This window comes from Planosporangium flavigriseum (assembly GCF_011947225.1).
Taxonomy (GTDB): Bacteria; Actinomycetota; Actinomycetes; order Mycobacteriales; family Micromonosporaceae; genus Planosporangium; species Planosporangium flavigriseum.
The window spans coordinates 1-56897 of the sequence record NZ_JAATVW010000016.1 but is presented as its reverse complement, the minus strand read 5'-3'; the positions used below and the strand labels follow the sequence as shown (position 1 = coordinate 56897).

Annotated in this window: 56 protein-coding genes, 2 tRNA genes and 1 other RNA gene (1 of these 59 running past the window's edge); 19 read left to right on the top strand and 40 right to left on the bottom strand. The window is 69.2% G+C overall.

Going from position 1 to position 56897, the window contains the following annotated elements; genetic code table 11:
* Positions 1–565: the 3' portion of a 1,4-dihydroxy-6-naphtoate synthase gene (locus tag HC028_RS20380; protein WP_168078978.1), read on the top strand. 257 nt of this gene lie to the left of the window's left edge; only the last 565 of its 822 coding nucleotides appear in the window; its start codon lies beyond the left edge, outside the window; its stop codon occupies positions 563–565.
* Positions 566–619: 54 nt separating this feature from the next.
* On the opposite strand, the gene HC028_RS20375 is transcribed toward HC028_RS20380, so the two are convergent.
* The 3 genes from HC028_RS20375 to HC028_RS20365 all read right to left on the bottom strand — a co-directional run bounded on the left by HC028_RS20375 (position 620) and on the right by HC028_RS20365 (position 1947).
* Positions 620–1006 (bottom strand): cold-shock protein, encoded by a 387-nt coding sequence (locus tag HC028_RS20375; RefSeq protein ID WP_168078977.1) that lies wholly within the window; start codon positions 1004–1006, stop codon positions 620–622.
* Positions 1007–1077: 71 nt separating this feature from the next.
* A complete protein-coding gene (locus HC028_RS20370; protein WP_168078976.1) occupies positions 1078–1722 on the bottom strand; it encodes an HAD family hydrolase in 645 nt (214 codons plus the stop codon).
* A gap of 24 nt (positions 1723–1746) precedes the next feature.
* A complete protein-coding gene (locus HC028_RS20365) occupies positions 1747–1947 on the bottom strand; it encodes a hypothetical protein (protein WP_168078975.1) in 201 nt (66 codons plus the stop codon).
* A gap of 199 nt (positions 1948–2146) precedes the next feature.
* On the opposite strand from HC028_RS20365, the gene HC028_RS20360 reads away from it, so the two are divergent.
* Positions 2147–4537: a helicase-associated domain-containing protein gene (locus HC028_RS20360; RefSeq protein WP_168078974.1), complete on the top strand. Its 2391-nt coding sequence runs from the start codon at positions 2147–2149 to the stop codon at positions 4535–4537.
* A 25-nt stretch (positions 4538–4562) separates the two neighbouring features.
* Here HC028_RS20360 and HC028_RS20355 read toward each other — a convergent pair whose 3' ends face one another.
* Complete coding sequence (locus HC028_RS20355) at positions 4563–5411, bottom strand: L,D-transpeptidase (protein ID WP_168078973.1); 849 nt, start codon at positions 5409–5411, stop codon at positions 4563–4565.
* A 169-nt stretch (positions 5412–5580) separates the two neighbouring features.
* Between HC028_RS20355 and HC028_RS20350 the strand changes: the two genes are divergently transcribed.
* Complete coding sequence (locus HC028_RS20350; RefSeq protein ID WP_168078972.1) at positions 5581–7224, top strand: DNA repair helicase XPB; 1644 nt, start codon at positions 5581–5583, stop codon at positions 7222–7224.
* A gap of 12 nt (positions 7225–7236) precedes the next feature.
* On the opposite strand, the gene HC028_RS20345 is transcribed toward HC028_RS20350, so the two are convergent.
* The 3 genes from HC028_RS20345 to HC028_RS20335 all read right to left on the bottom strand — a co-directional run bounded on the left by HC028_RS20345 (position 7237) and on the right by HC028_RS20335 (position 10152).
* On the bottom strand, positions 7237–7704 hold the full coding sequence (locus HC028_RS20345; RefSeq protein WP_168078971.1) for a hypothetical protein: 468 nt from the start codon (positions 7702–7704) through the stop codon (positions 7237–7239).
* 118 nt (positions 7705–7822) lie between these two features.
* Positions 7823–8881 carry an aspartate-semialdehyde dehydrogenase gene (locus HC028_RS20340; RefSeq protein WP_168078970.1) on the bottom strand — a complete coding sequence of 353 codons (1059 nt, stop codon included), beginning with the start codon at positions 8879–8881 and terminating at the stop codon, positions 7823–7825.
* A gap of 5 nt (positions 8882–8886) precedes the next feature.
* Positions 8887–10152 carry an aspartate kinase gene (locus HC028_RS20335; RefSeq protein ID WP_168078969.1) on the bottom strand — a complete coding sequence of 422 codons (1266 nt, stop codon included), beginning with the start codon at positions 10150–10152 and terminating at the stop codon, positions 8887–8889.
* A 163-nt stretch (positions 10153–10315) separates the two neighbouring features.
* On the opposite strand from HC028_RS20335, the gene HC028_RS20330 reads away from it, so the two are divergent.
* From HC028_RS20330 to HC028_RS20315, 4 genes are all read left to right on the top strand, one after another.
* Positions 10316–11074 carry a hypothetical protein gene (locus tag HC028_RS20330; protein ID WP_168078968.1) on the top strand — a complete coding sequence of 253 codons (759 nt, stop codon included), beginning with the start codon at positions 10316–10318 and terminating at the stop codon, positions 11072–11074.
* A 290-nt stretch (positions 11075–11364) separates the two neighbouring features.
* Complete coding sequence (gene leuA, locus HC028_RS20325) at positions 11365–13098, top strand: 2-isopropylmalate synthase (RefSeq protein WP_168078967.1); 1734 nt, start codon at positions 11365–11367, stop codon at positions 13096–13098.
* Positions 13099–13226: 128 nt separating this feature from the next.
* The gene (locus HC028_RS20320) at positions 13227–13892 is read left to right on the top strand and encodes an HNH endonuclease family protein (RefSeq protein WP_168079049.1); all 666 of its coding nucleotides are present in this window, start codon (positions 13227–13229) and stop codon (positions 13890–13892) included.
* Positions 13781–14119: a hypothetical protein gene (locus HC028_RS20315; protein ID WP_239075515.1), complete on the top strand. Its 339-nt coding sequence runs from the start codon at positions 13781–13783 to the stop codon at positions 14117–14119. Before HC028_RS20320 ends, HC028_RS20315 begins: the two co-directional genes overlap by 112 nt.
* 49 nt (positions 14120–14168) lie before the next feature.
* Here the strand turns inward: HC028_RS20315 and HC028_RS20310 are convergent, their stop codons facing one another.
* From HC028_RS20310 to ffs, 10 genes are all read right to left on the bottom strand, one after another.
* Positions 14169–15284, bottom strand: a complete 1116-nt coding sequence (locus tag HC028_RS20310) for an ABC transporter ATP-binding protein (protein ID WP_168078965.1) — start codon at positions 15282–15284, stop codon at positions 14169–14171.
* Positions 15285–15307: 23 nt separating this feature from the next.
* Positions 15308–16384, bottom strand: coding sequence for an ABC transporter ATP-binding protein (locus tag HC028_RS20305; RefSeq protein WP_168078964.1), 1077 nt, complete (start codon positions 16382–16384; stop codon positions 15308–15310).
* Between the two features lie 11 nt (positions 16385–16395).
* Positions 16396–17397 carry an ABC transporter permease gene (locus HC028_RS20300; protein WP_168078963.1) on the bottom strand — a complete coding sequence of 334 codons (1002 nt, stop codon included), beginning with the start codon at positions 17395–17397 and terminating at the stop codon, positions 16396–16398.
* Positions 17398–17503: 106 nt separating this feature from the next.
* Entirely contained in the window at positions 17504–19267 is a 1764-nt protein-coding gene (locus HC028_RS20295; RefSeq protein WP_239075512.1) for an ABC transporter substrate-binding protein, read from the bottom strand.
* Between the two features lie 113 nt (positions 19268–19380).
* Positions 19381–20358 (bottom strand): ABC transporter permease, encoded by a 978-nt coding sequence (locus tag HC028_RS20290; RefSeq protein WP_308442053.1) that lies wholly within the window; start codon positions 20356–20358, stop codon positions 19381–19383.
* A gap of 372 nt (positions 20359–20730) precedes the next feature.
* Entirely contained in the window at positions 20731–21324 is a 594-nt protein-coding gene (gene recR, locus HC028_RS20285) for a recombination mediator RecR (protein ID WP_168078960.1), read from the bottom strand.
* Positions 21325–21331: 7 nt separating this feature from the next.
* On the bottom strand, positions 21332–21631 hold the full coding sequence (locus HC028_RS20280) for a YbaB/EbfC family nucleoid-associated protein (protein WP_239075516.1): 300 nt from the start codon (positions 21629–21631) through the stop codon (positions 21332–21334).
* Between the two features lie 58 nt (positions 21632–21689).
* On the bottom strand, positions 21690–22109 hold the full coding sequence (locus HC028_RS27145) for a GNAT family N-acetyltransferase (protein WP_239075513.1): 420 nt from the start codon (positions 22107–22109) through the stop codon (positions 21690–21692).
* On the bottom strand, positions 22106–24697 hold the full coding sequence (locus HC028_RS20270; RefSeq protein ID WP_168078958.1) for a DNA polymerase III subunit gamma and tau: 2592 nt from the start codon (positions 24695–24697) through the stop codon (positions 22106–22108). Before HC028_RS20270 ends, HC028_RS27145 begins: the two co-directional genes overlap by 4 nt.
* A 61-nt stretch (positions 24698–24758) precedes the next feature.
* An RNA gene (gene ffs, locus HC028_RS20265) (signal recognition particle sRNA small type) lies at positions 24759–24853 on the bottom strand.
* A gap of 52 nt (positions 24854–24905) precedes the next feature.
* Between ffs and HC028_RS20260 the strand changes: the two genes are divergently transcribed.
* Positions 24906–24993: transfer RNA gene (locus HC028_RS20260), tRNA-Ser, on the top strand.
* Positions 24994–25067: 74 nt separating this feature from the next.
* Here the strand turns inward: HC028_RS20260 and HC028_RS27815 are convergent.
* Complete coding sequence (locus HC028_RS27815) at positions 25068–25307, bottom strand: hypothetical protein (protein ID WP_420850192.1); 240 nt, start codon at positions 25305–25307, stop codon at positions 25068–25070.
* Positions 25308–25481: 174 nt separating this feature from the next.
* Entirely contained in the window at positions 25482–26654 is a 1173-nt protein-coding gene (locus tag HC028_RS20250) for a beta-propeller fold lactonase family protein (RefSeq protein WP_168078957.1), read from the bottom strand.
* A 614-nt stretch (positions 26655–27268) separates the two neighbouring features.
* Between HC028_RS20250 and HC028_RS20245 the strand changes: the two genes are divergently transcribed.
* Positions 27269–28924, top strand: coding sequence for a methyl-accepting chemotaxis protein (locus tag HC028_RS20245; protein ID WP_168078956.1), 1656 nt, complete (start codon positions 27269–27271; stop codon positions 28922–28924).
* Positions 28925–29003: 79 nt separating this feature from the next.
* On the opposite strand, the gene HC028_RS20240 is transcribed toward HC028_RS20245, so the two are convergent.
* Both HC028_RS20240 and HC028_RS20235 read right to left on the bottom strand, forming a co-directional pair.
* Positions 29004–30251, bottom strand: coding sequence for a fibronectin type III domain-containing protein (locus HC028_RS20240; RefSeq protein ID WP_168078955.1), 1248 nt, complete (start codon positions 30249–30251; stop codon positions 29004–29006).
* 412 nt (positions 30252–30663) lie between these two features.
* A tRNA-Ser gene (locus HC028_RS20235) sits at positions 30664–30750 on the bottom strand.
* Between the two features lie 72 nt (positions 30751–30822).
* Between HC028_RS20235 and deoD the strand changes: the two genes are divergently transcribed.
* Positions 30823–31530 carry a purine-nucleoside phosphorylase gene (gene deoD / locus HC028_RS20230; protein WP_168078954.1) on the top strand — a complete coding sequence of 236 codons (708 nt, stop codon included), beginning with the start codon at positions 30823–30825 and terminating at the stop codon, positions 31528–31530.
* 16 nt (positions 31531–31546) lie between these two features.
* On the opposite strand, the gene HC028_RS20225 is transcribed toward deoD, so the two are convergent.
* The 7 genes from HC028_RS20225 to mtnA all read right to left on the bottom strand — a co-directional run bounded on the left by HC028_RS20225 (position 31547) and on the right by mtnA (position 36839).
* Positions 31547–32029, bottom strand: a complete 483-nt coding sequence (locus tag HC028_RS20225) for a nucleoside deaminase (protein WP_168079047.1) — start codon at positions 32027–32029, stop codon at positions 31547–31549.
* Between the two features lie 11 nt (positions 32030–32040).
* Positions 32041–32577, bottom strand: a complete 537-nt coding sequence (locus HC028_RS20220; RefSeq protein ID WP_168078953.1) for a tRNA adenosine deaminase-associated protein — start codon at positions 32575–32577, stop codon at positions 32041–32043.
* Between the two features lie 179 nt (positions 32578–32756).
* Complete coding sequence (locus tag HC028_RS20215; protein ID WP_168078952.1) at positions 32757–32924, bottom strand: hypothetical protein; 168 nt, start codon at positions 32922–32924, stop codon at positions 32757–32759.
* A 126-nt stretch (positions 32925–33050) separates the two neighbouring features.
* Positions 33051–33470 carry a hypothetical protein gene (locus HC028_RS20210; protein WP_373314019.1) on the bottom strand — a complete coding sequence of 140 codons (420 nt, stop codon included), beginning with the start codon at positions 33468–33470 and terminating at the stop codon, positions 33051–33053.
* A 147-nt stretch (positions 33471–33617) separates the two neighbouring features.
* A complete protein-coding gene (locus HC028_RS20205; protein ID WP_168078951.1) occupies positions 33618–34319 on the bottom strand; it encodes a glycosyltransferase family 2 protein in 702 nt (233 codons plus the stop codon).
* Between the two features lie 90 nt (positions 34320–34409).
* Positions 34410–35756: a glycosyltransferase 87 family protein gene (locus tag HC028_RS20200; protein ID WP_168078950.1), complete on the bottom strand. Its 1347-nt coding sequence runs from the start codon at positions 35754–35756 to the stop codon at positions 34410–34412.
* 75 nt (positions 35757–35831) lie between these two features.
* Complete coding sequence (mtnA, locus tag HC028_RS20195; RefSeq protein WP_168078949.1) at positions 35832–36839, bottom strand: S-methyl-5-thioribose-1-phosphate isomerase; 1008 nt, start codon at positions 36837–36839, stop codon at positions 35832–35834.
* A 30-nt stretch (positions 36840–36869) separates the two neighbouring features.
* Between mtnA and HC028_RS20190 the strand changes: the two genes are divergently transcribed.
* Complete coding sequence (locus tag HC028_RS20190; RefSeq protein WP_168078948.1) at positions 36870–37937, top strand: PHP domain-containing protein; 1068 nt, start codon at positions 36870–36872, stop codon at positions 37935–37937.
* Between the two features lie 82 nt (positions 37938–38019).
* On the top strand, positions 38020–39693 hold the full coding sequence (locus HC028_RS20185) for a DUF885 domain-containing protein (protein WP_168078947.1): 1674 nt from the start codon (positions 38020–38022) through the stop codon (positions 39691–39693).
* Between the two features lie 101 nt (positions 39694–39794).
* On the opposite strand, the gene HC028_RS20180 is transcribed toward HC028_RS20185, so the two are convergent.
* From HC028_RS20180 to HC028_RS20150, 7 genes are all read right to left on the bottom strand, one after another.
* On the bottom strand, positions 39795–41594 hold the full coding sequence (locus tag HC028_RS20180) for a DUF6114 domain-containing protein (RefSeq protein ID WP_168078946.1): 1800 nt from the start codon (positions 41592–41594) through the stop codon (positions 39795–39797).
* 51 nt (positions 41595–41645) lie between these two features.
* Positions 41646–42287: a DUF6230 family protein gene (locus HC028_RS20175; protein ID WP_203981573.1), complete on the bottom strand. Its 642-nt coding sequence runs from the start codon at positions 42285–42287 to the stop codon at positions 41646–41648.
* Between the two features lie 582 nt (positions 42288–42869).
* The gene (locus HC028_RS20170) at positions 42870–43547 is read right to left on the bottom strand and encodes a VOC family protein (protein WP_168078945.1); all 678 of its coding nucleotides are present in this window, start codon (positions 43545–43547) and stop codon (positions 42870–42872) included.
* A 264-nt stretch (positions 43548–43811) separates the two neighbouring features.
* Positions 43812–44369: a Rho termination factor N-terminal domain-containing protein gene (locus HC028_RS20165; protein ID WP_168078944.1), complete on the bottom strand. Its 558-nt coding sequence runs from the start codon at positions 44367–44369 to the stop codon at positions 43812–43814.
* A 44-nt stretch (positions 44370–44413) separates the two neighbouring features.
* Positions 44414–45718, bottom strand: a complete 1305-nt coding sequence (locus tag HC028_RS20160) for an ABC transporter permease (protein ID WP_168078943.1) — start codon at positions 45716–45718, stop codon at positions 44414–44416.
* The gene (locus tag HC028_RS20155; protein WP_168078942.1) at positions 45715–46413 is read right to left on the bottom strand and encodes an ABC transporter ATP-binding protein; all 699 of its coding nucleotides are present in this window, start codon (positions 46411–46413) and stop codon (positions 45715–45717) included. The genes HC028_RS20160 and HC028_RS20155 overlap by 4 nt, the downstream gene beginning before the upstream one ends.
* Entirely contained in the window at positions 46410–47423 is a 1014-nt protein-coding gene (locus HC028_RS20150; RefSeq protein WP_203981572.1) for an efflux RND transporter periplasmic adaptor subunit, read from the bottom strand. Before HC028_RS20150 ends, HC028_RS20155 begins: the two co-directional genes overlap by 4 nt.
* Before the next feature lie 271 nt (positions 47424–47694).
* On the opposite strand from HC028_RS20150, the gene HC028_RS20145 reads away from it, so the two are divergent.
* The 3 genes from HC028_RS20145 to HC028_RS20135 all read left to right on the top strand — a co-directional run bounded on the left by HC028_RS20145 (position 47695) and on the right by HC028_RS20135 (position 50035).
* Positions 47695–48315 (top strand): FMN-binding negative transcriptional regulator, encoded by a 621-nt coding sequence (locus HC028_RS20145; RefSeq protein ID WP_168078941.1) that lies wholly within the window; start codon positions 47695–47697, stop codon positions 48313–48315.
* Positions 48316–48441: 126 nt separating this feature from the next.
* Positions 48442–49173: a histidine phosphatase family protein gene (locus tag HC028_RS20140; protein ID WP_168078940.1), complete on the top strand. Its 732-nt coding sequence runs from the start codon at positions 48442–48444 to the stop codon at positions 49171–49173.
* Entirely contained in the window at positions 49157–50035 is an 879-nt protein-coding gene (locus HC028_RS20135; protein WP_168078939.1) for an NAD(P)H-hydrate dehydratase, read from the top strand. Before HC028_RS20140 ends, HC028_RS20135 begins: the two co-directional genes overlap by 17 nt.
* 77 nt (positions 50036–50112) lie before the next feature.
* On the opposite strand, the gene HC028_RS20130 is transcribed toward HC028_RS20135, so the two are convergent.
* Positions 50113–50967 carry an LPXTG cell wall anchor domain-containing protein gene (locus HC028_RS20130; RefSeq protein ID WP_168078938.1) on the bottom strand — a complete coding sequence of 285 codons (855 nt, stop codon included), beginning with the start codon at positions 50965–50967 and terminating at the stop codon, positions 50113–50115.
* Positions 50968–51261: 294 nt separating this feature from the next.
* On the opposite strand from HC028_RS20130, the gene HC028_RS20125 reads away from it, so the two are divergent.
* Positions 51262–51681: a PPOX class F420-dependent oxidoreductase gene (locus HC028_RS20125; protein WP_168078937.1), complete on the top strand. Its 420-nt coding sequence runs from the start codon at positions 51262–51264 to the stop codon at positions 51679–51681.
* A gap of 18 nt (positions 51682–51699) precedes the next feature.
* On the opposite strand, the gene HC028_RS20120 is transcribed toward HC028_RS20125, so the two are convergent.
* Complete coding sequence (locus HC028_RS20120) at positions 51700–53091, bottom strand: sugar porter family MFS transporter (protein WP_168078936.1); 1392 nt, start codon at positions 53089–53091, stop codon at positions 51700–51702.
* Positions 53092–53205: 114 nt separating this feature from the next.
* Here HC028_RS20120 and HC028_RS20115 point away from each other — a divergent pair, with 114 nt between their 5' ends.
* Positions 53206–53604 (top strand): VOC family protein, encoded by a 399-nt coding sequence (locus HC028_RS20115; RefSeq protein WP_168078935.1) that lies wholly within the window; start codon positions 53206–53208, stop codon positions 53602–53604.
* Between the two features lie 30 nt (positions 53605–53634).
* A complete protein-coding gene (locus tag HC028_RS20110; protein WP_203981571.1) occupies positions 53635–54117 on the top strand; it encodes a DUF6098 family protein in 483 nt (160 codons plus the stop codon).
* A 5-nt stretch (positions 54118–54122) separates the two neighbouring features.
* On the opposite strand, the gene HC028_RS20105 is transcribed toward HC028_RS20110, so the two are convergent.
* Both HC028_RS20105 and HC028_RS20100 read right to left on the bottom strand, forming a co-directional pair.
* On the bottom strand, positions 54123–54509 hold the full coding sequence (locus HC028_RS20105; RefSeq protein ID WP_168078934.1) for a hypothetical protein: 387 nt from the start codon (positions 54507–54509) through the stop codon (positions 54123–54125).
* Between the two features lie 171 nt (positions 54510–54680).
* Positions 54681–54923, bottom strand: a complete 243-nt coding sequence (locus tag HC028_RS20100) for a winged helix-turn-helix domain-containing protein (protein WP_168078933.1) — start codon at positions 54921–54923, stop codon at positions 54681–54683.
* A 778-nt stretch (positions 54924–55701) separates the two neighbouring features.
* On the opposite strand from HC028_RS20100, the gene HC028_RS20095 reads away from it, so the two are divergent.
* Complete coding sequence (locus HC028_RS20095) at positions 55702–56628, top strand: phosphatase PAP2 family protein (protein WP_203981570.1); 927 nt, start codon at positions 55702–55704, stop codon at positions 56626–56628.
* A 37-nt stretch (positions 56629–56665) separates the two neighbouring features.
* On the opposite strand, the gene HC028_RS20090 is transcribed toward HC028_RS20095, so the two are convergent.
* On the bottom strand, positions 56666–56897 hold a 232-nt coding region (locus tag HC028_RS20090; RefSeq protein ID WP_240940312.1), incomplete at its 5' end, for a DUF6401 family natural product biosynthesis protein.

Here is a 56897-nt window from a genome sequence, read left to right as displayed (position 1 = left end):
ACGCGACCCGGAGGCGACGCCGAACCTCGCCGGACGCACCGTGGCCGTGCCGGGCGACCGCACCACCGCGTACCTGTTGATGCGGCTGTGGGCGGCCGACACCCCGCCGGCGAAGGTCAAGATCGTGCCGTTCCACGAGATCATGCCCGGGGTGGCCGCCGGCAAGTACGACGCCGGGCTGGTCATCCACGAGGCCCGGTTCACGTACTCCAAGCACGGCCTGCACGCGCTGGCCGACCTGGGTGAGTGGTGGGAGCGCGACACCGGGCTGCCGATCCCCCTCGGCGCGATTCTCGCCCGCCGCGGCACCGTCGACCCGGACCAGGCCGCGGAGTGGGTACGCGCATCGGTGCACGCCGCTTGGAACGACCCGGAGGCGACCCAGGAGTACGTGCTGGCCCATGCCCAGGAGTTGGAGCCGGCGGTGGCGAGCCAGCACATCGCCCTGTACGTCAACGACTTCACCGCGAACCTGGGCGACGAAGGATACGCCGCGGTGGAGGCGCTCCTCAACCGCGCGGCCGCCGCGGGCCTCACGCCGCCGCTGCCCACGCCGCTGCGCTGAGTGCACGACTGAGGCCGCCGGCGACCGCAGCGCGCCGGCGACCTCAGTACGCCATCAGATTTCGAGTTCGCGGGCGACCGCGTGCACGACCTCCGCGACCGTGCGGGAGGCCTTCTTGTCCGGGAAACGGCCGCGCCGTAGGTCGGGCTGCACCTTCGCCTCGAGAACCTTGATCATGTCCTCGATGAGTCCGTGCAGCTCCTCGGGCGGGCGCCGGCGCAGCTCCGCCATGGACGGCGGGGCCTCGAGCAGCTTCACCTGCAGCGCCTGGTTGCCCTTACGGCTCTCCACGACGCCGAACTCGACCCGCTGGCCCGTCTTCAGGTCAGCCACGCCGTGCGGCAGGGCGGCCTTGTGCACGAACACGTCGCCACCCTCGTCACGGGTCAGGAAACCGAAGCCCTTGTCCGTGTCGTACCACTTCACACGCCCCGTCGGCACCGCTCGCCCTCAACTTCTGATTAGAAGGGACAACCGTTCGCCCGTCGCCAGACCGGGCTTCCGAGATAAGGCTATCCAGTCGCGCCCAGGCGTCCAACCGAGATCCCGACAGCCGACCACCACGCCGGAAAGCCCCTCAGGTCCGGCAGCACGGTAGCCGCCCCGGCCGCCCTGAGCGCGTCGTCGTCGCACGGTCCGGTCAGCACGCCCACGCCGACCGTGTCCGCCGAGCGGGCCGCGGCCATGTCCGCGGTGTGGTCGCCGACGTAGACGCTCGCGCCGTACTCCCGCAGGGCTGCCGCCTTGCCGTCGGCCCAGGCGTCGCCGACGAGCACGTCCGCGGCCAGGGCGAGATGCTCGAGGTGCAGTCGCGCCAGCTCGGCCCGCTTGGCGGTGACGACGATGACCCGGCCACCCGCCGCATGCACCGCCGCGAGCGCCTCGGCGGCGCCGGGCAGCGGCAGGGTCGGCTCGATCGCGTGACCCGGATAGAACGACCGGTAGAGGTCCACCGCCTCGTCGATCCGGTCCGGCGGGAACCAGTTGGTCATCTCGTGGACCAGCGGCGGCCCCAGCCGGCTCACCACGGCATCCACGTCGATGTACACGCCCGTGTGTGCCGCCACCGCCCGGTAGGTCGCCCCGATCCCCGGCCGACTGTCGATCAGCGTCATGTCGAGGTCGAACCCGACGGTCAGGCGTTCAGGCGAGGACATCGGACGCGCTATCGACGGCGGGGCTCAGTGACCCTCGGCCCAGGGGTTCTCCGTCGGATGCAGGTAGACGAGCGAGCTGACCGGCAACGGGAAGGTCAGGTCGTCACCGAACGGCGAGTTGGAGGCCGGCCGGTCGGACGTGAACTCGGTGACCGGGAGGTGCCCCGGCTTCACGACGTGGGCACGGGAGGACGTGGAGTCCTTGGAAACCGCCGAAGAAGCCATCTCGATCCTTTCAACGCAAGCCCGGGTAGTTTGCCATGACCTACGCCGCCGGATCGGACCCACCACCCGCAACGGTGACGCCGCGGACCTCGTCCAGGCTCTGATGAGGCTCAAATCACATGCCCACACGGCCGCCGGGAAGCACCGACATCGTCGCCATCCGACGCAGGTCCGCGCCGGCCGGATAGCGTAATTGACGATGGCTGCCACACTCGCCGACCACCTGCGCTCGCTGCCCGACCAAGAACTGGCCGCGCTCATCGCGCTGCGTTCGGACCTCGTCATGCCCGTGCCCGGGGACATCTCGGCGCTCGCCGTACGCGCCCAGTCACGGCTGTCGGTCGCGCGTGCCCTCGACGGGCTCGACCGGTTCACCCTCGAAGTGCTCGACGCGGTGCGGGTCTCCCGCGCCCCGGACACGGCGACCACCTCCGTCGAGGCGGTCCTGCTACTGACCGGCGAGGGCGGCGTGGACCAGTCCCGCGTACGCGAGGCGCTCGGCCGGTTGCGCGCGCTCTCGGTCATCTACGGCTCCGACGCCAGCCTGCACGTCGCAGCCGGCGTGGACGAGATGTGCTCCCCGTACCCGTCCGGCCTGGGCCGGCCCGCCGCGGACCTCGACGCCGACGCGGCGGCCCTGGTCGCGGACGCCGCCGGGCTGCGGCGCACGGTGCTGGCCGCGCCCCCGGCGGCCCGAGCGGTCCTCGACCGGCTCGCCGCCGGCCCGCCGATCGGGACGGTCAGCCGCTCGGCGCTGACCGACCCCGCAGCCGACTCGCCCGTGGGCTGGCTGGTCGCCCATCACCTGCTCGTACCGACCGCCGACGATGCCGTCGAACTGCCCCGGGAGGTGTCCCTGCTGCTGCGCCGGGACGTCGGGCCGCTCGGCGCGATGCAGCCGGAGCCGCCGACGGTCGAAGCGCCCGTACGCGAGATCTCGGCGGTCGACCGGGCCGGCGCCGGGCAGGCGATGGAGGTCGTACGCCAGACCGAAGCGCTCGCCGAGGCGCTCGCCGCCGAACCCGCGCCCATCCTCCGCTCCGGCGGCGTGGGCGTACGCGAACTGCGCCGGCTGGCCCGCGCGGTCGGGCTGACCGAGCCGATCGCCGCGCTGCTGTTGGAGGTCGCGCATGCGGCCGGCCTGCTCGGCGAGTCGGGCGGCGAGACCGGTGACGTGGTGGTCCTGCCGGCCGCCGGGTACGACACGTGGCGAATCACCTCGCTCGGGCAGCGGTGGGCCCGGCTCGCCCGCGCCTGGCTGCTCATGTCCCGGCTGCCGAGCCTGGTCGGCCAGCGGGACGACCGGGACCGGCTGCTACCCGCGCTCTCCGCCGACATCGAACGGGTCGGCGCGCCCGGGCAGCGCCGGGCCATCCTGGGCGTACTCGCAGACCTGCCGCCCGGCACGGCGCCGACCGCCGAGGACGTCCGGACTGTCCTGGTCTGGCAGGCTCCGCGCCGGATGGGTCGCGGCGCGACGTCGGCCGGGTACGACGCGGCCGTGACCGAGGCCGCCACGCTCGGATTGACCGGGCTCGGCGCGCTCACCTCGTACGCCCGGTCGCTGGTCGCCGAGGTGGCAGCCGCCGAGCAGATCGATCCGGACTCCGATCCGCTCGGCCTGACCCCGGAGCCGCCGGCGTCGGCGGCGGTCGAGGCGCTCGACGCGCTGCTGCCGGCGCCGGTCGACCATGTCCTGGTACAGGCGGACCTGACCGTCGTCGTCCCCGGGCCGCCGGAGCCGGCGCTCGCGGGCGAGTTGGCGCTGGTCGCCGACGCCGAGTCGGCCAGCGTGTACCGGGTCACGGCCGACTCGGTCCGCCGGGCGCTGGACAGCGGGTACGTGGCGGCCGACCTCCACGCGCTGTTCGCGCGGCGCTCCCGTACGCCCGTGCCGCAGGCGCTGGCCTACCTGATCGACGACGTGTCGCGGCGCCACGGTGGCCTGCGCGTCGGGTCGGCCGGGGCCTATCTGCGCGGCGACGACGAGGCGCTGCTGGCCGAGGTGCTCGCCGACCGGCGCCTGTCCATGCTCAGCCTGCGGCGGCTGGCTCCGACGGTGCTGATCACGCCATACGCGCCCGGCCGGCTGCTGGCCGCGCTGCGGGAGGCGGGGTACTCGCCGGTACCTGAGGACGCCACCGGCACGGCCGTACTGACGCAACCGCGCTCCCCACGCGCCTCGGCCCGCCCGGTGGGCCCACCTCGGCGGGTCGAGGACCCGATGACCGCGCCGCGGCTCACCACCGCCCGGCTGGCCGGCATCGTGGAGCAGCTACGCCGCGGGGATGCCGCGACGCGCGCCGCCCGCCGAGCCCCGGTGACCGTACGGGCGAACGGCGGGACGGCCGGGCTGTCCGGCGCGCAGGCACACACCCAGGCCATGGCCGTACTGCAGCAGGCGCTACGGGACAAGGCGCGGGTGTGGGTGGGTTACGTCGACGCGCACGGAGCGACCAACTCGCGCCTGGTGCGGCCGGTGTCGATGGGTGCCGGGTACCTGCGCGCCGAGGACGAGCGCACCGAGATGCTGCACACGTTCGCGCTGCACCGCATCACGGCCGCGGTCCCGGAGGAGACCTCTACCTGATGATCCCGGGACGGGCGGGAGAAGATCAGGTGCCGGGGCGGTTGCCGAAGACCTTGACGGTCGTACCGACGCCCGCTGTGCTCCACAGCGCCACCGCGTCGGCGTGCAGCAGGTTGACGCAGCCGTGCGAGCCGAGCGAGCCGTCATGGATGTACGTGGTCGTCTCGTGGAACCCGATGCCGCCGTTGAACGCTTGCCAGTACGGCAGCCAGACCTTGTAGGGCACCGACCATTCCCGCTTCGCCCGCCGGAAGATCTCGTACGTGCCGGTCGGGGTCTGGTAGCCGCCGCGCATGCCGGTACGCACGACCGTCGGCCCCCACACGACGGCCCCGTCGCGCACAGCCCACGCCGTCTGCTGGGTCAGGTCGATGCAGATCGTCAGCGCCGGGCCCTTGACCCGGCACTTGGCCTGCTCGGCGGCCTCCAGGCTGGCGGCCAGCCGCCGGGCCACCGCCGCCGTCGTGGGACCGGCCCGACCGGCGGCCGGGCTGATTCCGTACCTGGTCTGGAACTTTTTGACCACTTCGCAGTCGGCCACCGTCTGGACCCCGTCGACGGTGATCGACCTGTACCCGTCGATCCTGGCCAACGCGGATTCGACCTCGGTCTGACTGTCCCCGCCCTGACACTCGGCCGGGACCGGAGGCTCCGGCGAGGGGGTGGGCTCCGGCGAGGGGGTGGCCACTGTCGAAGGAGTGGGGCCGGGGGACGTGCCCACCCCCGTTGTGTCGGCCCCGGCGGCCGGCGGTAGCGGCTGCTGGGCGACGGCCGCCCGGGCCGACCCGAACACGTACGCCCCGGCTCCCACCGTGACGGTCACGGCGATCACCGCGAGCGTGATCGCCATCCAGGGCTTGCGCCTCCGCGCCATCTGTTCCTCCCCGTGACCGTCATGACTAATGACGCCCATGCCCCGGTCCGAGGTTGCTCCGCAGCAAGGACTTCTTGTCGACATCGGCAGCCGCTGACCCGCCATTACGGATCTCTGGCACCGGGCGTCCCGTGCCACACTGGAACGTCTGTCTGCAACGGAGGACCCCTTGACCGACGGCCCATTGATCGTCCAGTCCGACAAGACCCTGCTCCTCGAGATCGACCACCCGGACGCCCAGGCCTGCCGGATGGCTATCGCACCGTTCGCGGAGCTGGAACGCTCGCCGGAGCACGTGCACACCTACCGGCTGACCCCGCTGGGGCTCTGGAACGCCCGCGCCGCGGGCCACGACGCCGAGAGCGTCGTCGACACGTTGCTGCGCTTCTCGCGCTACCCGGTGCCGCACGCGCTGCTGGTCGATGTCGCCGAGACGATGGACCGGTACGGCCGGCTGCAGCTGGTCAACCACCCGAACCACGGCCTGGTGCTGCAGGCGTCCGACCGGGCGGTGCTCGTCGAGGTCGCCAAGTCCAAGAAGCTCGCCGGCATGCTGGGCGCCCGCCTTGATCAGGACACGATCGTGGTCCACCCGTCCGAACGCGGGCGGCTCAAGCAGGCCCTGCTCAAGCTGGGCTGGCCGGCCGAAGACCTGGCCGGGTACGTCGACGGCGAGGCGCACTCCATCGACCTCGCCGAAGACGGCTGGAAGCTGCGGTCGTACCAGCGGGAGGCGGTCGACTCGTTCTGGGCCGGCGGCTCCGGCGTGGTCGTACTGCCGTGTGGCGCGGGCAAGACCATGGTCGGCGCCGGCGCGATGGCGGAGGCCAAGGCGACGACCCTGATCCTGGTGACCAACACCGTCGCCGGTCACCAGTGGAAGCGCGAGCTCCTCGCGCGCACCTCGCTGACCGAGGACGAGATCGGCGAGTACTCCGGGGAGCGCAAGGAGATCCGGCCGGTCACCATCGCGACCTACCAGGTGCTGACCTCCCGGCGCGGCGGCGCGTTCACCCACCTGGATCTCTTCAGCGCCCGCGACTGGGGCCTGGTCATCTACGACGAGGTGCACCTGCTGCCCGCGCCCATCTTCCGCTTCACCGCCGACCTGCAGGCCCGCCGCCGGCTCGGCCTCACCGCCACGCTCGTACGGGAGGACGGCCGCGAAGGTGACGTGTTCAGCCTTATCGGCCCGAAGCGCTACGACGCCCCGTGGAAGGACATCGAGGCACAGGGCTGGATCGCGCCGGCTTCGTGTACCGAGGTGCGGGTGACGCTAGCCGAGGACGAGCGGATGGCGTACGCGACCGCCGAGCCCGAGGCGCGCTACCGGTTCGCCGCGACGGCACCGGCGAAGCTGCCAGTGGTCAAGGCGCTGGTCGACAAGCACGCCGGTGAGCAGGTCCTCGTCATCGGCGCCTACATCGACCAGTTGCACGAGCTCGGCGAGTACCTGGAGGCGCCCGTCGTACAGGGTTCGACGACGACGAAGGAGCGCGAGCGGCTGTTCGACGCGTTCCGGTCGGGTGAGCTCTCCACGCTGGTGATCTCGCGGGTCGGCAACTTCTCGATCGACCTGCCGGAGGCGGCGGTGGCGATCCAGGTGTCGGGCACGTACGGCTCCCGGCAGGAGGAGGCGCAGCGGCTGGGCCGGGTGCTCCGGCCGAAGGCCGACGGCCGGCAGGCGCACTTCTACACGGTCGTCGCGCGCGACACCATCGACACCGAGTACGCGGCCCACCGGCAGCGGTTCCTCGCGGAGCAGGGCTACGCGTACAACATCGTCGACGCCGACGACGTGCTGTCCGCCTGACGCGCACCGTAACTACCCCCGCTTGGGGCTGTCGGTGTAAGCCGGCATCTCGACGCCGGCGCCGGCACAGCCGGCATGCAGGTTCTGCAGGTGGGTGACCCGGGGGGTGTGGGCGAAGTAACCGCCGGCACGCAGCATCGCCAGGGTCTTCTCGTCCACGGCGGTAGCGCCGACCGCATCGCGAATAGCGGGCGTGGTGGCAGCGGCGGCCCGCCCGGAGACGAGGAGCGAAACGCTCGCCTTGTCTTCGTTTTGGCCGGTGTACGGGCTGCGCAGGTCGCCACGTAGCCAGGTTGCGAGCATGCCGCAGGCCTCGGCGCCCTGCTCGTCACGGGCAGCGAGCTTGTCGAGGCCGCTCTGCTTGGGCCACAGCGCCACGACAGCGGCGGCTGCGACGGCCACCGACACAGCGGCGATCGAGAAGGGCAGCCATAGCTTTCGGCGTTGAACAGCGGCCGTCGATGTCTCCACCTGAGTCATGCGGCTGACAGTACGGCTCGGATCAACAGCGTGTCATCCATCAAAATGGAAGAGCACCAATATCGCACGGTCTGTAGCGGGGTCGGCCACAGCCGGCGACCTGGCGCGGCGGCACGTGCTAGCGGCTGAGCTCGGCCGCCAGCAGTTCGGCGATCTGCGCGGTGTTCAGGGCGGCGCCCTTGCGCAGGTTGTCGCCCGTCACGAACAGGTCGAGCGCGCGCGGGTCGTCCAGCGAGCGGCGGATCCGCCCCACCCAGGACGGGTCGGTGCCCACCGCGTCGATCGGCATCGGGAACTCCTCTGCCGCCGGGTCGTCAACGAGGATCACGCCGGGCGCGTGGCGCAGCGCCTCGCGCGCACCCTCGGCGTCGACCTCGGTACCGAACACCGCGTGCACCGCGACCGAGTGGCCGGTCACCACGGGCACCCGTACGCAGGTGGCAGAGACCTTCAGGTCGGGCAGGCCGAGGATCTTGCGCGACTCGTTGCGCATCTTCAGCTCTTCGCTCGACCAGCCGCCGTCACGCAGCGACCCGGCCCACGGGACCACGTTCAGCGCCAGCGGCGCCGGGAACGGGCCGAGGTCGTCGCCGACCGCCTGGCGCACGTCGCCCGAGCGGGAGCCGAGCGCACGATCCCCGCTGACCTTGTCGATCTGTCCCAGCAGGGTGTCGATGCCGACCTGGCCGGCACCCGACACCGCCTGGTAGCTGGCGAGCACCAGCTCCTTGAGCCCGTACTCGCGGTGCAGCGGCGCGATCGCGACGATCATCGCGAGCGTGGTGCAGTTGGCGTTGGCGATGATGCCCTTCGGCCGGCTGCGCACCTGCCCCGGGTTGATCTCGGGGACCACCAACGGGACGTCCGGGTCCATCCTGAAAGCGCCGGAGTTGTCCACGGCGACCGCGCCGTACTTGGTCGCGATCGGAGCCCACTCCGCCGCCACCTCGTCCGGCACGTCGAACATGGCGACGTCGACGCCCTCGAACACCTCCGGCGACAGGGCCCGGACCGTCAGCTCCTCACCGCGGACCACGATCGTCCTGCCTGCCGAACGCTCCGACGCGACAAGCCGGATCTCGCCCCACAGGTTCTTGCGCGAGGACAACAGCTCGCACATGACGGTGCCGACCGCGCCGGTCGCCCCGACCACGGCCAGGGTGGGCAGCCCGGGCATGGGAGCTACCTCCCGGTCCCGGCGTAGACGACCGCCTCCTCTTCACCGCCCAGCTCGAATGCGTCGTGGATAGCGCGGACAGCGACGTCGAGGTCGCTGTCGCGGCACACCACGGAGACGCGGATCTCCGACGTCGAGATCATCTCGATGTTGACCCCGGCGTCGGCCATCGCCGCGAAGAGCGTGGCCGCCACGCCCGGGTGCGATCGCATGCCCGCACCGATGAGCGAGACCTTGCCGATGTGGTCGTCGTAGAGAAGGCCCTTGAAGCCGATCTTCTCCTGGACCTTGCCCAGCGCGGCCATGGCCGTTGGGCCGTCGGCCTTGGGCAGCGTGAAGGAGATGTCGGTGCGCCCGGTGGCCTCGGTCGACACGTTCTGCACGATCATGTCGATGTTGCTGTCGGCGCTCGCGACCGTCTCGAAGACGCGCGCGGCGACGCCCGGCTCGTCCGGTACGCCGACGATCGTGATCTTCGCCTCGCTCCGATCGTGGGCGACACCAGTGATCATTGCCTGTTCCACGGGAACGTCCTCCATCGCGCCGGTGACCATCGTGCCTGGGTTGTTCGAGTACGAGGAGCGCACATGGATCGGAATCCCGAACCGACGCGCGTACTCCACACAGCGAAGCATGAGCACCTTGGCGCCGCACGCCGCCAGCTCGAGCATCTCCTCGTAGGTGATTTGCTTGATGTGCCGGGCGTTCGGCACGATCCGCGGATCGGCGGTGAAGACGCCGTCGACGTCGGTGTAGATCTCGCAGACGTCGGCCTTCAGCGCCGCGGCGAGCGCGACAGCCGTCGTGTCGCTGCCGCCCCGCCCGAGCGTGGTGATGTCCTTGGTGTCCTGGGAGACGCCCTGGAAGCCGGCCACGATGGCGATCGCGCCCTCGTCGAGCGCGCCGCGCAGGCGCCCCGGCGTGACGTCGATGATGCGGGCCTTGCCGTGCGTCGACGTGGTCAGCACGCCGGCCTGTGAGCCCGTGTACGAGCGGGCCTCGTACCCCAGGTTGTGGATCGCCATGGCCAGCAGCGCCATGGAGATCCGCTCGCCGGAGGTGAGCAGCATGTCCAGTTCGCGGCCGGGTGGGAGCGGACTGACCTGATGGGCCAGATCGAGCAGTTCGTCGGTCGTGTCACCCATCGCCGAGACGACCGCCACGACCTCGTTACCGGCCTTACGGGCGGCGACGATGCGCTCGGCCACGCGCTTGATGCGCTCGGCGGTTGCCACTGAGGAGCCACCGTACTTCTGGACAACCAGCGCCACGTCGGTCAATTCCCTTCACACGTGCCAACGCCGCCGGTGGTCTCCCTCCGCGGTGAGGACAGGCCGGCGGCGCATGTGGGACCCCATGAGCGTACCGGCGTACCCTAAACCGCCGGGAGTGGCGTTCCCACCATCCTCCCGATAAACCCGCCAGAATGGCGCGATGCGTAGCCTCAAGGCTTCGATCCCCGTACTGGCACTCGCGGCGTTCACCGCCTCCGGCTGCGCCGGTTCGTCGGCCCCGCCCGTGGCCACCACCGCCGAGCAGTCGTCCCAGTCGACGGCCCCGCTGGACGCGCGTACCCAACTGGCCGGCCTGGTGGCCGCGGCCAAGGACCACCGGTTCACCGCCGGGTACTCGTTGCAGCAGGCCGGGCGCCCCGCGCGGACCGTGACCGTCACACTCGCCGCCGACGGCGCCTGGCGCGTCGACGTGCCGGGTGGCGCGCTGGGCGGCCAGGCCGACATCGCGCTCGTCAGCAACCGGAGCGGCCTCTTCCAGTGCCGTACGTCCGGCGCGGGTGCCGCCTGTGTGAAAGCCCCGGACGCGTCGTTCCCGGGCTGGGCGGACCCGCAGGTGCAGCACCCGTTCGTGGACTGGCTCGACCCCCTGACCGACCGCCAGTCACCGATCTCGGTCGCCACCGCCCCGCCACTGACCGGAGCGCGGGGCTCGTGCTTCTCGGTCGAGGCCAACACGGTGGCGATCGCCGCACCGGTCGATGCGGGGAGCTACTGCTACGACGTGGACGGCACGTTGACGGCGGCGAAGGCCGCCTTCGGGACGCTCTTGCTCACCACGCCGGTGACGCCGGGCCCTCCGACCATCGCGCTACCCGCACCCGTCACCGCCGGACCGCTGCTGCCGACCGCCGCGCCGCCACCCGCGCCGGCCACGTCCGCCTCCCCGTCCACGAAGTAGTGTTCTCACTATTTGGACCGCAATCCCATTTCACACCTGATCGAACGCCCTGACCAGGGCGTACGTCACTAACAAGCATTGGCTGTTCCCCTGACGTCGACGTCAGGCGTGATGTACCGTGTCAATCGTCATGTGGCAGGCGCTTCTTCTTCCGTGCCGCGACGAGGCCCCATCCGGCCGGCACCTCGTCGCGGAGTGCACGCGCGCCACCGCCTAAGAGCGCCGAGCGCAGCCGGTCGATCCCCTCTCACGGATCGTCCCTTTCGCCATGACCGCAGGAGCAAGCTCAAATGCCTGACCATGTTTCCACCAGTGTCGACCCATTCGGACGCCAGCGACCCAGCCGGATGCCGGTCCACCGCTACACGCCGTACCACGAACAGTTCGCCGTCGATCTTCCGGACCGGCAGTGGCCGTCCCGCCACATCGAGAAGGCGCCGCGCTGGTGCGCGGTCGACCTGCGCGACGGCAACCAGGCGCTCATCGACCCGATGTCGGTCGAGCGCAAGCGGCGAATGTTCGGTCTGCTCGTCGCGATGGGATACAAGGAGATCGAGGTCGGCTTCCCGGCTGCCAGCCAGACCGACTACGACTTCGTACGCCTGCTCATCGAGCAGGACCTGATCCCGGACGACGTCACGATCCAGGTGCTGGTGCAGTGCCGCGACCACCTCATCGAGCGCACCTTCGAATCGCTGCGCGGCGCGAAGCGCGCGATCGTGCACTTCTACAACTCCACCTCGACCCTGCAGCGGCGGGTCGTGTTCGGCCTCGACAAGGCCGGCATCACCGACATCGCGACGAGCGGCGCGCGGCTGTGCCAGAAGTACGCCGAGGCGCTCACCCCGGACACCGAGATCCTGTACGAGTACTCCCCCGAGTCGTACACCGGCACCGAACTGGACTACGCCCTGGAGGTGTGCAGCGCCGTCATCGACGTGCTGCAGCCCACGCCGGACCGTCCGCTCATCGTCAACCTGCCGGCGACCGTCGAGATGGCCACGCCCAACGTGTACGCCGACTCGATCGAATGGATGTCCCGTAACCTCCCCCGGCGCGACTCGGTCATCCTGTCGCTGCACCCCCACAACGACCGGGGCACCGCCGTGGCCGCCACCGAGCTCGGCCTGCTGGCCGGCGCCGACCGGGTCGAGGGCTGCCTGTTCGGCAACGGTGAGCGCACCGGCAACGTCGACCTGGTCACGCTGGGGCTGAACATGTTCAGCCAGGGCATCGACCCGCGGATCGACTTCTCCGACATCGACGAGATCAAGCGAACCGTCGAGTACTGCAACCAGCTGCCCGTCCACGAGCGCCACCCGTACGCCGGCGACCTGGTCTACACCGCCTTCTCCGGCTCGCACCAGGACGCCATCAAGAAGGGCCTGGAGTTCCTGGAGCGCGACGCGGCCGCCGCCGGTGTACCCGTCGACGAATTCACCTGGGGCGTCCCTTACCTGCCGCTCGACCCGAAGGACGTCGGCCGCTCGTACGAGGCCGTCATCCGGGTCAACTCGCAGTCCGGCAAGGGTGGCGTCGCGTACATCATGAAGGCCGAGCACCACCTCGACCTGCCGCGACGCCTGCAGATCGAATTCTCCGGCGTCGTCCAGCGGCACACCGACGACGAGGGCGGCGAGGTCGGCCCGCAGGAGATGTGGGACATCTTCGCCGCCGAGTACCTGCGGCCGGGCCCGCTGGCGCTGCGCGACTACCGCAGCGCGACCGTGGATGACAAGGTCGAGGTCTCCGTGGTCATCGAGCTGAACGGCGCGCGCCACGAACTCGACGGCCGCGGCAACGGACCGATCGAGGCGTTCGTGAACGCGCTGTCCGCGGTGGACCTCGACGTGCGGGTGCTCGACTACGCCGAGCACGCCCTGACCGCCGGGGAGAACGCGCAGGCCGCCGCGTACGTGGAGTGCTCCGTCGGCGGCCAGACGTACTGGGGCGTCGGGGTGGACCCGAACATCCTCACCGCCTCGCTGCGCGCCGTGGTGAGCGCCGTGAACCGGGGCGTCTGATCCCACTCAGGAAATGTCCGGCCGGCCCGCGCGGGCCGGCCGGACATTTCATGGCGATCAACAAGTGTCGAAGTTGTGACGAATACTGCGCCGTGCCGTGCTGGTAGGGGCACGGGCGCATCATCCACATTAGCGGTGTGCGTACCCCTCGTCTCCTCGCCGCGGTGCTGGCCCTCGGCACCGCGCTGTCGGCCAGCGGCTGTGTTCAGGCCAGTTCCGGAACCAGCCCCAGCACCGACCCGTCCCGCGCCCAACACGAACTCGACGGGCTGACCGTCGCGACATCCCAGTCCATGGCCGGGTACAGCCGCGACCGCTTCCCGCACTGGAGCCAGCAAGGCAACGGCTGCGACACCCGGGAATTCGTCCTCAAACGGGACGGCAAGTCGGTAAATGTCAACCAGAACTGCCGCATCACGAGTGGACAGTGGCACAGCCGCTACGACAACAAGACCGTCAACGACGCCAGCGCGCTCGACATCGACCATATGGTCCCGCTCGCGAACGCCTGGCGCTCCGGCGCCAACTCCTGGAGCGACGACAAGCGGTCGCAGTTCGCCAACGACATCACCCGCCCGCAACTGTTCGCCGTTTCATCGAGCGTCAACAGGGCAAAAGGTGATCAGGACCCGTCACAGTGGAAGCCTCCGTACCGCGGGTACTGGTGCCAGTACGCCCAGGACTGGGTCACCGTGAAGCGGTACTGGCAGTTGACGGTGACCGAGACGGAAAAGAAGGCTCTCGTCGATATGTTGGGGACATGCCAGTGGCAGAGCAGCGGACAACCGACGTAACGGCCGGACCGGGCGGCGTCATGACCGACGAGGTCGGCGTCGTGACCGGCGAGCTGACCCTGCGTACGGAACTCGACGACGGCGGCAACGTCGTGCTGCGGGTGCAGTACAAGGACGCGGCGGAGTGGTACACGGCCACCGGCGCCAAGACCAGGTTGACCGACCCGGCGGACCTCGACGCGGTGCACAGCATCGCCGTCGCGCTGCTCAACCGCCCCGAGGGCTGACATGAAAGAAGGGGCACCCCGCACGGGGTGCCCCTTCTTTCATGTCGCGTTACAGCGCCGGTTCAGCGGTGTTGTCCGGCGGGATCTCGGCCGCCGCCTGCTGGGCCGCCATGCGCCCCTGCGGGGTGCGCTCGGCCTCCTCTACCGGGAAGTGGCAGGCCACCCGGTGGCCGCTGGCCAGTTCGCGCAGCGGCGGAACCTCCTGGGCGCACTTGTCCTGCGCCTTCCAGCAGCGGGTACGGAACCGGCAGCCCGACGGCGGGTCGATGGGGCTGGGGACGTCACCGGTGAGCAGCACCCGCTCCCGCTGGGCGCGGTCCCGCCGGGCCGGGTCGGGTACCGGAACCGCCGACAGCAGCGCCAGCGTGTACGGGTGGAACGGGGTGGCGTACAGGGCGTCCCGGTCGGCGATCTCGACGATCTTGCCCAGGTACATCACCGCGACCCGGTCGGAGATGTGCTTGACCACCGACAGGTCGTGCGCGATGAACATGTACGTGAGGTTCAGTTCGCGCTGTAGGTCGTCGAGCAGGTTGACGACCTGGGCCTGGATCGATACATCGAGCGCCGACACCGGCTCGTCGCAGACGATGAGCTTCGGCCGCAGTGCGAGGGCCCGGGCGATGCCGATGCGCTGACGCTGGCCGCCGGAGAACTCGTGCGGGTACCGGTTGTAGTGCTCCGGGTTGAGCCCGACAAGCTCCAGCAGGTCCTGTACCGCCCGCTTGATGCCCTGCGGCGTCGGGATCTTCTGTACCCGCAGCGGCGCGCCCACGATCGTGCCGACCGTGTGCCGGGGGTTCAGCGACGAGTACGGGTCCTGGAAGATCATCTGTACGTCGCGCCGCAGGTCACGCATTGCGCCCGTCGACAGGTGGGTGATGTCGCGCCCCTCAAACGTGATCTTCCCGCCGGTCGGCTCCAGCAACCGGGTGACCAGCCGGCCAGTGGTCGACTTGCCGCAGCCGGACTCGCCCACCACGCCGAGCGTCTCGCCGGCGCGGATCGAGAAGTCGACCCCGTCGACGGCGTGCACCGCGCCGACCTTGCGCCGGACGAACGCGCCGCGGGTGATCGGGAAGTGCTTCTCCAGGCCGCTGACTTCGAGCAGGTTGTCTGTTGCCGGGCGGGTCGCGGTGCGCTCGGTCTGGGTACTGCTAGCCACAGGGTGCTCCTTACGATCCGCGTTCACAGCGCCGGGGCGATGTCTTCGGAGAAGATCCGCTGACGGTCAGCCGGCGGGATGTGGCATGCAACGCCGTGGTCACTGCCCTCCGCGAGGGTGGGGACCTGGGTACGGCACGGGATGCCGTTACGCCCCTCGTAGGGGCAGCGCGGATGGAACGCGCAGCCGCTCGGCAGGTTGATCAGGCTTGGCGGGGTGCCCTTCACCGGGATGAGGCGCTCGCGGACCTCCCGGTCCACGCGGGGCATCGAGCCGAGCAGGCCCCATGCGTACGGGTGCTCGGGACGCCGGAAGATCGTCTCGGCGGCGCCGTACTCGACCGACTTGCCGCCGTACATGACGAGGATGTCGTCGGCGAGTTCGGCGACGACGCCCAGGTCGTGGGTGATCATGATGACCGCCGACTGGAACTCCTCCTGCAGGTCCCGGATCAGGTCGAGGATCTGCGCCTGCACCGTCACGTCGAGCGCCGTGGTGGGCTCGTCGGCGATGAGGAGTTCGGGGTTGTTGACCAGCGCCATGGCGATCATCGCGCGCTGGCGCATACCGCCCGAGAACTGGTGCGGGTAGTCGTCCACCCGCTTGGCCGGCTGCGGGATGCCGACCCGGCCCAGCATGTCGATGGCGTGCTGGCGCGCGACCTTCTTCGACACGTTGTGGTGCACCCGGTACGCCTCGACGATCTGGGCGCCGACGCTGAAGTACGGGTGCATCGCGGTCAGCGGATCCTGGAAGATCATGGACATCCGCTGGCCGCGGAGCGAGCGCACCCGCTCCGCCGACGCGGCGATGAGCTCCTCGCCGTCGAGCCAGACCTCGCCGGACACCTTCGCCCGGCTCTGCCGGTGCAGGCCGAGGATGCCCAGGCTGGTGACGCTCTTACCCGAGCCGGACTCGCCCACGATGCCGAGCGTCCTGCCGCGTTCGAGGCTGAAGGAGAGGCCGTCCACCGCCTTGACCAGACCGTCGTCGGTCGGGAAGTGGATGCGCAGATCGCGGACGTCGAGGAAGGTCTGCGGCCCGGAGCGCGCAGTGCCGCCGGATGCCGATTGTCCATCTGCAAGCAGGTCGGTCGCCATGTCAACCCCTTTCATGAAAGCCGAACGCGCGGGTCGATCACGGCGTAGACGATGTCGACGAGGAAGTTCGCGAGGACGATGAACATCGCACCGAAGAGCGTCACGCCGAGTACCACCGGCAGGTCCTTGGTGTTGACCGCGTCGATCGAGAGGCGGCCGATGCCGGGGAGGCTGAAGACGGACTCGGTGAGGATCGCGCCACCGAGCGCCGCGCCGAGGTCGAGGCCGAAGATGGTGACGATCGGGGTGAGCACGGAGCGCATCGCGTGCTTCCCGACGACAACGCGTTCGCGCAGGCCCTTTGCACGGGCGGTGCGGATGTAGTCCTCGCTGACCGTCTCCAGCATCTGGGCGCGGGTCAACCGGGCGTACGTGGCGGCGTAGAGCAGCGCGAGGGTAACCCAGCCGAGGAAGAGCTTGTTGGCCCAGCCGAACGGGTCGTCGGCGAAGTTGACGTACTCGCCGCCCTTGAACCAGTGCAGGTTGTGTACGAAGAACAACTGTGCGAGAAGGCCGGTGAAGTAAATCGGTAGCGAGACACCCGCCAGCGCGACGACCATAACTATCCGGTCGAGGACCGATCCTCGCCGCAGGGCGGAGATGACGCCGGCGAGCACACCGCCGAGAAGCCAGATGATCGCGGCGCCGACGGTCAGCGAGATGGTCACCGGCAGCCGGTCAAGCAGCAACGGCCAGACCGGCCGGTCGTTGCGGAAGGAGTAGCCGAAGCAGGGCGCGGCGCAGTGTGTCTTGTCCGGGCCGTTGTCGTACTCACGGCCGGCCACGAGGCCCTTCATGAACTCGCCGTACTGCACGTAGATCGGCTTGTCGAGGCCGAGTTTGCGTGCGGTGGCCGCCACGTCGGCCGGGGTCGCCGACTTACCGACGTACAGCTCGGCCGGGTTGGTGCCGGCGAGCTTAGGGACCATGAAGAACACGCCGAACGTGACCATCGAGATGATGATCAGCAGTACGACGGAGGTCACCACCCGGCGAAGGATGAAATTGATCATGTCTTAGGCCTCGCGCCGGCCGACACCGTGGGGACTCCCACGACGCCAGCCGGCGCGGTGGCCTTCACCTGCCTTCGACTACTCGCAGAGAGGGGTACGGGTCGGCTTACTTGCCGTCACTGACGCCCAGCTGACCGAAGCTCCACTCGCCCCAGTACTGGTCCTGGAAGACGTTGGTCAGGCGCGGGTTGCGGTAATTCATCGCCTTCTCGTACACGAACGGCACCAGGCTCGCCGTGTCCATCACCTTGGCGTTGATCTGACTCCAGATTGCCTGCGCCTTCTTGGCGTCCGGCTCGGCCTTGGCCTGGTCGATCAGGCTGTTGATCTCCGGGTCGTTCAGCTCCTCGTAGTTGTTGTTACCGCTCGGCAGGATCAGCCGGCCGTCGACGAGCACGTCGAGGTAGCCGTAACCGGTCGGGAAGTCGGCCAGCCAGCCGGCGACCATGATGCCGTAGCCCTTACTGTGCACGTTGGCCGGCGAACCGATGGTCGACCGGAAGTACAGCGAGGCGTCCGACTGGTCGATGGTGGCCTTGATGCCCACAGCAGCGAGCGACTGCTGCAGCGCCTCGGCCATCTTGGGCTCCTTGCCCTTGTTCCGGACGGCGATCTTGGTCTCGAAACCGTTCGGCTTGCCGCAGAGCTTCAGCTCCTCCTTGGCCTTGTCGACCTGGGGCTTACCGCTCTTGGTGTTGTACGGGTCCAGCTTCGGGTCGTGCCCACCGATGTTCGGCGGCAGCATGTTGACGGCGATGTCACCGCCGTTCTCCGAACCGCCACGGGCGGTCTGGATGGCCGTCTTGTCCGTGGCGTACTGCACGGCCTTACGGCAGTGGACGTTGTCGAACGGCGCGACCTGGGTGCTGAGCGCCGCGTATCGGATGGCGCCGTTGTTCGGGGCGTCCGCGTTCTTCTTCAGGTTCGGGTCGAGCAGAATCTTGGCCTGGGCCGCCTGCTGCACACCGGTCTGTCCAAAGTCGAGGTCCAGCGTGCCGTCGAGCAGCTGCTTGTCGAGCTCGTCCGCGTTCATCTGCAGCGTCATCTCGATGCGATCCGGCAGCGCCTTGCGCGTCTTGTCGGTGGCCGGGTCCCAGTTGGGGTTACGGACCATCGTGAGCTTCTTGCCCGGGTCGAACTTCTCGACCATGTACGGTCCGGTCGAGACCGGGTGGTTGGTGTACTTCTCGCCGGTGTCCTTCGCCTTCGGAACCGCCCCGGCCGCCATGACCAGCAGGTACGGGAAGTCCGAGAACGGCGCGGCGAGCTTGAATACGATCGTCGAGTCGTCCGGCGTCTGGACCGACTTCAGACCCAGCTTCTCCGGGTCGGTGTCCTTGTACGGGCCGGGGTAGTTCTGGCCCTGGTCGAGCATGTCCTTGAGGTACGGCGGGCCACCGGAGAGCACGTCCGTGGCGAAGGAGCGCTCGATGCCGTACTTGACGTCCTTGGAGGTGACCGGCGTGCCGTCCTCGAACTTCAGGCCCTTCTTGAGCTTGAAGGTATAGGTCAGCTTGTCAGCGCTGATCTCCGGCAGGACCTCGGCCATGTCCGGCTCCAGGATGAGGCCGTCCGCGCCCGGCTTGGAGGCCGGAGTGAGCAGCGTGCGGTTGTAGAACGCCCGCATGAAGTTCTGGCCGGAAGCGTAGTAGATCCGGGTCGGGTCGAGCGAGTCCACGTCGGAGGTGTACCCGAACCGCAGCGTGCCGCCCTTCTTCTCGGACGGGTTCACGATGCCGTGGACTCCGGCGTTGTAACCGCTGGCGCCCTTGCTGGCGTTGTCGCTGGAAGAACCGCCGCCGCCACAGGCGGACAGTCCGAGAGCGAGGGCGACCGTACCGGCCACCACCGCCCCTCTCTTGATCCTCACTGGTGTATTCCCTCCTTGTTTGCCGCGGCCCTCCGAGGGTCGGGCCGTGCCGGCGCTACTGCGAGCGGGGTGGTGGTGAATCCCCCCGAACCGAGTGGTCACCGACCGGGTGATCATCGGTTCGACTTGGGGTCGAGCGCGTCACGCAGACCGTCACCGAAGAGGTTGAAGGCCAGCACGGTGATGAAGATTGCGGTACCCGGAACGACCATGTACATCGGGTCGTACTCGTAGTAGTTGACCGCGTCCGACAGCAGCCGGCCCCACGACGGCGTGGGCGACGGCACACCGACTCCGAGGAAGGACAGGGCCGCCTCGAACAGGATGTTCGTCGGGATGATCAGCGTGCTGTAAACCAGGATTGGCGCCGCGAGGTTGGGCAGCAGCTCGCGGAAGATGATGCGGAAATTCCCGGCGCCGATGCTGCGCGCCGCCTCGACGAACTCCCGCTCGCGCAGCGACAGCGTCTGGCCGCGCACGATACGACCAATGTACGGCCAGCTGAACCCACCGATGATCAGCACGATGACGGTGACGCGATACCAGTACGTCGGAGGCAGCACCGAGATCAGTGCGATCGCGAACAGGATCAGCGGGAAGGCGAGGATTAGGTCCATGAAACGGCTGAACAGCGAGTCGATCCAGCCGCCGAAGAAGCCAGCGGTGATGCCGACGACGATTCCGATCATGACCGCCAGCAACGTGGCGAGCAGCGCGATGAGCAGCGAGGTCTGCGCGCCGTAGATGATCTGGCTGAACAGGTCACGGCCGGTGACCGGCTGCACGCCGAGCAGGAAGTCCGTGCTGATCCCGCCCCAGGTCCCGATCGGCGGGATACCGCCGAGGTTCGGGTCGATCTTGTCCTGGTGGAACTCATTCACCGGGTGCCCGAAGAGCTTGTTCAACACCGGCGCGAAGATCGCGACCAGGATGAGGAAGATGATGATCCCGCCGCCAGTCAGCGCAACCTTGTCGCGCTTGAGCCGGGTCCAGGCGATGCGGCCGAGCGATCGGCCCTCGATCTTCTTACCGTCAGTGACGGTGGATGCCTCTTCCTCGGCTGGCGTTGTCAGGTCGGTGCTCGATGTCACCGGTCCGAGTGTCATTAACGCCGTGCCCTCCTCCGACCGCCGCACTGTGCCCAAGCAGCGACCGTCGGCAGAAATGCCGCGCCGGCGAGACCGGGGCCCGGTGCAGGCGGCAACCGATCTGGTCGCCCTTGCGTGGACTCCTGCGCTCCCAACCTTAGGACACTCGTTCAGTGGCCCTGCGGAGAGTACAGACGAAACGGACTCGGTAAGTCCACTTCGTTGGGGGAACCATGTCGCCCAGGCTGCCCGGCGTCAATGTTCAAGGGATCGCTGTAACCAAGTTCAGGCCACACCGTGATGATGGCGTGATCCAATGTCGACTGTTTGGTGACGGCCAGTAGACCGCTCAGCGAAATCGACGGGTTCCCGGCCTCAGATCGCGCGCCGGCCCTCGAACGCGCGACCCAGGGTGATCTCATCGGCGTACTCGAGGTCACCGCCGACCGGCAAGCCGCTGGCCAGCCGCGTCACGTGCAGTCCCATGGGCTTGACCAGCAGTGCGAGGTAGGTCGCGGTCGCTTCCCCCTCGGTGTTGGGGTCGGTGGCGAGGATCAGTTCCTTCACGTCACCCGACGACAGCCGGGCCATCAGTTCGCGGACCTTGAGGTTGTCCGGCCCGACGCCCTCCAGCGGATTGATCGCGCCGCCGAGCACGTGGTACCGGCCCCGGAACTCCCCCGTACGCTCGATCGCCACCACGTCCTTGGGCTCCTCGACCACGCACAGCACCTCGTTGGTGCGGCGCGGGTCGCGGCAGATCCGGCACTGCTCGGCCTCGGCCACGTTGTAACAGGTCCCGCAGAACTTGACGAGGTCCTTGACCCGTTGCAACGCTGCGGCGAGCCGCTTCACATCGACGGCATCAGCCGACAAGACGTGGAAAGCTATGCGCTGCGCGCTTTTCGGGCCGATGCCGGGCAGCCGGCCGAGTTCGTCGATCAGATCCTGGATTGCGCCTTCGTACACGACCTGCCTACATTCCGGGCAGGCCGAGGCCGCCCGCGAGTGGACCCATCTTCTGCTCGGTGAGCTCTCTGGCCTGCTCGGCGGCGTTGTGTAGCGCGGCGACCACCAGGTCTTCGAGCGTTTCGACGTCGTCGGGGTCGACCACCTTGGGGTCGATCATGACCTTCACGACCTCGCCGGTACCGGTCACGGTCGCGGTGACCAGGCCACCGCCGGCGGTGCCGGTGATCTGGGTGGCGGCAAGCTCTTCCTGGGCCTGTGCCATCTGCTGCTGCATCTTCTGAGCCTGCTTCATCAGCTGCTGCAGGTTCGGCTGTCCACCGGGGCGCACCGCATACTCCTTCACGTCGGCTGTGACTCGCAGCCTAGTCTGTCGTGCTGCTGAGATTACGTGGCGTACGTAGTCCCATGCCCGGAATCGGCATGAGTCCAAACCGCCGGTAGTAGGGCACTAGCGGCTCATCGCAGAGAAGATCTACCGAGTAGAGATGCCCGAGGCGGTCGAGCATGCGGCGCATCAGCTTGGCCCCGATCCCACGACCGCGATACTCGGGTACGACCTCGAGCCACGGGATGAACGCGGCCGCGACGCCGTCGGAGAGCGCGTTGACGAAGCCGACGACCCGGTCCTCCCCTGCGATCGCGAACTCGACGGCGTAGCTGCCACGCAGGGCGGCTTGGAAGGTGGCCTCGCTCGGCGGGTTCGGCCAGCCCTCGAAGAAGTCGCTCGCCCGCGCGACGGGATCGTATCCGTACCCGCTCCGGTACGTGATCTTCTCCCTCACCGGCGCCCTTCGTCTATCTTCTCCGCACCTAGCGCCTCGGCGAGCAGCCGCAGGGCCTGCTCTTCCGTGGACTCGCGGACCACCCGCTCGTCGATCACCTCGTCGGTCGGCTCGTCACCGGGATCGAAGCCGGGGTACTGGGGATCCTGTACCGGCGCGTCGTAGTCCGGGTCGTACGGCGGCTCGTCGACGGCCGACCCGTCCCGCCAGTGGTCACCGCTGGGTGCGGGCGCTCCCGTGGGGCCAGGTGCTGGCGGTGCTGCTGGTGCGGCGGTGGCCGCAGGTGCGGGCCCCGCCGGTCGACCGTTTACCGCCTGCCGGCCGACGGCGCCTGCTGCGGCCGCCCTGGCCGCCGCAAGGGCGGCGGATCGACCGCCGGCCGCTGGCGCGGCGGGCTGACCGCTCGTCGGTGGCGCGGACTGGCTGGCGGCGGGCGGGGCCGATCCAGCCGGCGCGGATACGGCCGGAGCGGACCGGGCGGACGCCTCTGGAGCGGCGGCTGCCGGGGCGGGCGCCGCCGCGCCAACCGGTCGATCCGGCCGGCTGGCCATCTCCTCGCCACCAGGCCGGGCTGGAGTCGGCCAGTCGTCGGCGTCGGTCTCGGCCTCAGGCATCGCGACCGAACCGGCGCCGCTCGCCGGGGCACTCCCACCTCCGGGCTGGGCGGGGGTCGGCCAGCCGTCGTCGCCGTCGTCGGAGGCGTCACTCGCGCGCGGCCCGGACGCCGGACGCGAGTCCCGAGGCGTGGCGGTCGGGTGCCCGGACGAGGGCACGTTCGCCGGGGCGGGCGCATTCGCCGGGGCGGGAGCGCTGCGCTGAGGCGCCGCGCTCCGACGCGCTCCGGCCGGAGCACCGCCCACCTCACAGCGCACCTGCCAGGTGCCGCCGAAGACCTCGGTGATCGCCTGGCTCAACACGTCGGCCGACCTGGACAGCATCTCGGCGAGGGGACGGTGCTGGAGCAGCAGCACGACGGTGGTTCCCTCGACGTCACGCACGGTCGCGTCACGCGCGAGCGCCGCGGTGGCCTTCTTCTTACGCCCGGTGGCGTTGACGATCTCGTCCCACCTGCGACGGATGGCGGCCGCGTCGAGCGCCCCCGGCGCCTGGCCTGCCACGGAGGCAGGAGCGGTGGCCGGGGCCGGGTCGGCGGGCGCGGCCGGCTGGGCGGGGGCGGCCGGCTGGGCGGGGGCGGCCGGCTGGGCCGCTGGCCGCTCAGCCGTAACCGGCTCGGTCGGCGGCGTGGAAACCCGCTCAGCGACGGGCGGCGCCGGTGGTGGCGCAACGGCGGGCGGCGCCGGTGGTGGCGCAACGGCGGGCGCGGACGGCGAAGCCGCAGACGGCGCAGGTAGCGAAGGCGCAACGGCGGGCGCTGCCACCGCTGCGGCAGGCGCCGCCTGCGGGGATGCCGGTACAGCCTCGCCCGCCGCACCCAGGCGACGCTCCATCCGCTCCAGCCGCTGTAGCAGCGCGGCCGACGAGTCGTCGGCACTCGGCAGCAACATGCGGGCCGTGATCAACTCCAGCAGCAGCCGGGGTGCCGTGGTGCCGCGCATCTCGGTGAGCCCGTTGTGCACGATGTCGGCGAAGCGGGACAGCGTCGCCGGACCGAGCCGGGCGGCCTGGGCGGCCATGCGTTCAAGCTCATCGTCGGGTGCGTCGAGCAGGCCCTTGCGCACCGCGTCGGGGACCTGCTGCAGAACGATCAGGTCCCGCAGCCGTTCGAGCAGATCGGACGCGAACCGGCGCGGGTCGTGACCGGCTTCGGCAACCTGGTCGACCGCGGTGTACGCCGCAGCGCCGTCACCGGCCGCGAGCGCGTCACACATCTCGTCGATCAGGGCGACATCGGTGACCCCGAGCAGGGCGACGGCGCGGACGTAGCTCACCCCGTCCGGTCCGGCGCCGGCAATGAGCTGGTCAAGCACTGACAGGGAGTCCCGGACGCTACCCGCGCCGGCCCGCACCACGAGCGGGAAGATCGCCGGGTCGACCTTCACCCCCTCGTTCTCGCAGAGCTTCTCCAGGTAGGGCCGCAGCACTCCCGGTGGGATGAGCCGGAACGGGTAGTGGTGGGTGCGCGACTTGATCGTGCCGAGCACCTTCTCCGGCTCAGTCGTGGCAAACACGAACTTGACGTAGTCCGGCGGCTCTTCAACGAGCTTGAGCAGGGCGTTGAAGCCGGCCGACGAGACCATGTGCGCCTCGTCGATCACGTACACCTTGAACCGGCTGCTGACCGGCGCGAAGAACGCTCGTTCGCGCAGTTCACGGGCGTCGTCGACGCCACCGTGGGAAGCCGCGTCGATCTCGATGACGTCAATCGAGCCGGCTCCGTCCGGCGCCAGGTCACGGCAGGATTGACATTCGCCGCAAGGCTCGGGGGTCGGCCCGTTGGCGCAGTTGAGGGAGCGGGCCAGGATCCGGGCGCTACTGGTCTTACCGCATCCACGTGGCCCCGAGAAGAGGTACGCGTGGTGCAACCGCCCGCTCCGCAAGGCCTGGGACAGCGGCTCGGTCACGTGCTCCTGGCCGATGACCTCACCGAAGGTGCGTGGACGGTACTTGCGGTAGAGCGCGAGCGCCACCTACGACCTCCCTGCGCCGCTGTCGTCGACTCTGGCGCCACCGTATCGCGCCCGCCTGACGAAAAGGGCCCCTCGTGCACCCGTCAGAGCCTGCTTACCCTTGCTGCCTTCCGGCCCTGGGGGAGTTCACAGGATGTACGCCGCACGAGGGGCGACACCTACTGTACCCGGTTCCAAGACGCTTTGGCGTATGGGTATCCTTGCCGACGGAGGATTCGCCTAGAGGCCTAGGGCGCACGCTTGGAAAGCGTGTTGGGTTCACACCCTCACGAGTTCGAATCTCGTATCCTCCGCCAGTCTGAACAGGCAAAACGTAGGGCCGGCCCGCGCGGGCCGGCCCTACGTTTTGCCTACGGTCTCAGTTTTGGTCTCAGACGGCCGCCGGTAGCCCGCTCGGGCCATCCTCTCCCCCGCGCTTCGGCCGCTTCTTCTTACTGTTGCCCTTCTTCTTCGGCGGCTTAGGGACCTGCCACAGCAGCCCGCCGACCCGCTTGGCGATGTCCTGGCGCACCGGGTCGGTCAGGTGCTGGTACCGCTTCGCCAGGGCGGTGGTGGCCCAGCCCATGACGCCCATCGCCGCCCGCTCGGTCACTCCGAGGATGAGCAGCACCGTGGCCGCGGTATGACGAGCGTCATGCACCCGAGCCCCACGGAGACCAGCGTCACGGAGAAAGTGCCCTCCGGCTGGATGTGACACGGGCTCGGGTGGGCCTCGTCGTTCCAGCCGGAGGGCACTGTTGCGGTTGCTGTTCAGCGTGCGGCTTACGGCCGCGTGGGGTTTGGGTCAGGCGGTGAAGCGTCGACGCCGGATCAGCAGGGCGCTGCCGGCCACCAGGGCGATGCCGACGCCGACCAGGGCCGCGGCGACGATGGCGTAGCTCTGGCCGCGGCCACCCGTGACGGGCAGCGACGCCGGCGTGGCCGTCACGGTCGCGGCCGGGGTCGCTGTGGGCGTGGCGGGCGTGGGCGTGGCGGCCACGAGGGGCCTGAACGCCACGGCGGAGGGGTGGGTGCCGACGGTGACGGTGGCGGTGACGGTGTTGCTGGCGGTGTCGATCACCGACACGGTGTTGGCGCTGTTGTTGGGGACGTAGGCGTGCGCGCCGTCCGGCGTGACCGCCATTCCGTAGGGGGCGGCGCCGACGGTGACGGTGGCGGTGACGGTGTTGGTGGCGGTGGCGATGACCGACACGGTGTTGGCGCCGACGTTGGCGACGTAGGCGTGCGCGCCGTCCGGCGTGACCGCCACGGCGAGCGGGCCGGTGCCGACGGTGACGGTGGCGGTGACGGTGTTGCTGGCGGTGGCGATGACCGACACGGTGTTGGCGCCGGCGTTGGTGACGTAGACGTGCGCGCCGTCCGGCGTGACCGCCACGGCGGAGGGGTAGGTGCCGACGGTGACGGTGGCGGTGACGGTGTTGGTGGCGGTGGCGATGACCGACACGGTGTTGGCGTCGTTGTTGGCGACGTAGGCGTGGGCGCCGTCCGGCGTGACCGCCACGGCGAGCGGGCCGGTGCCGACGGTGACGGTGGCGGTGACGGTGTTGCTGGCGGTGGCGATGACCGACACGGTGTTGGCGTCGTAGTTGGCGACGTAGACGTGCGCGCCGTCCGGCGTGACCGCCACGGCGGAGGGGTAGGCGCCGACGGTGACGGTGGCGGTGACGGTGTTGCTGGCGGTGCCGATCACCGACACGGTGTTGTCGTCGCTGTTGGCGACGTAGACGTGCGCGCCGTCCGGCGTGACCGCCACGGCGGAGGGGTAGGTGCCGACGGTGACGGTGGCGGTGACGGTGTTGCTGGCGGTGTCGATGACCGACACGGTGTTGTCGTTGCCGTTGGTGACGTAGGCGTACTGCCCGGGAGCGGGGGCCGCGGTAGCCGGGGATCCCGCCCCCAGGACCGCCGCGCCAACCGGCGCGGTCAGCATCGCCATCCCGGCCACGAACAGGCCCATCCGAGACCGCCGGGCGTGCGGCTTCCGGCCACGCGCCGTCGACCGATCAGCGAGCCCGCCGTCGGCGCTCAAACCATCGTGTAACACCCAGAACCCCCACGCGGTGCAAACTTGTACAAAGGAAACGATTGATCGTAGCCGTTCACGCCACTGTGGAAGCAGGTTCGGCGAACATGGCGTGTCACCGTGACGCCGATCATGATGACGGCCTTTCCCCTGCTCAGCACCCCGGCGGTGGGGTTGTCACACTCATTGGCTCCATAACCCCACGATCACAGCGTCATTCATCCGCAGCCTAGGTGGGCCTAACCCGTTCACGATCCCCGGAGATGTGACGACGGTGCCGGGACGACCTGAGCGAGCAGCGGTCTCACTTGTGGTCTCATTCGTCCGCGTCCGGGGCTGTCCGCCATTGTCCGACCGGCACAATTATCGCTGCTCCGACCACTTGCGATCCGCGCCGAACAAGCCTCAACAGGCATACGTGGGGCCGGCCCCTCGACGGGCCGGCCCCACGTTCGTTGTGACCTGCATGATGCGCACAATTCTCAGACCTTTCCCACCCGTGCCGATCAGTTGTGCACTTAATTCCAACTATTTGGTTGGAATTTTGCATGGAGCGCAACGACTACACGATCGGAAGTAACGGCCGCATGGGCACTGACACCGCGCGAAGGGGGCGGACCAACTGGTTCGCTGACCGCAGCCTCACCACGAAACTCCTCGCCAGCGTCCTGGTTGCGTGCCTCACGACCGGCGTGGTGCTGGCCGTCGCCCTGGTCCGGATGGCCAGCCTCCGCGACAGCGCCCAGCAGATCCAGACGCAGGCCATCACTCCGATGCTGCACATCACCGAGATCCGCCGGGCCTACCTGCAGGCTCGGATCGACAGCCTCGCCGACCAGACGCTGGCCGCGGACGCCAGCAGCGCCGAGCACCAGGCGTGGCTCAAGGACATCGCGACGATGAACGACGCGATCGCCACGTACGGCAAGAACGATCTGACCGCCAGTGAGCGGGCCACCCTGGCCGAGCTGACGACTGCGTGGAACTCCTTCCAGGACATCGTCACCAACCAACTCATCCCGCTCGGCTGGGCCGGTAAGAAGTCCGAGTGGATGCCGATCCGCAGCGAGAAGGTCAAGCCGCTCTCGGCGCAGGTCCAGACCAACCTCGACAAGCTGATCGCCAGCTCGCAGGCGCGGGTGACGGACCAGATGAATCGGAACGCCGACGACTACAGCACCGCCAGCACCACCGTCATCGTGACCGCCATCATCGGCGTCGTGCTGGCCGTACTGCTGGCGATCATCACGGTCCGCTGGATCATCGCCAACGTGCGCAAGGTCTCCACCGTCGTGGACCGGCTCGCCGAAGGCGACCTGACGCGCTCCGCCGACGTCACTGCCGGCGACGAACTGGGCCAGATGGCCCGCGGCCTGGACACCGCCACCGGACGCCTGCGCGAGATGATCGGCGCCGTCGCCGGCAACGCGCACACCCTGGCCGGCTCCGGCGAGGAGCTGACCGCCGTCAGCCAGCAGATCGCCGCCTCCTCGGAGGAGACCTCCGTCCAGGCAAGCGTCGTCTCCGAGGCGGCCGACCACATCAGCCGCAACATCCAGACCCTGGCCTCCGGCGCCGAGCAGATGGGCGCCTCGATCGAGGAGATCTCCTCGAACGCCACCGAAGCGGCCCGCGTCGCGCAGGAAGCGGTCGAGGCGGCCGCCACGGCCAGCACCACGATCAACCAGCTCGGCACGTCGTCGGCTGAGATCGGCAACGTGATCAAGCTGATCACCTCGATCGCCGAGCAGACCAACCTGCTCGCGCTCAACGCCACCATCGAAGCCGCCCGCGCCGGCGAGGCCGGCAAGGGCTTCGCCGTCGTCGCCAGCGAGGTCAAGGACCTGGCTCAGGAGACCGCCCGCGCCACCGAGGACATCGCCCGGCGCGTCCACGTCATCCAGGGCGACGCTGGTCACGCCGTCGATGCGATCAGCCGCATCGGCGAGGTCATCGGCCGGATCAACGACTACTCCACGATGATCGCTTCGGCCGTCGAGGAGCAGAGCGCGACCACCAGCGAGATGGTGCGCAACGTGGCGGAGGCGTCCAGCGGCGCCGCGGACATCGCCGGGAACATCACCGGTGTGGCCGCCGCCGCCGAGTCCACCAACGCCGGCATCGCCGACACCAACCGCGCCGCCGCCGAGCTGGCCCGGATGGGCGGCGAGCTGCAGGAGATGGTCGGCCGCTTCAAGTACTGACGCAACAGAAACGACGACGGCCCGGACCGCACTGGTCCGGGCCGTCGTGCTCTTCATTAAGAGCGGTGGCGGGTCAGAACTAGGCCGTGGTGAAGTTCCGGCGCCTTCCGGCGCGAAGGAAGACGAATCCGAACAGCACCAGCCCGATGGCGACGCCCGCGATCACGAACGGCCGGGCGCCGGTCACCGGCAGGGCGGACGCGGCAATGGTCACGGCGATGTCCTGGCTGAGGGGCAGGCCATTGAGTCCGGTGCCGACCGCTCGGGCGGTGTGGCCGCCAGTGAGGTTCTTCGGCAGCGCGGTCGTCAGGGTGGCGACGCCACTGGCGTTAGCGTTCACGGTGCCGAGCAGGACCGGGTCCGAGTGCAGGTAGAAGTTGACCGGAGTACCCGGGCGGTATCCCTCAGCGACCAGGGTGACGGTGCCGCCCGGCTGCACCGACGGCTTGTCGATGGACAGGTCCTTGCTGGTAACCGCCGTGGGGGTACCGGGGTCGCTGGCGGGGCTGGCGTTCGAGTCGCCGGCGCTGGAACGGGCGACGACGGTGAAGGTGTACGCCGTCCCGTTGCGCAGGCCGGCGATGACGCACGAGGTGGCGTCGGCGGGCCCGGCACAGGTCGCGCCGTCGGGGTTTGCGGTGACGAGGTACCCGGTGATCGGCGCGCCGTTGGCGGCCGGAGCGACCCAGCTGATTTCCGCGGCGCTGTCGCCGACGACGGCCGTCGGCTTGGCCGGAGTCGCCGGTGGCTGCGGAGTCGCCGGTCGGGCGGTTCCCGTGCGGGTGGCCGACTGGGTCCCGGTGTATCCGCTGTCGGCGTTGGCTGTCGCGGTCACGGTGACCGTGGCGCTCCCCGCTGCGGCCAGTCCGGTAACGGTCACCAGGCCGTTCGCGTCGACCGTGGCGGTGGCGTCACCGGTGGCGCTGACCGTGTAGGTGTACCGGGTCGTGTTGTAGTCGGTGATGGTGAAGGTGAACCCGTCCGCGGTGGCCGTTGCCGGACTGAGCGTCGGCGCGACGGCCGAGAACGGCGGCCTCACGATTGATTGCAGAGACGTGCCGCTTGGGAGCAGGTTCGCGCTGACCTGCACGGTGGAGGCCTGGTCCACGGTCAGGCCGGTGACGGTGGCGAGAAGTGGCTGGTCGCCCTGGTTCCAACTCGTACCGCTGATGGTCGCCGTGCCTGCGGACGGGGTGAGGGTGATGTTGGTGGCCCCCGTGAACGAGGAAAGGATAGTCACCTCGAAGGTGAAACCATCGGACGTCCGCACCGCGTTGGCGAACGTCAGCCCGTGGCTGGCGAGCGCCGGCGAGGCGGTCGCGGTCACGACGGCGGCCGAGCCGCCCAGGGCAAGGACGCCAGCGAGGATCGCACGTCTGAGACGACCCGCACCCCGTCCGCGTGATCGAAGTGTGTGCACGACTGAACTCCGTTCTATGTCAGCGATCGACAGCTGCGCGGTGCGAGGGCGCGTGTCAGCAGTCCGAGAATGATCACATTCCATAACGGGTAAGTCGAGCAAAAGGTGCATAGTGGGCACCATATCGAGCCCATCGAACGTCCTGCTGGTGTCGGATCAGGGAAGTAATTCGTCCAAGAGGGCGGCGTACCCGACCCGGGGGTAGGGGCAACTCGGCCCGCAGGTCGCCGAGGAAGGCACACTGATACCGAAACTGAGACCAGACAGAGAAGCGCCCGGCGACTCACTGTGAGTCGCCGGACGCTTCTCTGTTACAGAGCGGTGGCGGCGGGATTTGAACCCGCGGAGGGGTTGCCCCCTCACACGCTTTCGAGGCGTGCTCCTTAGGCCACTCGGACACACCACCGCCGAGAAGAGTACCCGATCGTCAAACGCGCCATCGCGCAGCCCACGCCGATCGCCTGGCAGGATCAAGCGCATGAGTACGCATATCGGCGCCAAGCCCGGTGAGATCGCCGAACGGATCCTTCTGCCCGGAGATCCGCTGCGCGCCAAATGGATCTCCGAGAACTTCCTCGACGACACCAAGTGCTACTCGACGGTCCGCAACGTGTACGGCTTCACCGGGACCTACCGGGGCGTGCCCGTCTCGGTGCAGGGCACCGGCATGGGGATGCCGTCGGCCTCCATCTACGCGCACGAGCTGATCAATGAGTACGGCGTGCAGACGCTGATCCGGATCGGCAGTTGCGGCGCCCTTTCGGAGAACCTCCAGCTCGGCGACGTGGTGGCGGCGATCGGGGCGAGCACCGACTCGGCGATGAACCGCCAGCGGTTCGACGGCCTCATGGACTACGCCCCGGTGGCGGACTTCGGGCTGCTGCGTACTGCCGTCGACGTCGCGGCCGGTCGGGGCGTCGGGATGTCCGTCGGCCCGGTCCTGAGCACCGACGCGTTCTACACCGACCGGCCCGACCTGTACGACCGGCTCGCCGATTACGGCGTCCTCGTTGTGGAGATGGAAGCCGCGGCGCTGTACACCATCGCCGCACGGCACCGGGCCCGGTCGCTCGCGCTGCTGACCGTCAGCGACCACCTCCGTACCGGCGAGCGCAGCAGCGCGGAAGACCGCGAACAGGGCTTCAGCCAGATGGTCGAAGTGGCGCTCGACACAATCATCACCTGACCGCCGGGCAGAAACCTCAGCGCCGCCGGCCGAAGAAGTCGAGCAGCAGGGCCGCGCACTCGGACTCGAGCACGCCGGCGTAGACCTCCGGCCGATGGGTCAGCCGGCGGTCGCGTACGACGTCCCACAGCGACCCGACCGCGCCGGTCTTCGGCTCCCACGCGCCGAAGACCAACGTGTTCACGCGGGCCAGGACGAGCGCCCCGGCGCACATCGTGCACGGTTCGAGGGTTACGACGAGCGTGCATCCGTCGAGATGCCAGCCGTCGCCGTGGACGGCCGCGGCCCGGCGCATCGCGACAATCTCGGCGTGCGCGGTCGGGTCTCCGGTCAGCTCACGCTCGTTGCGGCCGGTCGCGAGTTCGCGCCCGTCCGGCCCGTACACGACGGCGCCGATCGGTACGTCGTCGCTGCCCGGGGTCGCGGACACCGCTCCGGAGGCGACTTCCAAGGCGCGGCGCATCCACGCCTCGTGCTGGGCTCGACGCCCGGCACCCATTGGCGGCTGGCTCACCCCTCGCGCAGCTCCTCCATCTCGTCGCCGCACCCGATCGTCTGACAGACCTCAGCGGTGACGTCGGAGGGCAACATGCCGTCCCGGGCGCACAGCTCCAACAGGCGATGCGCGGGTAACCCGAGGTCGACGAGCAGGTCCGGGTCGCCGACCGGCTTGATGTCAGCCTCGACGGCGCCGACCTCCTCTTCGTCCTCCCCAGCTTCGCCGCGATGGCCGTCCACCCCACCGGCAACGCTGTCGAGGTCGATCGCGGGCTCCTCGACGTCGCCGATCAGCAGCGCCCCGAGCCTGGACTCCTCCGCGAAGACCGAGTCCGAGCCGAAGACCCTCAGATCCTCACCGTCATCGAGGCGCAGGATCGCCAGGTACGTCTCGTCGGACTCGACGAACAACAGCGACACCTGCGCATCGGCGTCGACCTCACGCAGCAGGTCGGCCACCTCTTCGATGTCCGCGGCTCCGGACAGGTCGATTTCGGTCGCGGTCCAGCCGTCGGAGCCGCGCACGATGGCGGCAGCGAAGTACGACACGGTCCCCCCGGTCGATGAGTGGGTGCTGCGGGAACCCGATGAGAACAACGATGTTCCCAACGATGGACGCTAGCGAGGATATGCAGCCAAGGTGTCGTGGCGCGCTCGTTCGCGTCAGACCCGGGCGTGTCGCACCACGGAATGGCTGATTTCGCTACCGGTCGGGCCGCAGCGACCGTCTATCCGACGAGGCGCCGGCGTCTGGCGACGAGTTGGCGCAGGCGGTCGGCCCGCACCCGGCGCGGCGGCACCGGGTCCCGCACCGCCTTCGCGTCGGCTAGCGCGGCGAGAAGTCGGAGCCGGCGGCGGCGCCGATCCGGGTCAAGCCGTTGCAGCGTCAAAGCCATACGGCCGAGATTGAAGGCCCGCCGGCCATACGTCAAGACGACCTACGTTCGGCGATCAGCCCGATACGAAAGGCTATGCGCGTCGGCACTGTGCGCTCCGGCGAGAGCACGGCAGGTATGAGGGGATCACCACAGGATCCAGTCACCACCGACCCACCGGACCGCCACCACGATCATGGCGATCGACAGGCCGACGGCCGCCGACATCGCGATCCCGACGGCCGCGCCGCGGTCACCGGTACGGACCAGCGCCAGGGCCACCAGCCAGGCGACGACCCCGGCGATGATCGTGATCCAGGCATAGCCACCGGCGGTGGAAGCCAGCAGCCCGAACAGCATCATCCACAGCCCGCCGCCGACCATGCCCAGCGCGACCGCCCCGCCCCGCACCGGAAACGGCTCCCGGAAGATCGGGCGCGGCGGCCCGCCCGGGAACAGCCCGGTGGTCGTGCGCATCATGCGCGTACCCGGCGGTTGGTCGGGCGGCCACGACGACGGCCGGCCCGTGCCCGGACCGGCCGCGCTGTCGTTCATGTCCCTGTTCACCGCTTCGCAGCCTATCGTCGCGACCAAATCACAAGGGGGTGGACAGCGCTGGCAGGATGAGCGGGTGTCGCGTCGCCTCCGCCGCGTACTCGCCGCCGGTCTGCTGTTGACCGCTGTGGCGAGCGGCTGTGGCGGCCCGGGCGGCAGCTACCTGACGGTCAGCTGCGGCCGGCGTACCCGCTCGCGGAACAGGATCCACAGGGCTTCGACGCCGTCTTTCCAGGTGATCTTCTTGCCCTCTTCGCGGGTGCGGGCCCGGTAGCTGATCGGCAACTCGTACGGGCGGTAGCCGTTGCGCAGCAGCTTGCCGGTGACCTCGGCCTCCATGCCGAAACCCTTGGACTTGATGTCCAACGACCGGTACAGGTCCAGCGGCATCAGCTTGAAGCAGGTCTCCAGATCTCCGATGTAGCAGTTGAAGAGGATGTTCGCGGCCATGGTCACGCCCTTGTTGCCCATGACGTACCAGAACGAGAACGAACTGTGGCCGCCGAAGGTCCGATTGCCGTAGACCACGGTGGTATGCCCGTCGAGTATCGGCACGAGCAGGCGCGGGATGTCCTTCGGGTCGTACTCGAGGTCGGCGTCGAGAATGACGATGTAGTCGCCGCTCGCGTGGTGAACGGCCGTCTTGATCGCCGCGCCCTTGCCCTGGTTGCGCTCGTGCAGAACCACCCGCAGCCGGGGATCGTCGGCCCGGTTGAGGATGTCCCGGGTGCCGTCCTTGCTGCCGTCGTCGACGACCACCATCTCGATCTCGCACGGGTAGTCGACGTTCAGAGCCTGCTTGAGTGCCTCGGGCAGACGCGCCTCCTCGTTGTACACCGGCATGAGGATGGACAGCTTCACGGCACACACTCCGAGAGGTTGGGAGAACGGACGCAAGCCTACGTTCGCGTCGGTCCGCGGGTCATCTCACCCACGGCCGACAGTCCGCACTCATATCTCGGCAGGCCCCGGCCGCTGGCCCGCCAGCACCGGAGCTTCCCGTCCGACCAGCCGTGGCGCGGGAAGCGGGGCGGCTGCCGTACGGCTGTTGTACAGCCACAGGGCGGCGAGGCCGAAGAGCGCGAGCGCCGTGATCGCGTACGCGTCGACGACCAGCGCCCTGATCATGGGAGAACTCCAGTTGTCGGTCCAGATGAGGCCGACCGGCCCCATCGGCCCGGGCTGCGGTTCGTCGAGGTTCCAACTCAGAAAGGGCACCATGGCGACCGCCGGAAGTCCAGCCGCGAGGGTGCGCGCCCGACCGTGGTTGCGCGCCGCGACGTCGACGAGAACAAGGGCGAGCGGAGCGATCCACACCCAGTAGTGCGACCAACTGCTCGGTGACACCAGGAGCGCGACGAACGCGGTGACCACCACACCCATGCCCTCGAAGCCGCTCCGCTGTGCCCGGGTCGCGAGCGCGAGGCCGGCGGTACCGACGAGGGCCACGGTACCCATCCAAGCCGGGCCGTTGTGCGTGGAATTATCGAGCAACCGGGCGACGGTGCCCTGTAACGCCTGCTCGCCCACGAACCTCGGGTCGAGCACAACATTGTGGGAGTCCAACCCGCCGCCGAACCAGTACGTCGCGGACGCGCCGGGTTCGACGATCCAACCGGCGGCGGTGAGCCCGGCGAAGACGCCCACCGCCGTGACGACCGCCCGCAGCCGTCCGGTCAGCAGCAGGTACACCACGAACAGCGCCGGGAACAACTTCAGCGCCGCAGCCGCGCCGACCCCGACGCCCTTGAAGCGGCTTCGATCCGACTGGGCCAGGTCCGCGAGAACGAGCAGCAGGATGACGACGTTGAGTTGGCCGTCGAGAAAGGTCGTCTGGAACGGCTCGGTCCACAGCATCAGCGCGATCACGCCGGCGACCAGGCCGATGCGGCCGGCCAGCCCGTTGTGACCGAGTACGCGGGTGGTGCACAACAGCGCGACGAACGTGCCGACCAGCCCGAACACCAGCATGGCGGTCGTCATCGTGGCGTGGCTGACGAACGTGGTGGGCAGCATGACGACGGCCATGATGGGCGGGGAGGTGAACGGCAGGTCGTTCCACCTGACGCCGTAGATCGGCGCTCCGTCGCGGAGCGCCTGCGCGGCCGCCTGGTACATACTCAGGTCGGCACCGTGGAGCGGATGGAAGTGCACGTCGGTGAGGTACAACGCCGCCGACACCACCAGCGCGATCAGGCCCGGAAGCAGAAACCACGGCGGCACCGAGAGGCGCCGCCGGGTGGTGAAGTCGGGTACTGCTCGCCACGCGGCAAGCCGAACTCGGGATAAATCAGCCATGGGTGGCAAGATCCTCGGCGACGGCGTTCCAGGGTGTCCCAGAGACTAGACGAAAGACATTGCGCCGGTGCCCGCTCACTGCCGGCGCCCCGACCCCAGCACCTCCCCCGTGTCCAGGCGGATCACCCGCCGGTCGGTCACGATCGCGGTCACCAGCGGGTACGGGGTGACGTCGAATGCGGGATTGGCCGTGCCAGCGCCCTCCGGGGCGAACGCGACGCCCCGGAACGCCACCACCTCCGCCGCTCCCCGGTCCTCGATCTCGACCGCGTCACCCGACGGGGTGTCAAGATCCACCGTTGACTCCGGCGCCACGACGACGAACGGGATACCGGCCGCCCGCGCGCCGAGCGCGTGAGCGTACGTCCCCACCTTGTTGACCACGTCCCCATTGGCGCAGATCCGGTCGGCGCCCACGATCACCGCGTCGACCTCGCCCCGGCTCATGAGAAACGGGCCGGCGCCGTCGACGATCAGCCGGTACGGGATGCCGGCCCGGCCCAGTTCCCACGCGGTCAGCCGCGCCCCTTGCAGCAGCGGGCGCGTCTCACTGGCCACCATGCCCGCCAGCGCACCGCGCCGGTGCAGCTCGAACGCGACCGCGAGCGCGGTACCGCCGGTCACCGTGGCCAGCGCACCGGTGTTGCAGTGGGTCAGCAGCCGGGGCCGCTCCCCGCACAGCGACACCAGCAGGTCGGCGCCGAGTTGGGCCATCTGCTCCGCGCTGTCGATCTCTTCGTCGCGGATGCGCAGCGCCTCCTTGAGCGCGGCGTCCGGACCGTCGGGCAGCCGGTCCGCGACCCGCCCGGCACAGCGGGCCAGGTTGACCGCGGTCGGGCGCGCCGTGCGTACCCGTTCCACGGCCGAGGCCAGCCCGTCCGGGTCGCCGGCGAACTGGCGGGCGGCCAGCGCGACGCCGAACGCGCCGGCCACGCCGATCGCCGGTGCGCCGCGGACCGCAAGGCGGCGTACCGCCTCGACCAGCTCGTCAACAGTGGACAACCGCAGGATCCGGGTCTCGTCGGGCAGCGCGGTCTGATCGATGATCTCCACCGCGCCGTCGACCCAGTCGATGGTCCTCATTGGTTCAACGTACCGATTAACGTCATCCCCATGGCCACCCGTGACCCGATCGAAGACCTGCGTCGAATCGCGTTCCTGCTTGAGCGTGCCCATGAGGCCGCCTACCGGGTGAAGGCGTTCCGGACGGCCGCCGCCACGCTCGCCGCGCTGCCTCCCGACGAGATCGCCGAGCGCGCGGGCAGCGGTACCCTCACCGACCTGCCCGGGGTTGGAGAGGTAACCGCCCGCTGCGTGGCCGAGTCCGTGGCCGGCGAGGAGCCGGTCTATCTGCGCCGTCTGCTGGACACCGAAGGTGCGGACCTCGACGAGGCGACTGCCGCGCTGCGGGCCGCGCTGCGCGGCGACTGCCACAGCCACTCCGACTGGTCGGACGGCGGGTCACCGATCGAGGAGATGGCCCTGGCCGCGGTCGAACTGGGCCACGAGTACCTGGTCCTGACCGACCATTCGCCCCGCCTGAAGGTCGCGCGCGGCCTGTCCGCCGACCGGCTGCGCGAGCAGCTCGACGTCGTCGCCGCGCTCAACGAGAAGCTCAGCGAGTTGGCCGCGCAGGGGGCCGTGAAGCCGTTCCGCCTGCTCACCGGTATTGAAGTCGACATCCTGGAGGATGGGTCGCTCGACCAGTCCGACGAGCTGCTGGCTCGGCTGGACGTCGTGGTGGCCTCGGTACACAGCAAGCTGCGCGACGCCAGCGCCGTGATGACCAAGCGGATGGTGACTGCGCTGGCCAACCCGCACATGGACATCCTGGGTCACTGCACCGGACGGCTCGTCACCGGACGGAAGGCGACCGGCCAGAACAAGCGGCCGGAGAGCGAGTTCGACGCGGACACCGTGTTCGGCACGGCCGCCGAGCACGACAAGGCGATTGAGATCAACAGTCGGCCCGAGCGACTCGACCCGCCGAAGCGCCTGCTGCGCCGGGCGTACGAGCTGGGCTGCCGGTTCAGTATCGACACCGACGCGCACGCCCCCGGCCAGCTCGATTGGCTACCGTACGGCTGTGCCCGGGCCGTCGCCTGCGGTGTCGGCCCGGATCGCATCGTCAACACGATGCCCGTCGGTGGACTACTCGACTGGGCCCGCTCCCACAGCTGACCCTCCCCTCGACCCTTCGGTACGCCCACCCGGTCGGCTTCCTGTCCACCCGCGATCCCCCGGGTCAACTAGGGTCGGAACCGTGGACCGCGTGAACGACATTGCCAACCGGTACGTGGACGAGTGGGCCGTACTGGACCCGACCGGGGCAACCCATGCCGGCATCGCCGGCTACGACGACCGGATGACCGACCTGTCCCCCGCGGGGTACGCGGCCCTCGCCGACCTCGACCGGCGGACGCTCGCCCAACTCGACGCCGCGGTCCCCACCGACGAGCGCGAACGCGTGGCGAAGGAGGCCATGCAGGAGCGGCTGGGCCGGTCGCTGGCGCTCTACGACGCGGGCGACATCACCAGCCAGGTCAACGTCATCGCGAGCGGGCTGCACTACGTACGCGGCGTGTTCGACCTCATGCCCACGTCGGGCGAGGAAGCTGCGGCCAATATCGCCACCCGGCTGGCGGCCGTACCTGGCGCGTTGGCCCAGTGGCGGCAGACCCTGCTGCACGCGGCCGACCAGGGGAGCGTGTCGTCACGCCAGCAGATGATCGAAGTCGCCAAGCAGTGCGACATCTGGACCGACCCGGCGGGCGACAACTTCTACCCCGCCCTCGCGGAGCGGGTCAGCGCGGGAGTGAGCGAGGCGCTGCGCGCCGACCTGTCACGCGCAGCCGACCGCGCCCGCGAGGCGACCGTCGAGACCGGCCGGTTCCTGCGCGAGGAGTTGGCTCGGCGGGGCCGCGAGAAGCAGGCCGCCGGCCCCGAACGGTACAAGCGGGCCATCGACTACTTCCTCGGCGCCGACGTCGACGTCCATGAGGCGTACGCGTGGGGCTTCGACGAGCTGACCCGCCTGGAAGCGGACCTGCGCCAGATGGCCGAGAAGATCGTCCCCGGCGGGTCGGTCGACGACGCTGTCGAGGCGCTGGACGCCGAGCCGGCGCGAAACATCACCGGCAAGGAGGCCTTCCGCGACTGGATGCAGGAGCTGGCCGACCGCGCGATCCGCGAACTTCACGGCGTGCACTTCGACATCCCGGAGCAGGTTCGGCGGATCGAGTGCTGCCTCGCGCCGACCTCCGACGGCTCCATCTACTACACCGGCCCCAGCGAGGACTTCTCCCGCCCGGGGCGGATGTGGTGGGCAGTGCCGCAGGGTATCGACACGTTCTCGACCTGGCGGGAAGTGACAACGGTCTACCACGAGGGCGTGCCAGGCCACCACCTGCAGATCGGGCAGACGGCCGTCCGCGCTGAACTGCTCAACCGCTGGCAGCGCCTGCTGTGCTGGTGCTCCGGGCACGGCGAGGGCTGGGCACTGTACGCCGAGCGCCTGATGGACGAGCTCGGCTACCTCGCCGATCCGGGAGACAAGCTGGGCATGCTCGACGCCCAAACGTTCCGGGCCGCCCGGGTCATCGTCGACATCGGCATGCACCTGGAGCTGGAGATCCCGCGTGACAATCCGTTCGGTTTCCACCCGGGTGAGCGGTGGACTCCGGAGCTGGGGTGGGAGTTCATGCGGGCGCACTGCCGGGTGCCAGACGAGAACCTGCGTTTCGAGGTCAACCGCTATCTCGGCTGGGCCGGGCAGGCGCCGGCATACAAGATCGGCGAGCGGATCTGGCTGCAGGCGCGCGCGGACGCCCGGGCTCGTAAGGGCGCCGACTTCGACCTGCGGGCATTCCACCGGGACGCGCTCAACCTGGGCTCGCTCGGCCTGGATCCGCTCAAGGCGGCGCTCGCTCGGGTCTAGGCCGGCCCTCGCGCCTCCGTCAGCCGCAGCCGGGGTCCGGCCATGGTCCGGTCGTGGTCCGGTCGGCGTGGCGGGTGCGCCACCCCGACCGGTAACCGCGGTCACACCACGCTGATGTGGAGGTCGTCGGCGGTCAGGACGTCGGAGTTCACGAACGCCAGGTCGAGCGTGACGTCTCTGAACTCGATCCGCGGGAACGTGATGGGGGGAAGGAACAGCAGATTCGGTGAATCGGGCGCGAGCGTCAACGTCGTCAGCGGCTTCAGGAGATTGAGCAGCTCGGGCGGGATCGTGACCGGGACCACCGGAAGGGTGACGCTGGCCAGCGTGCCGGTGAACTTGGACGCGTAGAACGTCACCTTGTCCGACTCAGCCTGGATGATCAGCTTGCTGCTGTCGATCTGAGTGGCCTTGCCGCTGCGCTCCGGCACCTTCAGCTTGAAGGGCGTCGTCGTCGCCTTCGACAGGGTGAACTTGAGCGCCTTCACCGTCCCGCTCTTCGTGGACAGCTCAACCTGGCCTTCGAACTTGAAGTCCTCCATGACCTGACTGGCCCCGGTGATCACGCCCGGCACCGCGGAGACGAGCGGCTGGCTGGGCACCACCGCCGCGGTGTTGATCTGGCAGGGCGCGGCCGACGACGAGGGAGACGCCTGCGCTCCGCCCTGCTTGGCTCCCGTACCGGCGGACGGCGTCGGTACACCCAACGGCGCGCCACCGGTGCTTGAACTCGCACTCGCGCCGGGGCTCGCGCTAGCGCTCGGGCTCGCCGATGGAGCGAGGTCGGCCGGTGGGGCATCGTCGTTACCGCCACCGAAGAACCGTTTCACCCCGTCAACGAACCCGTTCCATGCGTCGATCAACGGGTTATCGCTGCTCTTGTCGGCCTCCTGCGCGGAATCCCCGGCGGGCGGCCCACTCGGCGCGGGCTGCGCGGCGCTCGGGCCGTCGGAGTTGAGGGGCACCGGAAGCTGGCCATTCTGGGGCGCCACCTGCTGCCCGGGCTTGGCTGACGCCGCGTTCTGTCCGGGCTTACCGGGCGTCGCCTTCCCGGCTGCCGAGGCTGCGGGGCGCGGTGTCGGACACGGGGCCGCGTACGCGGGCGTGGACCCGTGCACGACCGTCACCAGTGCGGCGGCGAGCGTCACCGGCACGAGCGTGATCGCGAGTATCCGAGTGTGGCCGCCGCCGGAGCTCGTCCCGTACGGGGGCGGCTCCTCCCCGCGGCGATGCGCACCGGCCTCCGGCGCTGGCCACCTTCGCTCCGGGCGCTCCACCTGTCGCGGGATCTCAGCCGTGTCACCGTACGCCGCGGCGCTCCGGTACGTCTGTCCGTGGCCGTGCGCGGGCTCAGGTGAGGGCTCGCTGAACCGATCGAGGACCGTGGTCGGCTCGGACTCGAAGTCGGCCTCCTCGCCCTCGACGGGGGCATCGGGGCCCGGCTCGTCGTCCTCGGCCGGTGTGTCCGCAGCCTCGCCGGTCGCCGGTACCGGAGACCACGCGATGGCCATGGCGCCGCCGATGATGCCGAACAGCAGGCCGAGCAGGAAACCGCCGAAGTTGAGACCGATCAGCGAGTACACGGCGACCAATGAGCCGAGGATGCCGTAGAACATCCGCAGGTTGGGTGTCATCCAGACACCCGCGCCGCAGAGGATGAGCAGCGCGGGGATCACGTACGACAGGAAGCCTGTCGGTCCGAGGTGGACCTGGAGGTTGCCCAGGTTCATGTTTGCGCTGAGGAAAAGTTCGACGCCTGACAGGATCAGCAGCAGTCCGCCCCAGAAGGGGCGCGTGCGGCGCCATTGACGGAAGTTCCGCTTGGCGCCGGCGGCTTTGCTCGCCTGCGGCGTGTGTGCGCTCGGCACGTACTCCTCCAGCATGTGACGGTCAGGACGCACGACGTGAGCGAGGCCCGCGGACAGCGGGTGCCGCGGGCCTCGTGCCGTACGTCAGAAGCACTCGAAGGGATTGCGGCCGATGTCCAGACGGAGGTGCAGCCCGGTGAGCGTGAAGCTGCCCGCCGCCGTGGACAGGGCGGTCTGCTCGAGGTTGTCGATCACGACCCCGTCGGCCTTCTGGCCGAAGTGGGCCGGCGCACCGTTCGCCCTCCGCTCGCTGTTGTTGAGGGTCGACGCGTCCTGACCGATGTTGATGTTCGTGAAGGTCGCGTTGCCCTTCAGATCGGTCATGTCGATCAGCAGGCCCTCGGCTAGGGCCGGGTTGCCGCCCCCGCCCGCGTTGATGACCAGACTGACCGGCGCGCCGGGCGTCCGGACGGACTGGCACAGGTCGTACAGCTTGGCGCTCCCGATGTAGGACACGGCGACCGGTTTGTTCCTGGGGTCGTTCTGGTCGTTGAACCTGGCGCCCTTCGGCGAGGCGAGCCCGCCGTACTGGGTGAAGTCGGTGCCCACGAGCTTCGAGGCCTTGACCTTGAATTCCTCACCCGAGACGGCGAACTGGGCGGGGACCGCGCCGTTGGCCATCCCAGTCATGATCGCGGCTGTGGCCACCGCTGCCGGCAGCACCACTGCGGCAAACCGCCGCCATCTGATCCGACCCTGCACCGGGCCGCCTTGCGAATCCTTCACGGAGTTCCTCCTCGCGAGTGGTGTCACCAGCGCTGTCGCGGGGGGATGCGACTTAGGGGGCATCGCTGGTGACGAAATGCGTGAAGCACATGTCGGCGCCAGACCGGCCGCACGGACCGACGTCGGCTGGGAGTGGCGTGCGAGTGATGTTGCCGTGGCCGACCGTCTCGTACAACCCCGTGCTACTCGCCAGTAACAATGATCGCGACCGATCAATACTAAGAGTTACCAAGATAGCGATGTGGGCGCAATCACAGAATTGTATTCCCGCGACATTTCATATCGAAACGACACTGTGAGCACTACCACAAGTAGTCGAGGAAAAGGCACATTACGTTTCGATAACGAGCCCTCGCGATGACCTGCACGCGCCCCTAGCTGCAAATTCGGTCACGTTGAGCCCATGAACCCGACACCGTAAGCAATCATTTGCAACCCCTCGACAAACCCTTTGCCTGGTACATCGAATGGCCGCGCGAATATGCAACCGGCCTGCACGTATAGGTGAAGCGCGCCACAGTGCCCTGCACGTAGCGCGACAATGTCGCCGGGATGGGGAGTCAGTCGCCGACCCCGCTTGGATCATTCACCGGGAGGAAAGGCGCAGAACTCGTTACCCTCCGGGTCGGCGAGCACCCACCAGCGGATGTCACCGCCCCGCTCGCGCAGCACGACCGCCCCGGCCGCCACGAGCGCTTCCGGCCCAGGACCGATCAGATCGACGTCCCAGTGCATCCGGTTCTTGACCACCTTCGGCTCCGGGACCTCCGCGAAGACCCAGTACTGCCACGGGAACCCGGCCGCTTCCTCAACCCAGGCGAACGCTCCCTCATCGGAGCGCTTCGCGTTGCCGCCGGTGATCTCGGCCCACCAGCTGGCCTGCGCCCACGCATCGCGGCACTCCACCACCAGCTCAAACACTCCCGGCGGCGGGGCATCCTCGGACTTGGGCGGGAACACGCAGAACTCATTGCCCTCCGGATCGGCGAGCACCCACCACGGATTGTCGCCCGGCTCTCGCACGACGGTGGCGCCCGCCCGCAGAATGATCGCCGGGCCGGCCTCGGCCAGCCGGAGATCGAGATGAACCCGCGTCTTGACGGTGCGAGGCTCCGGCACCGGGTCGATCCAGACCACCTCTCCGGAGCTACGACCGGGCACCGGGGCGAGGCGGGCCGAGCCGTCACCACGGTCGACAGGCGAAGCGCCGAGCACTGATGCCCAGAAGCGTGCCTGGGAGAGCGCGTCTACCGCGTCCATGCACAGATCTTTGAACCTGGCCACCGTCATGGCATCAATCTTTGTCCAAGCGGCCGGCACATATGCGGTAACGGCCTGTTGCCTGTTTAACGGTTTAACGTCCGAGTTACCGGACGGCCAGGCCAACGAGATCTGTGACTCAAACAAATCAGCATTGCTAATTCTCTACGGACGGACGACCGACGGGGGACTCGTACATCCAGCCGGGCCGGCGGACTCCGCTGTCCCGGATATGGCCGTTCGGATCGATCGGCGGCCGCGCCGCTATCGCTGCGGATGCAACTGCCGCTCGCGGTGCCGGGCGCTGATAGCGCTGATCAGTTCGTCCCGGCGCATCTCGTCGGCGCCCTCGATGCCTTCTTGACGCGCCCGCTCGCGCAGTTCCGGCATCTGCATGCCGCGCAGCTCGGTCTCGCTCAGGTCTGGGGTGGCGGGGCTCTGATTACCCGGTATGAACTTGCCCTCGGCCGGCTGGCCGCTGTCGCGGCCCTGCCCCTGGCCGCCACCCTCAGGCTGCTGCTGCCCGGCGCTGCCGGACTGCTGCTGACCTGAGCTACCCGACTGCTGCTGACCTGAGCTACCCGACTGCTGCCCGGCCGACTGCTGCTGCCCGCCGGCACCAGCGGACTGCTCGCGGCGCTGGCGGTGCACGGCGCTGATCGCCCTGATCAGGTCGTCCCTACGCATGTCGTCGACATCCGGTATGCGCTCCTGATGCGCCAGTTCGATCAACTCCGGCATCTTCATGGCGCGCAGCTCCGTCTCGCTCAGGTCAGGAGTGTTGGCGCTCTGATTACCCGGTATGAACTTTCCCTCGGTCATAGCGGCCCGCTACCCTGAGTAACCGAGACATACCCTCTGGTCGGTCAGGCGCGCATCACCGTGGCGATCGGGATGCGGGCGGCCCGGAGCGCCGGGATAAGGCCACCCAACAGGCCGGCCACCAGGCCGGCGATGACGCCGGCGACCCCGGCCTGCCACGGGAACTCGACATTCTGCAGAAACGGCTCCCGGTCTCCGACCAGCGTACTGACCAGGTGCAGGCCGGCCGCCCCGACGCCGATCGCGGCCGCGGCGGTGAACAGGCCGGTCAGGAGAGTCTCGGCGAGCACGATTCCGGCCAGCAACGACCGTGGCGTGCCCACGGCACGGCGGAGCGCGAACTCCTCGATGCGTTCACCGACGGTGGCGAGCCCCACGTTGAGGATGCCCGCGACACCGATCAGCAGCACCAGACTCGCCATGCCCAGGAAGATCCATCGCATGATGGCCAGCTGCGTCTTCGCATGCTCGCGTGCGTCGACTCGGTTGGTGTTGACCTGACCGGCCGGCATACCGGCAGCCAGCAGCCGGGCCCGCAGCGTCTGCTCGAGGCCGGTCGCCGACGGCGCCATCAGCACCTGCACCCCCTGGCCCCGGCCGCTGACCAGTGCCGTTTCCGGAAGCCAGGTCAGCAGTTCATCCGCGCGGACGTACGCCGCCGGCTGGAACCCGCCGTCATCGACCACCCCGATGATCCGCGGGGTCGAGTTCGCGACGGCGCCGTCGATACGCATCTCCGCCGGTACGCGGTGCCGCGCGAAGCCCTTGGCCGCCTCGCGATTGATCACAATTCCGGGAGACAGTGATGGTGCCGACGAGAAGTCGAGCCACCGGCCCGACTCCAGCCGGTAGGGCCGGATCTTTCGGACGTCGCCGGTCAGCGCGGTCAACTGCAGCTCGATCGCCTTGCCCGGCGGCTGCCCGGCGGTCGGTGCGTCGACGTTGTGGCAGCCGCTCTCGTCGCACGTCACGTACGGGCTGTACCCGCCCGGTCCGTCGAACGATGCTCCACCGGGGTTGACCGGAGTCACCCCGGGCTCGCCGATGATCGCCTGGGTACCGAAGGTAGCGACCGCATCCGACCTGCCCCGCAGCGTCTCCAGCGTGACCGGTACCGCCTTGGCATGGGATGCCACGTACATCTGGACGGTGCCGTCCTTGCCCTCTCTCAACTCGGATTCGGACAGCAGGGCACGCTCGGCGATGGAGGCGCCCGCCTGCACCACCACGACAGCCATCACGCCCAGGAACAGGCTCACCATCGACAGGAAGGTGCGCAGCTTTCGGGCCCGGATCCCCTGCCCGCCGATGATCAGAGACGAACGAAACCGCCCGGACAGCCGAATCACACGCCGACCCTCTCCGTGGCCGGGGCCAGGACCCCGTTGTCCAACTGCAGGACGCGCCCCATTCGGTCGGCGTGCTCACGGTCGTGGGTGACCAGGATCAGGCCGCACCCCCGCTCGGTGGCGGCGTGCAGCGCGCCGATGACGAGCCTGCCGGTCTCCGTGTCGAGAGCGCCGGTCGGCTCGTCGGCCAGCAGCACACGCGGTTCGCGTACCAGAGCCCGCGCGATGGCGACGCGCTGCTGCTCCCCACCGGACATCCGCGGCGGTCGCTGCTTCGCCAGGTGGGCGATACCGACCTGCTCCAGCGCCGCCATCACCTTCGCTCTGCGCTTGCGGCGCGGGAGCCAACCCTGGCCGTTGACGAGCGCCATCGCGACGTTCTGTGCCGCCGTGAGGTGTTTGAGGAGGAAGAAGCGTTGGAAGACGAAGCCGAACTCGGCGCTTCGCAGGGCGGCCGCCTTGCGTTCCGGCAGCCGGGTGATGTCGCGGTGGCCCAGCAGGTACTGGCCGCCGTCCGGCCGGTCGAACAGACCGATCAGGCTGAGCAGCGTACTTTTTCCGGAGCCCGAGCGGCCCAGTATCGCGACGCTTTCCCCGCCGTGGACGGTCAGGTCCACTCCGGACAGGATGTCCCGCGGCGCACCCTGGCCCTTGAGCGTCTTGGTGACGCCATTGAGCTGGATCAGGGGCGTCACTTCGGCCCCTCCGGCGACCCGTTGGCGTCCGCCTTGGCCGGCGGAAGGTTCGGGCCGGGCACCGCGACCGTCTCGTCCCCGGTCAGGCCGGACTTGATCTCCACGACCTTCCCGTCGGTCAGCCCCAGCACCACGTCTCTGATCTCCCGGGTCTTGTCCGCCCGGACGACATCGACCTTGCCCTTGCCCTGACCACCCGCGACGGCCTCGACCGGCAGCACAAGTACGTTCGCGGCCTTGTCGGTCACGACCTCGATGGTCGCGGCGGCGCCGTTGATGAGCTTGACGTCGGCAGGGGCGGTGCACACCAGTCGCATGCCCGTGGGCTCGGACGCGGCCCCGCCGCCACCGCGGTCCACCGGCGCAGCGGTGTCGATCGGGGCCGGGGCCTGCTTGCCGGGCTGCTGGTTCTTCGCCCCACCCGGCTGGGGTGCGGGCGGATCGGGGATGGTCCCGGCGGGCAGGGCCGCGATGGTGCCGAGCACCGTGCAGGCGAACGGGCCAGGGCCGTTCTTGATCTGTGCCTGTACCGAGGTGAGGGAGTCCGAGATCTTGTACGCCTGGGCCGCGTCGATGTCGGCGACGATGCCGTACCCCGTGAGCTTCGCCGACGCGACCGGCATCCCGACGGGGACCGTGGACCGGTCGTCGACCAACCTCCCCGTGAAGATCGCGCCCGCCGGGACCTCCACGTGCGTCGGCTTGTTGTTGGCCCAGACGGTCGCCACCCTGGTCGGCTTGGTCGGGGTGCCCTGCACCGGCCCGACCGTGAGGTATCGGACCTGCCCGGCGACGGGCGCCGCCAGGCCGATGACCGGGTTCGTCGTGACCGTGCCCGAGAGGCTCACCCGGTTCGCCAGATCCTGGCGGGTGGGCTTGGCCGTGGTCATGGCCGTGCCACGCGCGGCAAGTTCAGGGTTGGTCGCCTGCGGTCCCGAGGAGCCACACGCGGCTGCCGTGGTCGCGACCACCGCGAGCACAGCCGCGCGGAGCAATAGTTGCCTGTGCACCCGTAACCCCCATGGCTTGCTTGGCTGGTCCACGAACTTCTATGAAGACGGGCGGTAGGCCGGGAAAGCTTGCCCTGGGACCGCCCCCGAACGGTGCCTGCACGCTATGGCGCTGTGTCAAGCCGCACCGGCAGCCGGAGCGGCGGTAGGATCATATCGACGCTGACCGACGTCCGCTGCCCCTAGATCACCGTCACCCGCGCGGGCCGCATACTTCTGCTATCCGCGTCCGAACGCCCTGTCCAGGGCGAAGACCGCAGCGAGGTGTCGCATGTACGTCCCAGCGCATTTTGCCGCCGACGATGCCGCCGTCCACGAACTCCTCGCCAACCACGGCGCGGCCGACCTGATCACGGCAACGCCGCAGGGGCTGCTCGCGACGCTGCTCCCGTTCGTGTACGACCCGCAGGCGGGAGAGCACGGAGCGCTACTCGGACACCTCGCCCGCAACAACGAGCAGTGGCGGCAGCCGGTACTCGGGGAGGCGATGGTCATCGTGCGCGGGCCCGACGCGTACGTGACGCCGTCGTGGTACGCGTCAAAGGCCGAGCACGGCCGGGTCGTACCCACCTGGAACTACGTGACGGCTCACGTGTACGGCCGGCTGGTCGTCCACGACGACCCCGCCTGGCTCGACGCGCTGGTCCGGCGGTTGACCGACCGGCACGAGGCGGCCAGCCCGCAGCCGTGGTCGGTGGACGACGCACCGCCGGCGTTCATCGCGGGGCAGCTACGCGCGATCGTCGGCGTAGAGGTGGTCATCAGCCGCATCGAGGCCAAGCTGAAGCTCAGCCAGAACCGCCCCGCTGCGGACATCGACGGGGTCATCGCGGGGCTGGAAGCGCGTGGCGACGCCGCCAGCGCCGAGGCAGTACGCCTAGCCAGACGCTGATCAGCCGGGTCGACCCGGAACGCCAGGTACTCCAGCAGCGTCGGCGCGCTGCCAGCCGGCCGGGCGGAGGCAGTCCCGGCCGGTAGGCGGTTTACCGGAAGCGTTGGCGCGGGTACCGGTGCGCGCATGGCGGAACTGGAATGGCTCGGCATCGTCCGGCACGGCGAGAGCACCGGCAACGTCGCCGCCGCGCAGGCCGAGAACGACGGAGTGGAGCTGATCGACATCCCGGAACGCGACGCGGATGTCCCGCTGTCACCCACCGGGCGCGAACAGGCGGCCGCCGTACGCCATTGGCTCGCCGACCAGCCCGCCGGGCAGCGGCCCGAGGTGGCGGTCGCCTCCCCGTACCTGAGGACCATGCAGACCGCCGAGCTGGCCCTCGACGGCCTGGACATTCCCCTCCTGCGCGACGAGCGGTTACGCGACCGGGAGCTGGGGATCCTCGACCTGCTCACCACGCACGGGGTACAGACCCGGCTGCCCACGGAAGCCGTACGCCGGCAGCGGCTGGGCAAGTTCTACTACCGGCCGCCGGGCGGCGAATCCTGGGCCGACATGGCCCTGCGCCTGCGCAGCCTGCTCGGTGACCTGCGCCGCGACCACGAAGACGGCCGGGTACTGCTCATCGGGCACGAGGCCGTGGTCTTCCTGCTCCGCTATCTCCTGGAGAACCTGACCGAGGCCGGGTTGAACGAGGTCGCCCGCGACAACACGATCAGCAACTGCTCGATCACCAGTTGGCGGCGCGGAGCGGACGGCACCCTCTCCCTCGCCGACTTCAACCGGGTCGATCACCTGCGCCGTGAAGGTGCGACGCCGACCCAGGAGGAGGAGGTCCATGCCGAACCGGTCTGAGCCCGTGGTGATCACGCCGCGGCTGCTGCGGGAGTGGCCGCTGCCCGTACCCGAGGGCGACAAGGCCAGCCGGGGCACCGTTCTCGTCATCGGTGGCTCCCGCTTCAATCCCGGCGCGGTACTGCTCGCCGGCGTCGCCGCCCTGCGCTCCGGCGCCGGCGTGCTCCAACTCGCGGCGGCCGAGTCGACCGCGGCGGCGCTGAGCATCCAGGTCCCCGAGGCGTTCGTGGTCGGCCTGCCGGAGACGGCGGAAGGGTCAGTCGCCGGCAAGCCGCCGGAGCGCCTCGCCGACCTCGCCGAGCAGGCGCAGGCTATCGCCGTCGGGCCGGGCCTGGACAACATCGACGAGACCCGCGCGCTGCTGCGCCAGGTGCTCGACGCGGCCGGCCCGGAAACCGCGCTGGTCCTCGACGCGTACGCGCTGGGCGCGCTCAGCCACGACCGTGACCTGCTGTCCGGGCGCAAACAGCCGGTCGTCCTGACGCCCAACCTCGTCGAGGCGAAGTTCCTGCTCGGCCGCGAACCGGGCGACGATCTCAGCGAGGCCGCCGCCACCCTGGCCGACCGGTACGGGGCCGTCGTCTCGCTGTTCGGTCACATCGCCGCCCCGGACGGACGGACCTGGCGCGAGGAGAGCGGCGACGCCGGCCTGGGCACCTCGGGCAGCGGCGACGTACGCGCCGGGATCGTGGCCGGCCTGCTGTCGCGCGGCGCCGACCCGGCGCAGGCCGCCTGCTGGGCCGCGTACGCCCATGCGGGGAGTGGCCAGCGGTTGGCCCCGCGGTTCGGCCGGATCGGCTTCCTCGCGCGCGAGATCCTCGACGAGGTGCCGCACACGCTCGCCGAACTGTCAGCGGGGTGAAACACCACCGGCCGGGTCACGAGGACGTGACCCGGCCGGTTCCTGCGGTGAGCGTCAGATGACGAACACGGTGATCGTCAGGCGACGAACTTCGTGGCGCGGCGGCGGCGCATCAGGAACAGCCCCGCACCGACGGCGACCAGCAGCACACCCGCGCCGGTCAGCACGACGGCGTTGGTGCCGGTCACGGGCAGGGACGCACCGTTGCCGCCGCCCGTACCGGGCGCCGGGGCGGGGCTCGCCGGGGCAGGGCTCGCCGGGGCGGCGCTCGCCGGTGCCTCTGCCTTCGGCAAGCAGACGCGCAACAGCGAGAACGTCGGGAACTCGGGAGTCGGCAGCGTCCGCACGGTCGCGGCGGAGCCCTCGGTCTCGTCTGCGGGCGGCGTGGAATCCTGGACAGCCGGAACGGACAGCAGCATGCCCGCCTCTATCTGCCAGCCTTCGGGCGTCTGCAGCCATCCCTCACCGCCCTTGGTGAGGCCACCCTGCACGCCCGCAGGAGGGGCGACCGTGCCGTCGTCCTCTTCGGTCGCCTTCGCCAGCGACTTCACCTTGTCGCGGTTCAGCGCGCCGGCCCGGAGGCCCCGGAACACCGCGGGGTCGATCGTGAGGCCAACCGCGCCGTCTCCATCGACCCCCAGCACGACCGTCTCGTGACTGCTGCCGGTCATGAGGAAGGCGTATCCGTAAAACTCCGTCTCGCCCTCGGGCTTGCTGAACACCCAGCCGTCCGTGCGCTCCTTGGCGCCACCGGGGATGCCGTCGCAGCCCTTGGTCCCGAAGTCCTTCGCCTTCACGGGAACCGGGTCCAGGACCGCGATACCGGGGAAGGGAACGTCTACCGTCGCTGCAGCCGGGGTGGCAGCGATGATCGCGCCGGCCAGAACCGCGCCAGTGGCTACGGCAAGGCGGGCGAGCCCACGATGCATCATTCAATGTCCTTATAGAGGGGGTCGAGGTGAAATGGAACTTGCCAAGACCGCCCTGGAACCGCAACGGAATCGATCGGGATGAATGGGCGCATATCACCCACATCGATCAAACTCCCTACGATCAGCGGAGATCGACATCCACCGAACATCCGATCTCTCCGCAACCCTGCGTTAGCTAGGGATTACTGATCCGAACTGCTATCCAATGAGGATGATGCGGCGGGCCACCTCGTCGACCGTCCGCTCTGCGCTGCGTACCACCGGGTTCTGCGGCAGGCTGTGAGCGTGGCAACCATGACCAGATTCGAGGCGATCGGATTCCTCGCCGAGGGCACCCGTACCGGCAAGCTCGCGACCGCGTCCCCGTCCGCGGAGCCACACGTAGCACCGATCTGGTTCGTCCTCGTCGAGCAGGCGCTCGTGTTCACGACCGGCCGGGATTCGATCAAAGGCCGCCACCTGCGCGCCAACCCCCGCGCCGCGCTCACCGTCGACGAGGAGCAGTTCCCGTACAGCTTCGTACTCGTACGCGGCCCGGTCGAGGTCGTCGAGCGCCCCGCCGACATGGTCGCCTGGACGACCAGGATCGCCGAACGGTATGTGCCGGCAGGCAAGGCGCACGAGTACGGCGAACTCAACGCGCAAGGTGACCAACTGCTGTGCCACCTGCACATGGAGCACCTCACCGGCGTACGCGACATCGCGGCGGCGTGAGGCGCTGACCGGGGCCGATCAGGCTACGCGCGGCCGGGGCGGCCGCCGAACCTCGCCGCGAGCGCGCAAGGTGCCCTCGATGTCCTCGAGGCTGCGCCCCTTGGTCTCGGGTAGGCGCCGGTACAGGTAGATGAAGCCGAGGATGCCGAAGACCGCGTACATCCAGAACAGCCCGGTCGCGGTCAGCATGCTGATCGTGGTGAGCACAGTGAGGGAGATCAGGAAGTCGAGCCCCCAGTGCGTCACCGTGCCGAACCCGGCGGCCTTGCCGCGAACCTCGGTCGGGAAGATCTCGCTGTTGATCAGCCAGATGCCGAGTCCGAGACTCGCGGCGAAGGCGGCGATGTACACGCACAGGGCGCCGACCAGGAACCACCGGACCGCCCCCGCCTGCGCCGGCAACAGGTAGAGGGCGCCGAGGAAGATCAGATCCAGTACGAGCACCACGGTGCCGATAAGCAGCAACGGTCGCCGGCCGATCCGGTCGACCAGCAACAAGGCCATGATCGTCACGATCATGTTGACGAGACCGATGCCGACGGTCGACAGGATCGCCGCAGCGGGCCCGAATCCGGACCGGGTGAGCAGCGTCGGCGTGTAGTAGATGATCGCGTTGACGCCGACGAGTTGGTTGGTCGCGGCGATCGCCACGCCGAGGAGAATCGCCGGCCGCAGCTGAGGCGTGAGAAGATCGCGGAACGTCAGCCGGCGCTCCACCTCGGTCATGCGTCTGATCTCGGCGATCTCCTCCTCGGCCTCTCGCGGCGACCGGGTCCGGAGCATCACCGCGCGCGCCTCCGCCTCCCGGCCTCGGGTCAGCAGCCAGCGCGGGCTCTCGGACAGGCCCACCAGGCCGGCGAGCATCACCACGGCCGGCACCACGGCCAGGCCGAGCATCCACCGCCAACCCCCGCTTGGCGCAAAGGCGTAGCCGACCAGGTACGAGATGAAGATCCCGACTGTGATCATCAGCTGTTGCAGGGAGACGAGGCGACCACGGATCGCCCTTGGCGCCATCTCCGCGATGTAGGTCGGCACCACCAGGGACGCCGTCCCGATGGCGACACCGAGGACGAAGCGGGCCGCGATCAGGACGCTGACATGCGTGGCGAATCCGGCGGTCAGCGCCCCCGCGGCGAACACGGCCGCCGCGACCATCAGCATGCGCCGGCGGCCGAACCGGTCCACGAGCGGACCGGCGACGAGCACGCCGGCGATCGCGCCGAGCAGGAGGGACGCGACCACGACCTGCTTGAGCGGGTCGGACAGGTGAAAGGCGGGCCCCAGGTACAGCAGTGCGGCGGAGATGACGCCCGTGTCGTACCCGAAGAGAAAGCCACCGATCGCCGCAACCAGCGAGGGGCCCAGGATCGGCCACACCGTGTTTCGTCTTGCAACCTGGTCAGCCATGACTCACCCCAGAGCGCCCGAGTTGGTGGCCCGCGCCCTTCTTCAGCATCTCAAGCAACCGCCAGCTGAGCCACTTGGCCGGCGGCCGGCGGGCACGCCAGGCAGGATTCCGGCATGGAAGTACTCAGCAGCCGGGTCCTCCTCCGTCCGTCCGATCCGCGACGCTCGCAGCGCTTCTACCGCGACACCCTGGGCCTGGCGATCTACCGGGAGTTCGGGCCGCCGGAAAGCCCCGGTCTGGTGTTCTTCCTCGGCCAGGGGCTCCTCGAGGTGTCCGGGCAGTCCAGCGGTCAAACCGGAGACATGCTGCGAGTCGCGCTTCAGGTACGCGACGTCCACGCCGAACATGAGCGCCTCCGCGCGGCAGGCGTGACGGTGATGCGCCCGCCACAGTTGGAGCCGTGGGGACTCATCGAGATGTGGATCGAGGACCCCGACGGGGTACAGATCGTCCTGATCGAGGTGCCCGCCGACCATCCGCTACGGCGTGACCAGCGGGCCTTCAACGATTAACCCCCGCCCGAATGGGGCAAGCTGGACCTGGTGGAAGAAGCACGTCCCCAGGCAGAGATGCCGACCATCGACGATCTGGGCGAACTCGCCGCCCTGCTGGATCGAAGCGATGACGAGGAGCTGTACGTCCGGTGGTCGCGCGGGCCGGACGTCGACCTGTCCCCGGGCGACCACAAGCCCGAGCAGTCCAGTCGGGATTCCCTGACCGGCATCAAGCTGCCCGGCCTGTCGGCCAACCCGTTACGCGTGGAGCCGTGGTGGGGCGATCGTTCCACCCGCCTGTGGGTTGCCCGCCGCCTCTACGACTACAGCCACCTGCGCAAGCTCCGCGGACCGGGTGTACGCCCGTGGGTGCTGGTCGGCGAGCAGTGCGGCCGTGGCCCCGACAACGAACCGCTGGTGATCTGCCACCGGCCGGTAGCGTGGGTCTCCGAGGAGGCCCTACGGCAGAGCGACAAGGCCGTACAGGAACAGGGCTCCCAGGAATGGGGTCCGCTGAACCGGGCGGACTAGCCCGGTCAGCGCGTCGACTGAACCGTGGCCGCCGGTTTCGGCGCGTGGTGGGCGGTGGCTCCGCTGACGGTCCAGCCAATCAGTGCGGCGGCGACAACTCCGACGATCAGGATCCAGCCGGCGGCCGAGCCAAACAGGTTCAGGAACGTCCGGCGTAGCAGCGGAATGGTCGCCCTGGTCCTCTTCCAGTCCGCGCGGGCGCGCTGCGCCGCTTGGTAGGCCCGACCGGTGAAAAACCCGACGATCATGCCCAACAAGGCCAGCATCGTCGCCATACCCCTGTCCATCGGACCCAGCGTGCCCGAGGTGATCGGCGGCGGCCACTGACGCGACTGAGACTCCAGCCAAAGGAGTGAACTGGCGACATCACCAACCATGTCGGAAATGCGCATGTAGTCCGGCGTCGCGGACGGCAGGGACGTGTCCCCTACCATCACTAAGCCACCTAGCTCGTCCCGCCCGGAGACCGCCGAGTCATTAGCTTGCCGAGCCGGCCCCACAATACTGCCGCGCTTGCATAAATAAGCAAGGCGGCAACTTCGCCTCGAAGCCATCCGCGTTGCCTAGCTCGGATAGATCACCCAGTCTTCCGACTCGGAAACGAAGATCCCCTTGCCCTGGTGCCGGTAGATCAGCTGTCGCGCTTCCAGCCGTACCATCACCAGCTGGATGGTGGTGCTACCGACGTTGAACATCTTCTGCAGCTCCGACAGGGACGGCAGCTTGGAGTGAGGAGTCCGCTTCCCTGACCTGATGGACTCCTCTAATTCGTCGGCGATGCGTACATAGTCAGGCGTGATCGGCATGGAGTCGTCCTCTTCCTGCGTGGCAACCCCATCTGATCACCTGCGCGGTTAAGCACTCAAGTTCCACGTACCGTTCGCGTTGACTCTTCCTAGTGTCACGTTTAAGTTGGCGAGCGAGCCTCTTCCTGCGTGGCAGCGGTCGAGGTTCGCCCTAATGGGGATTGCTCCAAGTGCAAGCGCCCGGCGGGGAGCCGTGCCACTGAGCCGCCTCCTCGCCGGGTCACCCGCCGGACATTGGTCGCTGCGCTATCCATCGGTAGCCGTCCAGGAGGTCTTGCGATGCCACGCCCGTACATCTCGGGGTACCGGACGGCGATCCGCAACAAGCACCAGCGGAGGTGGTCATGGAAGAAGTTGCGCCGGATGTGCGGGTGCGGAGAGCGATGGCCCTGCGGCGTGCTGCAAGCGCTCATTACGGACGCGCCGGGTCACTGGCCGGCGTGAACCTCCACTCACCTCTACGGCCGAGTTGGACGTGTACGGGTTGCAGCGCTCCGTGGCCCTGCCAGACCCGGCGGGGGCAACTGCTTGCCAGCTTCGACAGCACGCCGGTATCGCTGACGTTGCTGATGGGTGGGTACTTCATCGACGCCGCGCAGGACTTGCATGCCGAATCAGCCAGCGCTCTGTACCAACGGTTCATGGGATGGCTCAAACAGTGACCCAGACCTGATGGGCCATCGCTTCAACCACCGCGCACGGCCCGACCTCGGTAAACACGGTCCACTTACGACGCCTACGGCTGTTTCGTTTGGAAGAACCGGTAATCGGAGATGTCATGCACATGCGTAGATGGCCGTTCGGTCTGGCTATGTGGTTGGTCGTGCTCGCGGCTGCTGAGGTGGCCGGCTTCATAGCGGTCTGTCAGTTCTTCGTACAGTCCAGACACGGACAACAGCTGGACTTGGTCGCCTTGACCGGCAACAGGATCGGGCAGTCCCAAGTGGAGGGACCCGTCGACACCATCCTCAACGCCATCTCCGTCCTGTCGTTGGTGATCGCCACCGCGGTCGTAGGCTTCATCGCACTGATCCGGCGCCGTCTCGCAGTCGCGTTCGGAGCGGTTCTTCTCATCGTCGGCGCCAACGCGACGACCCAGATCCTCAAGCTGCTCGTCAACCGACCTGAACTGGGCGTCGATCTGGAACGGGCGGCGGCCGGCAACAGCCTGCCCAGCGGGCACACCACCATCGCCGCGTCAGTCGCCGTCGCGTTCATGCTGGTACTGCCACCGCGCCTGCGTGGAGTCGGCGGCGTGCTGGGCGCCCTCTTCGCCGCGATCGCAGGGGTCGCGACCCTCTCAGCCGGCTGGCACCGGCCCAGCGACGCGGTAGCCGCACTGCTCGTCGTCGGCGTTTGGGCCTGCGCCGCCGGGCTGTTCATCGTCATAGCGCAACGCCGGCACGGCGGTGTCGACTACGGCCGGTCTCACCGGATCGCGGTGCGCGTGCTCACGATTGCTGGACTTGTGCTGCTGGCTGGCGCCGGGATCGCGCTGAAGCTGACCGATCAGGTGTTGTCGACCCCGCCCGACGAGTTGAGCCGGCTCCGGCTGCTGACGGCCTATGCCGGTGGCGCGATGGGCATCGCCGGCACAGCCGGCCTCGTGTTCGCGTGTGTACTGGCGACCGTTCGTCGGGTTGTGCCGAAGGTGGTGCCACGGGCGGTCGAAGTCGAGAAGGATCGGGTGGTTGCGGCGGGCTGAAGCCGCCCCGATCAGCCCTCACCGGGCGGAGATCACGTCAAAGGCGGTCGGCGGTGCCGGCCAGTGCGCACACCGCCACCAGGCGCAGCAGGTACGCCGGAGCGTTTGCCCAGTCCACGCGGCCCGGGCCCGGCATCCGGTGCCCCGCAGCCATCGCCGCGGCGTGCACCTGCCGGGCGTACTCGGCCAGCGCCCGCGCCTCGGTGACCCCCTCACCCAGCTCGTCGCGTACCACCGCCGCGTGCTGATCGATCGTCGCCAGCAGTCCC

What these genes read in the sequence shown, in the direction of transcription:
- HC028_RS20370 (WP_168078976.1), bottom strand. Translation starts at nt 1,722, where the DNA reads ATGTCCTCGCCTGAACGCCTGACCGTCGGGTTCGACCTCGACATGACG.
- HC028_RS20365 (WP_168078975.1), bottom strand. Translation starts at nt 1,947, where the DNA reads ATGGCTTCTTCGGCGGTTTCCAAGGACTCCACGTCCTCCCGTGCCCAC.
- HC028_RS20360 (WP_168078974.1), top strand. Translation starts at nt 2,147, where the DNA reads ATGGCTGCCACACTCGCCGACCACCTGCGCTCGCTGCCCGACCAAGAA.
- HC028_RS20355 (WP_168078973.1), bottom strand. Translation starts at nt 5,411, where the DNA reads ATGGCGCGGAGGCGCAAGCCCTGGATGGCGATCACGCTCGCGGTGATC.
- HC028_RS20345 (WP_168078971.1), bottom strand. Translation starts at nt 7,704, where the DNA reads ATGACTCAGGTGGAGACATCGACGGCCGCTGTTCAACGCCGAAAGCTA.
- HC028_RS20340 (WP_168078970.1), bottom strand. Translation starts at nt 8,881, where the DNA reads ATGCCCGGGCTGCCCACCCTGGCCGTGGTCGGGGCGACCGGCGCGGTC.
- HC028_RS20330 (WP_168078968.1), top strand. Translation starts at nt 10,316, where the DNA reads ATGCGTAGCCTCAAGGCTTCGATCCCCGTACTGGCACTCGCGGCGTTC.
- leuA (WP_168078967.1), top strand. Translation starts at nt 11,365, where the DNA reads ATGCCTGACCATGTTTCCACCAGTGTCGACCCATTCGGACGCCAGCGA.
- HC028_RS20305 (WP_168078964.1), bottom strand. Translation starts at nt 16,384, where the DNA reads ATGGCGACCGACCTGCTTGCAGATGGACAATCGGCATCCGGCGGCACT.
- HC028_RS20300 (WP_168078963.1), bottom strand. Translation starts at nt 17,397, where the DNA reads ATGATCAATTTCATCCTTCGCCGGGTGGTGACCTCCGTCGTACTGCTG.
- HC028_RS20250 (WP_168078957.1), bottom strand. Translation starts at nt 26,654, where the DNA reads ATGGGCCTGTTCGTGGCCGGGATGGCGATGCTGACCGCGCCGGTTGGC.
- HC028_RS20245 (WP_168078956.1), top strand. Translation starts at nt 27,269, where the DNA reads ATGGAGCGCAACGACTACACGATCGGAAGTAACGGCCGCATGGGCACT.
- deoD (WP_168078954.1), top strand. Translation starts at nt 30,823, where the DNA reads ATGAGTACGCATATCGGCGCCAAGCCCGGTGAGATCGCCGAACGGATC.
- HC028_RS20225 (WP_168079047.1), bottom strand. Translation starts at nt 32,029, where the DNA reads ATGGGTGCCGGGCGTCGAGCCCAGCACGAGGCGTGGATGCGCCGCGCC.
- HC028_RS20215 (WP_168078952.1), bottom strand. Translation starts at nt 32,924, where the DNA reads ATGGCTTTGACGCTGCAACGGCTTGACCCGGATCGGCGCCGCCGCCGG.
- HC028_RS20200 (WP_168078950.1), bottom strand. Translation starts at nt 35,756, where the DNA reads ATGGCTGATTTATCCCGAGTTCGGCTTGCCGCGTGGCGAGCAGTACCC.
- mtnA (WP_168078949.1), bottom strand. Translation starts at nt 36,839, where the DNA reads ATGAGGACCATCGACTGGGTCGACGGCGCGGTGGAGATCATCGATCAG.
- HC028_RS20190 (WP_168078948.1), top strand. Translation starts at nt 36,870, where the DNA reads ATGGCCACCCGTGACCCGATCGAAGACCTGCGTCGAATCGCGTTCCTG.
- HC028_RS20170 (WP_168078945.1), bottom strand. Translation starts at nt 43,547, where the DNA reads ATGGACGCGGTAGACGCGCTCTCCCAGGCACGCTTCTGGGCATCAGTG.
- HC028_RS20165 (WP_168078944.1), bottom strand. Translation starts at nt 44,369, where the DNA reads ATGACCGAGGGAAAGTTCATACCGGGTAATCAGAGCGCCAACACTCCT.
- HC028_RS20145 (WP_168078941.1), top strand. Translation starts at nt 47,695, where the DNA reads ATGTACGTCCCAGCGCATTTTGCCGCCGACGATGCCGCCGTCCACGAA.
- HC028_RS20140 (WP_168078940.1), top strand. Translation starts at nt 48,442, where the DNA reads ATGGCGGAACTGGAATGGCTCGGCATCGTCCGGCACGGCGAGAGCACC.
- HC028_RS20135 (WP_168078939.1), top strand. Translation starts at nt 49,157, where the DNA reads ATGCCGAACCGGTCTGAGCCCGTGGTGATCACGCCGCGGCTGCTGCGG.
- HC028_RS20130 (WP_168078938.1), bottom strand. Translation starts at nt 50,967, where the DNA reads ATGATGCATCGTGGGCTCGCCCGCCTTGCCGTAGCCACTGGCGCGGTT.
- HC028_RS20125 (WP_168078937.1), top strand. Translation starts at nt 51,262, where the DNA reads ATGACCAGATTCGAGGCGATCGGATTCCTCGCCGAGGGCACCCGTACC.
- HC028_RS20120 (WP_168078936.1), bottom strand. Translation starts at nt 53,091, where the DNA reads ATGGCTGACCAGGTTGCAAGACGAAACACGGTGTGGCCGATCCTGGGC.
- HC028_RS20115 (WP_168078935.1), top strand. Translation starts at nt 53,206, where the DNA reads ATGGAAGTACTCAGCAGCCGGGTCCTCCTCCGTCCGTCCGATCCGCGA.
- HC028_RS20105 (WP_168078934.1), bottom strand. Translation starts at nt 54,509, where the DNA reads ATGCGCATTTCCGACATGGTTGGTGATGTCGCCAGTTCACTCCTTTGG.
- HC028_RS20100 (WP_168078933.1), bottom strand. Translation starts at nt 54,923, where the DNA reads ATGCCGATCACGCCTGACTATGTACGCATCGCCGACGAATTAGAGGAG.
- HC028_RS20095 (WP_203981570.1), top strand. Translation starts at nt 55,702, where the DNA reads ATGCACATGCGTAGATGGCCGTTCGGTCTGGCTATGTGGTTGGTCGTG.